Origin of the sequence: Kitasatospora sp. NPDC051853, assembly GCF_044452665.1 — a bacterium.
In the GTDB taxonomy this organism is placed as follows: domain Bacteria; phylum Actinomycetota; class Actinomycetes; order Streptomycetales; family Streptomycetaceae; genus Kitasatospora.
Window position 1 is genome coordinate 183,882 of sequence record NZ_JBITBY010000015.1, and the last position, 54,379, is coordinate 238,260.

The 54,379-nt window shown below is 73.7% G+C and carries 61 protein-coding genes (2 of these 61 only partly in view); 42 read left to right on the top strand and 19 right to left on the bottom strand.

All coding sequences use genetic code 11. The annotated features are described in order from the left end of the window. The 4 genes in view from ACIA8O_RS34800 to ACIA8O_RS34815 are tightly spaced (at most 43 nt apart) and all read right to left on the bottom strand, a layout consistent with a single transcriptional unit that may run on beyond the window. A protein-coding gene (locus ACIA8O_RS34800) for an L-aspartate oxidase (RefSeq protein WP_396298029.1) crosses the window boundary here: on the bottom strand, positions 1-831 show its start. 831 nt of this gene lie to the left of the window's left edge; the window shows 831 of its 1,662 coding nt (coding positions 1-831); it begins with the start codon at positions 829-831; its stop codon lies beyond the left edge, outside the window. 15 nt (positions 832-846) lie between these two features. Then, the gene (gene panD, locus ACIA8O_RS34805) at positions 847-1,296 is read right to left on the bottom strand and encodes an aspartate 1-decarboxylase (protein ID WP_396298030.1); all 450 of its coding nucleotides are present in this window, start codon (positions 1,294-1,296) and stop codon (positions 847-849) included. Positions 1,297-1,339: 43 nt separating this feature from the next. Further along, positions 1,340-2,236, bottom strand: coding sequence for a pantoate--beta-alanine ligase (gene panC, locus ACIA8O_RS34810; protein ID WP_396298031.1), 897 nt, complete (start codon positions 2,234-2,236; stop codon positions 1,340-1,342). Beyond that, positions 2,236-3,183, bottom strand: coding sequence for a Rossmann-like and DUF2520 domain-containing protein (locus ACIA8O_RS34815; protein ID WP_396298032.1), 948 nt, complete (start codon positions 3,181-3,183; stop codon positions 2,236-2,238). The genes panC and ACIA8O_RS34815 overlap by 1 nt, the downstream gene beginning before the upstream one ends. A 189-nt stretch (positions 3,184-3,372) precedes the next feature. Here ACIA8O_RS34815 and ACIA8O_RS34820 point away from each other — a divergent pair, with 189 nt between their 5' ends. Together ACIA8O_RS34820 and ACIA8O_RS34825 are read left to right on the top strand one after the other, a co-directional pair. After that, the gene (locus ACIA8O_RS34820) at positions 3,373-3,723 is read left to right on the top strand and encodes a hypothetical protein (protein ID WP_396298033.1); all 351 of its coding nucleotides are present in this window, start codon (positions 3,373-3,375) and stop codon (positions 3,721-3,723) included. Continuing rightward, a complete protein-coding gene (locus ACIA8O_RS34825) occupies positions 3,720-4,154 on the top strand; it encodes a type II toxin-antitoxin system VapC family toxin (RefSeq protein ID WP_396298034.1) in 435 nt (144 codons plus the stop codon). The genes ACIA8O_RS34820 and ACIA8O_RS34825 overlap by 4 nt, the downstream gene beginning before the upstream one ends. Positions 4,155-4,157: 3 nt before the next feature. Here the strand turns inward: ACIA8O_RS34825 and ACIA8O_RS34830 are convergent, their stop codons facing one another. Continuing rightward, positions 4,158-4,847 (bottom strand): response regulator, encoded by a 690-nt coding sequence (locus ACIA8O_RS34830; protein WP_396298035.1) that lies wholly within the window; start codon positions 4,845-4,847, stop codon positions 4,158-4,160. An 11-nt stretch (positions 4,848-4,858) separates the two neighbouring features. After that, complete coding sequence (locus ACIA8O_RS34835) at positions 4,859-6,043, bottom strand: sensor histidine kinase (protein WP_396298036.1); 1,185 nt, start codon at positions 6,041-6,043, stop codon at positions 4,859-4,861. A 286-nt stretch (positions 6,044-6,329) separates the two neighbouring features. Here ACIA8O_RS34835 and ACIA8O_RS34840 point away from each other — a divergent pair, with 286 nt between their 5' ends. Together ACIA8O_RS34840 and ACIA8O_RS34845 are read left to right on the top strand one after the other, a co-directional pair. Further along, positions 6,330-7,331 carry an SAM-dependent methyltransferase gene (locus ACIA8O_RS34840; RefSeq protein ID WP_396298037.1) on the top strand — a complete coding sequence of 334 codons (1,002 nt, stop codon included), beginning with the start codon at positions 6,330-6,332 and terminating at the stop codon, positions 7,329-7,331. Beyond that, positions 7,328-8,491 (top strand): NADH-quinone oxidoreductase subunit D, encoded by a 1,164-nt coding sequence (locus ACIA8O_RS34845; protein WP_396298038.1) that lies wholly within the window; start codon positions 7,328-7,330, stop codon positions 8,489-8,491. Before ACIA8O_RS34840 ends, ACIA8O_RS34845 begins: the two co-directional genes overlap by 4 nt. A 48-nt stretch (positions 8,492-8,539) precedes the next feature. Here ACIA8O_RS34845 and ACIA8O_RS34850 read toward each other — a convergent pair whose 3' ends face one another. Next, entirely contained in the window at positions 8,540-9,325 is a 786-nt protein-coding gene (locus tag ACIA8O_RS34850) for a hypothetical protein (protein ID WP_396298097.1), read from the bottom strand. A gap of 240 nt (positions 9,326-9,565) precedes the next feature. Here ACIA8O_RS34850 and ACIA8O_RS34855 point away from each other — a divergent pair, with 240 nt between their 5' ends. The 3 genes from ACIA8O_RS34855 (at position 9,566) to ACIA8O_RS34865 (ending at position 14,419) form a co-directional block, all read left to right on the top strand. Further along, positions 9,566-9,925: a hypothetical protein gene (locus ACIA8O_RS34855; protein WP_396298039.1), complete on the top strand. Its 360-nt coding sequence runs from the start codon at positions 9,566-9,568 to the stop codon at positions 9,923-9,925. A 137-nt stretch (positions 9,926-10,062) separates the two neighbouring features. Then, on the top strand, positions 10,063-13,107 hold the full coding sequence (locus tag ACIA8O_RS34860) for a toxin glutamine deamidase domain-containing protein (RefSeq protein WP_396298040.1): 3,045 nt from the start codon (positions 10,063-10,065) through the stop codon (positions 13,105-13,107). 43 nt (positions 13,108-13,150) lie between these two features. Continuing rightward, positions 13,151-14,419 carry an SUKH-4 family immunity protein gene (locus ACIA8O_RS34865; protein WP_396298041.1) on the top strand — a complete coding sequence of 423 codons (1,269 nt, stop codon included), beginning with the start codon at positions 13,151-13,153 and terminating at the stop codon, positions 14,417-14,419. Positions 14,420-14,593: 174 nt separating this feature from the next. Here the strand turns inward: ACIA8O_RS34865 and ACIA8O_RS34870 are convergent, their stop codons facing one another. Next, positions 14,594-15,346: an alpha/beta fold hydrolase gene (locus tag ACIA8O_RS34870; RefSeq protein WP_396298042.1), complete on the bottom strand. Its 753-nt coding sequence runs from the start codon at positions 15,344-15,346 to the stop codon at positions 14,594-14,596. A 117-nt stretch (positions 15,347-15,463) separates the two neighbouring features. Between ACIA8O_RS34870 and ACIA8O_RS34875 the strand changes: the two genes are divergently transcribed. From ACIA8O_RS34875 to ACIA8O_RS34895, 5 genes are all read left to right on the top strand, one after another. Further along, positions 15,464-16,420, top strand: a complete 957-nt coding sequence (locus ACIA8O_RS34875; RefSeq protein ID WP_396298043.1) for a Ppx/GppA family phosphatase — start codon at positions 15,464-15,466, stop codon at positions 16,418-16,420. A gap of 392 nt (positions 16,421-16,812) precedes the next feature. Further along, positions 16,813-17,610, top strand: a complete 798-nt coding sequence (locus ACIA8O_RS34880; protein WP_396298098.1) for a sugar phosphate isomerase/epimerase family protein — start codon at positions 16,813-16,815, stop codon at positions 17,608-17,610. Positions 17,611-17,630: 20 nt separating this feature from the next. Further along, positions 17,631-18,392, top strand: a complete 762-nt coding sequence (locus ACIA8O_RS34885; protein ID WP_396298044.1) for a class I SAM-dependent methyltransferase — start codon at positions 17,631-17,633, stop codon at positions 18,390-18,392. Between the two features lie 131 nt (positions 18,393-18,523). Further along, positions 18,524-20,368: a dihydroxy-acid dehydratase gene (gene ilvD, locus ACIA8O_RS34890; RefSeq protein ID WP_396298045.1), complete on the top strand. Its 1,845-nt coding sequence runs from the start codon at positions 18,524-18,526 to the stop codon at positions 20,366-20,368. 83 nt (positions 20,369-20,451) lie between these two features. Further along, positions 20,452-20,958: a hypothetical protein gene (locus ACIA8O_RS34895; protein ID WP_396298046.1), complete on the top strand. Its 507-nt coding sequence runs from the start codon at positions 20,452-20,454 to the stop codon at positions 20,956-20,958. 7 nt (positions 20,959-20,965) lie between these two features. On the opposite strand, the gene ACIA8O_RS34900 is transcribed toward ACIA8O_RS34895, so the two are convergent. The 6 genes from ACIA8O_RS34900 to ACIA8O_RS34925 form a co-directional block, all read right to left on the bottom strand. Beyond that, the gene (locus ACIA8O_RS34900; RefSeq protein ID WP_396298047.1) at positions 20,966-21,418 is read right to left on the bottom strand and encodes a hypothetical protein; all 453 of its coding nucleotides are present in this window, start codon (positions 21,416-21,418) and stop codon (positions 20,966-20,968) included. An 81-nt stretch (positions 21,419-21,499) separates the two neighbouring features. After that, positions 21,500-22,753 (bottom strand): hypothetical protein, encoded by a 1,254-nt coding sequence (locus ACIA8O_RS34905; RefSeq protein ID WP_396298048.1) that lies wholly within the window; start codon positions 22,751-22,753, stop codon positions 21,500-21,502. 103 nt (positions 22,754-22,856) lie between these two features. Beyond that, positions 22,857-23,306 carry a hypothetical protein gene (locus tag ACIA8O_RS34910; protein WP_396298049.1) on the bottom strand — a complete coding sequence of 150 codons (450 nt, stop codon included), beginning with the start codon at positions 23,304-23,306 and terminating at the stop codon, positions 22,857-22,859. Between the two features lie 125 nt (positions 23,307-23,431). Beyond that, positions 23,432-23,797: a hypothetical protein gene (locus ACIA8O_RS34915; protein WP_396298050.1), complete on the bottom strand. Its 366-nt coding sequence runs from the start codon at positions 23,795-23,797 to the stop codon at positions 23,432-23,434. Continuing rightward, positions 23,794-24,057 (bottom strand): hypothetical protein, encoded by a 264-nt coding sequence (locus ACIA8O_RS34920; protein ID WP_396298051.1) that lies wholly within the window; start codon positions 24,055-24,057, stop codon positions 23,794-23,796. Before ACIA8O_RS34920 ends, ACIA8O_RS34915 begins: the two co-directional genes overlap by 4 nt. 48 nt (positions 24,058-24,105) lie before the next feature. Further along, on the bottom strand, positions 24,106-25,665 hold the full coding sequence (locus ACIA8O_RS34925) for a PHB depolymerase family esterase (protein WP_396298052.1): 1,560 nt from the start codon (positions 25,663-25,665) through the stop codon (positions 24,106-24,108). 202 nt (positions 25,666-25,867) lie between these two features. Here ACIA8O_RS34925 and proC point away from each other — a divergent pair, with 202 nt between their 5' ends. From proC to ACIA8O_RS34950, 5 genes are all read left to right on the top strand, one after another. Next, positions 25,868-26,692: a pyrroline-5-carboxylate reductase gene (gene proC, locus ACIA8O_RS34930; RefSeq protein ID WP_396298053.1), complete on the top strand. Its 825-nt coding sequence runs from the start codon at positions 25,868-25,870 to the stop codon at positions 26,690-26,692. A gap of 10 nt (positions 26,693-26,702) precedes the next feature. Then, positions 26,703-27,356: an HAD family hydrolase gene (locus ACIA8O_RS34935; RefSeq protein ID WP_396298054.1), complete on the top strand. Its 654-nt coding sequence runs from the start codon at positions 26,703-26,705 to the stop codon at positions 27,354-27,356. A 103-nt stretch (positions 27,357-27,459) separates the two neighbouring features. After that, the gene (locus tag ACIA8O_RS34940; protein WP_396298055.1) at positions 27,460-27,963 is read left to right on the top strand and encodes a SigE family RNA polymerase sigma factor; all 504 of its coding nucleotides are present in this window, start codon (positions 27,460-27,462) and stop codon (positions 27,961-27,963) included. 41 nt (positions 27,964-28,004) lie between these two features. Further along, positions 28,005-28,826, top strand: a complete 822-nt coding sequence (locus tag ACIA8O_RS34945) for a hypothetical protein (protein WP_396298056.1) — start codon at positions 28,005-28,007, stop codon at positions 28,824-28,826. Positions 28,827-28,860: 34 nt separating this feature from the next. Further along, positions 28,861-30,513, top strand: a complete 1,653-nt coding sequence (locus ACIA8O_RS34950; RefSeq protein WP_396298057.1) for a penicillin-binding transpeptidase domain-containing protein — start codon at positions 28,861-28,863, stop codon at positions 30,511-30,513. A gap of 7 nt (positions 30,514-30,520) precedes the next feature. Here ACIA8O_RS34950 and ACIA8O_RS34955 read toward each other — a convergent pair whose 3' ends face one another. After that, positions 30,521-31,162 carry a hypothetical protein gene (locus ACIA8O_RS34955; RefSeq protein WP_396298058.1) on the bottom strand — a complete coding sequence of 214 codons (642 nt, stop codon included), beginning with the start codon at positions 31,160-31,162 and terminating at the stop codon, positions 30,521-30,523. Between the two features lie 30 nt (positions 31,163-31,192). Continuing rightward, positions 31,193-31,687, bottom strand: a complete 495-nt coding sequence (locus tag ACIA8O_RS34960) for a helix-turn-helix domain-containing protein (protein WP_396298059.1) — start codon at positions 31,685-31,687, stop codon at positions 31,193-31,195. A 272-nt stretch (positions 31,688-31,959) separates the two neighbouring features. On the opposite strand from ACIA8O_RS34960, the gene ACIA8O_RS34965 reads away from it, so the two are divergent. From ACIA8O_RS34965 to ACIA8O_RS35075, 23 genes are all read left to right on the top strand, one after another. After that, complete coding sequence (locus tag ACIA8O_RS34965) at positions 31,960-32,241, top strand: WhiB family transcriptional regulator (RefSeq protein ID WP_396298060.1); 282 nt, start codon at positions 31,960-31,962, stop codon at positions 32,239-32,241. A 60-nt stretch (positions 32,242-32,301) separates the two neighbouring features. Next, a complete protein-coding gene (locus tag ACIA8O_RS34970; protein ID WP_396298061.1) occupies positions 32,302-33,078 on the top strand; it encodes a hypothetical protein in 777 nt (258 codons plus the stop codon). Continuing rightward, positions 33,075-33,287 (top strand): hypothetical protein, encoded by a 213-nt coding sequence (locus ACIA8O_RS34975; protein ID WP_396298062.1) that lies wholly within the window; start codon positions 33,075-33,077, stop codon positions 33,285-33,287. The genes ACIA8O_RS34970 and ACIA8O_RS34975 overlap by 4 nt, the downstream gene beginning before the upstream one ends. Before the next feature lie 302 nt (positions 33,288-33,589). Then, positions 33,590-33,997 carry a hypothetical protein gene (locus tag ACIA8O_RS34980; protein WP_396298063.1) on the top strand — a complete coding sequence of 136 codons (408 nt, stop codon included), beginning with the start codon at positions 33,590-33,592 and terminating at the stop codon, positions 33,995-33,997. Positions 33,998-34,118: 121 nt separating this feature from the next. Further along, positions 34,119-34,694, top strand: coding sequence for a phage tail protein (locus ACIA8O_RS34985; protein ID WP_396298064.1), 576 nt, complete (start codon positions 34,119-34,121; stop codon positions 34,692-34,694). Positions 34,695-34,779: 85 nt separating this feature from the next. Next, positions 34,780-35,070: a hypothetical protein gene (locus ACIA8O_RS34990; RefSeq protein ID WP_396298065.1), complete on the top strand. Its 291-nt coding sequence runs from the start codon at positions 34,780-34,782 to the stop codon at positions 35,068-35,070. Positions 35,071-35,135: 65 nt separating this feature from the next. After that, positions 35,136-35,477, top strand: coding sequence for a hypothetical protein (locus ACIA8O_RS34995; protein ID WP_396298066.1), 342 nt, complete (start codon positions 35,136-35,138; stop codon positions 35,475-35,477). A gap of 10 nt (positions 35,478-35,487) precedes the next feature. Then, entirely contained in the window at positions 35,488-36,264 is a 777-nt protein-coding gene (locus tag ACIA8O_RS35000; protein WP_396298067.1) for a hypothetical protein, read from the top strand. Positions 36,265-36,281: 17 nt separating this feature from the next. After that, a complete protein-coding gene (locus ACIA8O_RS35005; protein WP_396298068.1) occupies positions 36,282-37,433 on the top strand; it encodes a phage tail protein in 1,152 nt (383 codons plus the stop codon). A gap of 50 nt (positions 37,434-37,483) precedes the next feature. After that, positions 37,484-38,308, top strand: a complete 825-nt coding sequence (locus ACIA8O_RS35010; RefSeq protein ID WP_396298069.1) for a hypothetical protein — start codon at positions 37,484-37,486, stop codon at positions 38,306-38,308. Continuing rightward, a complete protein-coding gene (locus ACIA8O_RS35015) occupies positions 38,295-40,676 on the top strand; it encodes a hypothetical protein (protein ID WP_396298070.1) in 2,382 nt (793 codons plus the stop codon). Before ACIA8O_RS35010 ends, ACIA8O_RS35015 begins: the two co-directional genes overlap by 14 nt. A gap of 32 nt (positions 40,677-40,708) precedes the next feature. Then, complete coding sequence (locus ACIA8O_RS35020; protein WP_396298071.1) at positions 40,709-40,939, top strand: hypothetical protein; 231 nt, start codon at positions 40,709-40,711, stop codon at positions 40,937-40,939. A 37-nt stretch (positions 40,940-40,976) separates the two neighbouring features. Then, positions 40,977-41,648, top strand: coding sequence for a hypothetical protein (locus ACIA8O_RS35025; protein ID WP_396298072.1), 672 nt, complete (start codon positions 40,977-40,979; stop codon positions 41,646-41,648). A 93-nt stretch (positions 41,649-41,741) separates the two neighbouring features. Then, positions 41,742-41,981 carry a hypothetical protein gene (locus ACIA8O_RS35030; RefSeq protein ID WP_396298073.1) on the top strand — a complete coding sequence of 80 codons (240 nt, stop codon included), beginning with the start codon at positions 41,742-41,744 and terminating at the stop codon, positions 41,979-41,981. Continuing rightward, positions 41,978-42,319 (top strand): hypothetical protein, encoded by a 342-nt coding sequence (locus ACIA8O_RS35035; RefSeq protein ID WP_396298074.1) that lies wholly within the window; start codon positions 41,978-41,980, stop codon positions 42,317-42,319. Before ACIA8O_RS35030 ends, ACIA8O_RS35035 begins: the two co-directional genes overlap by 4 nt. A 27-nt stretch (positions 42,320-42,346) precedes the next feature. Then, positions 42,347-43,171 (top strand): N-acetylmuramoyl-L-alanine amidase, encoded by an 825-nt coding sequence (locus ACIA8O_RS35040; protein ID WP_396298075.1) that lies wholly within the window; start codon positions 42,347-42,349, stop codon positions 43,169-43,171. Positions 43,172-43,292: 121 nt separating this feature from the next. Then, positions 43,293-44,495 carry an MFS transporter gene (locus ACIA8O_RS35045; RefSeq protein WP_396298076.1) on the top strand — a complete coding sequence of 401 codons (1,203 nt, stop codon included), beginning with the start codon at positions 43,293-43,295 and terminating at the stop codon, positions 44,493-44,495. Positions 44,496-44,505: 10 nt separating this feature from the next. Continuing rightward, positions 44,506-45,705 carry an acetoin utilization protein AcuC gene (locus ACIA8O_RS35050; protein ID WP_396298077.1) on the top strand — a complete coding sequence of 400 codons (1,200 nt, stop codon included), beginning with the start codon at positions 44,506-44,508 and terminating at the stop codon, positions 45,703-45,705. Further along, positions 45,702-46,535 carry a phosphatase gene (locus ACIA8O_RS35055; protein WP_396298078.1) on the top strand — a complete coding sequence of 278 codons (834 nt, stop codon included), beginning with the start codon at positions 45,702-45,704 and terminating at the stop codon, positions 46,533-46,535. The genes ACIA8O_RS35050 and ACIA8O_RS35055 overlap by 4 nt, the downstream gene beginning before the upstream one ends. A 118-nt stretch (positions 46,536-46,653) precedes the next feature. Further along, complete coding sequence (locus tag ACIA8O_RS35060; protein WP_057231645.1) at positions 46,654-46,863, top strand: helix-turn-helix domain-containing protein; 210 nt, start codon at positions 46,654-46,656, stop codon at positions 46,861-46,863. Positions 46,864-46,994: 131 nt separating this feature from the next. After that, entirely contained in the window at positions 46,995-47,093 is a 99-nt protein-coding gene (locus ACIA8O_RS35065; RefSeq protein WP_003948845.1) for a 30S ribosomal protein bS22, read from the top strand. 155 nt (positions 47,094-47,248) lie between these two features. After that, the gene (locus ACIA8O_RS35070; RefSeq protein WP_396298079.1) at positions 47,249-48,280 is read left to right on the top strand and encodes an NAD-dependent epimerase/dehydratase family protein; all 1,032 of its coding nucleotides are present in this window, start codon (positions 47,249-47,251) and stop codon (positions 48,278-48,280) included. A 3-nt stretch (positions 48,281-48,283) separates the two neighbouring features. Next, entirely contained in the window at positions 48,284-49,294 is a 1,011-nt protein-coding gene (locus ACIA8O_RS35075; RefSeq protein WP_396298080.1) for a lysophospholipid acyltransferase family protein, read from the top strand. 57 nt (positions 49,295-49,351) lie between these two features. Here ACIA8O_RS35075 and ACIA8O_RS35080 read toward each other — a convergent pair whose 3' ends face one another. From ACIA8O_RS35080 to ACIA8O_RS35090, 3 genes are all read right to left on the bottom strand, one after another. Beyond that, on the bottom strand, positions 49,352-50,629 hold the full coding sequence (locus tag ACIA8O_RS35080) for a DUF5667 domain-containing protein (protein WP_396298081.1): 1,278 nt from the start codon (positions 50,627-50,629) through the stop codon (positions 49,352-49,354). A 268-nt stretch (positions 50,630-50,897) separates the two neighbouring features. Beyond that, positions 50,898-51,713, bottom strand: a complete 816-nt coding sequence (locus tag ACIA8O_RS35085; protein WP_396298082.1) for an ECF subfamily RNA polymerase sigma factor, BldN family — start codon at positions 51,711-51,713, stop codon at positions 50,898-50,900. Between the two features lie 437 nt (positions 51,714-52,150). Then, on the bottom strand, positions 52,151-53,056 hold the full coding sequence (locus tag ACIA8O_RS35090; RefSeq protein ID WP_396298083.1) for an HAD family hydrolase: 906 nt from the start codon (positions 53,054-53,056) through the stop codon (positions 52,151-52,153). Between the two features lie 120 nt (positions 53,057-53,176). Here ACIA8O_RS35090 and ACIA8O_RS35095 point away from each other — a divergent pair, with 120 nt between their 5' ends. Continuing rightward, a complete protein-coding gene (locus ACIA8O_RS35095; RefSeq protein ID WP_396298099.1) occupies positions 53,177-53,464 on the top strand; it encodes a glutaredoxin family protein in 288 nt (95 codons plus the stop codon). Positions 53,465-53,625: 161 nt separating this feature from the next. Beyond that, positions 53,626-54,379: the 5' portion of an exonuclease domain-containing protein gene (locus ACIA8O_RS35100; protein ID WP_396298084.1), read on the top strand. Its footprint extends 14 nt past the window's final position; 754 of the gene's 768 nt are visible here — the first part of the coding sequence; it begins with the start codon at positions 53,626-53,628; its stop codon lies off the right edge, out of view.

Sequence of the window (54,379 nt, forward strand, 5' to 3'; positions counted from 1 at the left end):
CACCAGGTGGGCGCCCTCGCCGCGGACCGCCTCGGAGACCAGCGGCTGCTGGCCCTCGGCCTCCGGGCCGAGCCAGAGCACGGTGGGGTGGAACTGGACGAACTCCAGGTCGGTGACCTCGGCCCCGGCCCGCAGGGCCAGCGCCACGCCGTCGCCGGTGGAGACCGCCGGGTTGGTGGTGGCCGAGAAGACCTGGCCCATGCCGCCGGTGGCCAGCACCACCGCGCGGGCCCGGATGGCGCCGACGCCGTCCCGCTGGCCCTCGCCCATCACGTGCAGGGTGAGGCCGGCCGCGTGGCCGTCCGGGTCGGTCAGCAGGTCCAGCACCAGGGCGTGCTCGATGAGTTCGAGGCCCGGGTCGGAGCGGACGGCCTGCACCAGCGCGCGCGATATCTCGGCGCCGGTGGCGTCGCCGCCCGCGTGCACGATCCGGCGGCGGTGGTGGCCGCCCTCCCGGGTCAGCAGGATCTCGCCGTCGGCGTCCTTGTCGAAGGCGGCGCCGGTGGCGATCAGGTGCCGGACGGCGTCCGGGCCCTCGGTCACCAGGCGCCGGACGGCCTCCTCGACGCAGAGCCCGGCGCCGGCCACCAGGGTGTCGTCCAGGTGCTGCTCGGGGGTGTCCCCCTCGCCCAGGACGACAGCCACGCCGCCCTGGGCCCAGCGGGTCGAGCCGTCGTCCAGCAGCGCCTTGGTGACCACCGTGGCCCGCAGGCCGGCCTTGCGGACGTTGAGCGCGACGGTCAGTCCGGCCACGCCGGAGCCGACCACCACCACGTCGGTGGTGGCGGTCCAGCCCGGGGCGGGGGCGGTGAGGCGGTGCGTTGCGGACATGGTTCTGACTGCTCCTCAGCTCGCGGCGGCGGTGGCCGCGCCGTGCCCGTCACCGTACGCCCGGTCCCCGCGCAGCAGCCCGCTGCCCTCGGGGGCCTCGGCGGCGTCGGTGCCGTAGCCGGTGATCCGGTTGTCGCCGTCCACGAAGACCACCTTCGGGACGTACGCCTTGGCCTCGGCCGTCTCCATCTGCCCGTAGGCGATCAGGATGACCAGGTCACCGGGGTGGACCAGGCGGGCGGCGGCGCCGTTGATGCCTATGACGCCGGTGCCGCGCGGGCCCGCGATGGTGTACGTCTCCAGCCGGGCGCCGTTGTTGATGTCGACGATGTGGACCAGCTCGCCGGGGAGCAGGTCCGCGGCGTCGAGCAGGTCCTCGTCCACCGTGACCGAGCCGACGTAGTGCAGGTCGGCCTGGGTCACGGTGGCCCGGTGGATCTTGGACTTGAGCATGGTGCGGAGCATTGGGTCACGCCTCCTGTGAGTGCATGCCTGAGGGAAGTGCTTCTTACCGGATGAGCATGCTGACGTTGTCGATCAGGCGGGTCGAGCCCACCTTCGCGGCCACGGCCAGCACCGCCTCGCCCCGGAAGTCGTCGGACGCCTCGGTGAAGTCGTCCGGGTCGATCAGGGCGAGGTAGTCCAGGGTGACGCCCTCGGCGCCGTCCAGGGCGGTCGCGGCGGCCTCGCGGACCGCCTTCGCGCCGCGCACGGCCGCGTCGCGGCCGGCGAACAGCGCCTTGGACAGGGCGAGGGCCTGTTCCCGCTCGGTCTCCGAGAGGTAGCGGTTGCGCGAGGACAGCGCCAGGCCGTCCTCCTCGCGGACGGTCGGGACGCCGACCACCTCGACGTCGAAGTCCAGGTCGGCCACCATCCGGCGGATCACGGCCAGCTGCTGGGCGTCCTTCTCGCCGAAGAAGGCGAAGTCCGGGTCGGTGATGTTGAGCAGCTTGGCCACCACGGTCAGCACGCCGTCGAAGTGGCCCGGGCGGGAGGCGCCCTCGTACCGCTCGCCCATCGGGCCCGCGGAGATCCGCACCTGCGGGGTGCCGTTGGGGTAGACCTCCTCCGGCAGCGGGGCGAAGACCACGTCCGCGCCGGCCTCCTCGGCCAGCCGGACGTCGGCGGCCAGGGTGCGCGGGTAGCGGTCCAGGTCCTCGCCGGCGCCGAACTGCAGCGGGTTCACGAAGACGGTCACGGCGACCCGGCCGTCCCGGCCGACCTGCTTGCGGGCGGCCCGGATCAGGCTCGCGTGGCCCTCGTGCAGGGCGCCCATGGTCATCACCACGGCGTTGTCCACCGGCTGCTCGTCCGGCCAGAAGGCGGACTCGAAGTCGGTGACGGTGTGGGTGAGCTCGGCCTTGCGGACCTGGGGGGTCTTGGTCGGCTGCTTGCCACGGGCCATCAGATGTTCTCCTCGTTCAGTACGTCCAGCAGCGCGGCCGCCGACGCCTCGTCGATCGTTCCGTTCCTCAGCGCCCGCTGCGCGGTGGCGCGGGCCATGGCCCGGTACGACTGCCCGATGTCGGGGGCCACCGTACCGAGTTCGCCCAGGTGGCGGCGGACGGTGCCGACGTCGCCCCGGGCCACCGGGCCGGTGAGCGCGGCGTCGCCCGAGCGCAGGCTGTTGTCCAGGGCCGCGCCGAGCAGCGGGCCGAGCAGGCGGCCGGGCTCGGCCACCCCGGCGGTGCGCAGCAGTTCCAGCGCCTGGGACACCAGGGTCACCAGGTGGTTCGCCCCGTGCGCGAGGGCCGTGTGGTAGCGGGCCCGCTGCTCCTCCGGCACCCACTCGGGCTCGCCGCCCATCTCCACCACCAGCGCCTCGGCGACCGGGCGCAGCTCCTGAGGGGCCGTCACCCCGAACGGGCAGCCGGCCAGCCGGGCCAGGTCGACGCCCGTGCCGGTGAAGGTCATCGCCGGGTGCAGCGCCAGCGGCAGCGCACCGGCCCGGGTGGCGGGCTCCAGCACCGCGACGCCGTGCGCGCCCGAGGTGTGCACCACGATCTGCCCCGGCCGCACCGCCCCGGTCTTCGCCAGCCCGGCCACCAGCTCCGGCAGCACGTCGTCCGGCACGGTCAGCAGCACCAGGTCGGCGGCGGCCAGCACCTGCGGAGGGGTGACCAGCCGCACACCCGGCAGCAGTGCCTCGGCCCGCCGCTTCGAGGCCGCCGACACCCCGGACGCGGCCACCACCTTGTGCCCGGCCAACTGCAGCGCGGCCCCCATCGCGGGCCCCACCCGCCCGGTCCCGACCACCCCCACGGCCAACCTGGCCGGCCGGTTCCCCGGATCCCCCGGATCCCCGAACGGATCGGCCAACACCCCGAACCCGAAGTCCTCGGCGCTGCTCACGGCTCGCCCTCGTCCCTGATTCCCGTTCCAGTCCGCTGCCGGTACCAGACGTACCGCGTCATTCTACGGCTCCGGAGGTGGGGTGGGTGTGCCACGGCGAACGGGCGGGAACCGGACAAGTGCACACTCTGTCGCCCGTATGACTGACACTTCTCGTAGAACGTCGACAGGAGGTCTACCGTGACGGACATGAGTGCTCAGCCGATCGAAGGTGCGCCCGCCGTCCCGCCGAGGCCGCTGGCCCGGGAACGCCGTACGGCGCGGGTAGTGCCCCTGCGTGACCTGCGCAACCCCGGTGCCGTGGTGAAGGAGCTGGTCGAGAGCGGCGAGGCAGCCCGGGTGACAGACCGGGGCAGAGTGGTCGCCTGGCTGGTCCCGGCGGCCCCGGAGGACCAGCTCCGGCAGGAGCTGGTCGCCGGGGGTGTTCTCCGGCTCGGGCGGTCGAGCAGCCTCGCAGGTCGCACCGCGCAACCGGCGGCGGAGGCCGGCCGACCGCTCTCCGAGGTGCTGCACGAGCTCCGTGGTGAGGAGCGCGCGTGATCTACCTGGACTCCTGCGCACTGGTGAAGCTGGTCCGGGAGGAGGCCGAGTCGTCGGCGCTGCGACGGTTCTTGGACGAGCACGCCGACTTGGAATCGGTCACGTCCGAGCTCGCCAGGACCGAGGTGGTCCGGGTCGTCCGGCGGGCCAACCACGACCCTCACGGGCGCCTGACGGTCGCTCAGGAGGCGTTCGCCGCCCAGCTGGCCGAGGCCCGCGCGGTGCTGGCCGAGGTCGACCAGGTGACCATCGGGCCGGAGCTGCTCGACCGGGCGGGCGCGATCGAGGCCCCGTACCTGCGCACGCTGGACGCGGTGCACCTGGCGAGCGCACTGGCCCTCGGGCTCGGCCTGCGGTGGTTCGTGACCTACGACAAGGGCCTGCGCTCGGCGGCCGAGGCGATCGGCCTGGCGGTGGTCTCGCCCGCCTGACGGTCAGTCGGTGGCGCCCGCGCGGATCAGGCCGGCCTCGTAGGCCAGGACGACGGCCTGGACGCGGTCGCGGAGGTTGAGCTTGGCGAGGATGCGGCCGACGTGGGTCTTCACGGTGGCCTCGGAGAGGGTCAGCTTGGCGGCGATCTCGCCGTTGGAGAGGCCCTGGGCGACCAGCAGGAAGACCTCGCGCTCGCGCTCGGTCAGCGGGGCCAGGACGGGGGAGCCGGGGGCGGAGCCGGGCAGCGGGAGGACGTCCGCGAAGCGGTCGATCATGCGGCGGGTGGTGGTGGGGGCGACCACCGCGTCGCCGCCGTGCACGGCCCGGATGGCGGCGACCAGTTCGGTGGGCGGGACGTCCTTGAGCAGGAAGCCGCTGGCTCCGGCCTTGAGCGCGGCGAAGGCGTACTCGTCCAGGTCGAAGGTGGTGAGGATGAGGACGTGCGGGGCGCCGGGGACGGGCGAGCCGGCCTCGTCCAGGCAGATCCGGCGGGTGGCCTGGACGCCGTCCAGGCGGGGCATCCGGACGTCCATCAGGATCACGTCGACCTGGGTGCGGGCGAGGATGTCGACGGCCTGCTGGCCGTCGCCGGCCTCGGCGGCGATCTCGATGTCGCCCTGGGACTGCAGGATCATGCGGAAGCCGGTGCGGAGCAGTTCCTGGTCGTCGACCAGCATCACCCGGATGGTCACAGCTGCGGTCCTCACTTGGTGGTCTTGTAGGGGAGCACGGCGCGGATGCGGAAGCCCCCGCCGGGCCGCGGTCCGACGTCGAGGCTGCCGCTGACCATGCCGACCCGCTCGCGCATGCCGATCAGACCATGGCCCTGGCCGTCGGTACCACCGGCGGTCAGCTGCTCGGCGGTGGAGCCGCGGCCGTCGTCCTCGACCAGCACCTCCAGCTCGCGGTCCCGGAAGTCGACCGCTACCTTGGCCCGGGCGTCCGGGCCGCCGTGCTTGCGGACGTTGGTGAGCGCCTCCTGGACGATCCGGTACACCGTCAGTTCGACGCCCCGGGGCAGCTCCTGGACCTCGCCGGTGGCGGCGTACTCGACCGGGAGCCCGGCCACCCGGACCTGGTCGAGGAGTTCGGGCAGCTCGGCCACGCCGGGCTGCGGGACGTACTCGTCGGTGGTGTCGGTGGTGCGCAGCACGCCGAGCAGGCGGCGCATCTCGACCAGCGCCTGACGGCCCGTCGAGGCGATCGTGGAGAGCGCCTCCTTGGCCTGCTGCGGGGAGTTGTCGAGCACGTAGGCGGCGCCGTCGGCCTGGACGATCATCACCGAGACGTTGTGGGCCACCACGTCGTGCAGCTCGCGGGCGATCCGGGCCCGCTCGGCCGCGACCGCGACCTTGGCCTGGGCGTCCCGCTCGCGCTCCAGCCGGGCGGCCCGGTCCTCCAGCTCGACCAGGTACGCGCGGCGCACCCTGGTCAGCCGGCCCCAGGCCCAGCAGAGCACGAAGGGCGTGGACATCAGCACGGCGAGGAAGATCCGCTCGGCGTTGCTGACGTTGTCGGTGGCGGCGGGCCCGAAGCGGAGGGCGGTCAGCGGCCCGGCGGCCAGGCCGGCCACGAAGGACAGCCGGGAGATCCAGGGGGTGCCGAAGGCCGCGCCGGTGTAGGCGAAGAGCAGGTACCCCACGCTCTCCACCTGCGGGTCCACCTTGGCGGCCAGCTGGCTCAGGCCGAGCAGGGTCGCCGCGACGGTGGTCAGGTCCGGGTGCTTCCGCCGGAAGATCATCAGCCAGGCCATCACCCCGCCCAGCACCAGGCTCTCCCGGTTCCCGCCGCTGACGAATCCCAGCAGGCAGAACAGGAGGAGCAACAGTGCCCAGGCGGAGTCGACCACCATCGGGTGGCGGCGGAACCAGGCGTTGAGTCGATGCACGGGTCAAGCCTAGGCAGTCGGGGAAGCCCACCAGGTCAGCCGTGAGGGCGATCCGTCCTACTCCGCAGGGTGGAGAGGGGGGTACACGGACGGGCAGGGCAACCCCGGAGAAAGTGGTCACCCCGGGGGCGCGGGGAACTGCGCGAATCGGAAGAAGCGGACCCGTGTGCCGGGTACGGAGGACCACGTGCAAGTGAGGCTCCGTACCCGGCAGACAGGCCGGTGCCTCCCGCAGCGCGCAGTTCCCCGCGCCCCTGACCGCCCTCCGGGCGGGTAGCGTCCCCGCATGGAGTGGATGCGCTGGCGGACCGCCACGGAGCGGGCGTTGTACGGCCCGCAGGGGTTCTACCGGAGGCCGGAGGGGCCGGCCGGCCACTTCCGGACCTCGGTGCACGTCTCGTCGAAGTACGCCGCCGCGGTGGCCCGGCTGCTGGCGGAGACGGACGCCGCGCTGGGCCGCCCCGCGGAGCTGGCGCTGGTGGACGTGGGGGCCGGGCGGGGGGAGCTGCTGGCCGGGGTGCTGGCGGCGGTCGGACCGGGGCTGGCGGGGCGGCTGCGCCCGTACGCGGTGGAGCTGGCGGAGCGGCCGGCCGGGACGGACCCGCGGATCGTCTGGACGGACCGGGTGCCCGACGGGGTGTCAGGTCTGCTGTTCGCCAACGAGTGGCTGGACAACGTGCCGCTGGACCTGGCCGAGCGCGGTGAGGACGGGCGGTTGCGGTACCAGGAGGTGACGGCCGGTGGGGAGCGGCGGCCCGGCGCGGAGGTCGGGGCGGAGGACGCGGCCTGGGCCGCGCGGTGGTGGCCCGAGGGCGAGGTGGTGGAGCTCGGCGGGCCCCGGGACGCGGCCTGGGCCGGTGCGGTGGGGGCGCTGGAGCGCGGCCTGGCGGTCGCGGTGGACTACGCGCACACCCTGGCCACCCGCCCGTACGGGGAGACCCTGACCGGTTTCCGGGAGGGCCGGGAGGTGCGACCGGTGCCGGACGGCTCCTGCGACGTGACCGCGCACGTGGCGCTGGACGCGGTGGCGGTGCCCGGGCTGTCCACCCTGTGGACCACCCAGCGGGAGGCGCTGCGGGCGCTCGGGGTGCACGGGGCGCGCCCGCCGCTGGCGCTGGCCTCCACCGATCCGGTGGCGTACCTGCGGGCGCTGGGCGGGGCCGGGGAGGGGGCCGAACTGACCGACCCGTCCGGCCTCGGGGCCTTCGGCTGGCTGGCCCAGGCCGTCCGCATGCCGGTACCGGAGAGCCTGGCGGGGCTGCCGGGATGGCAGACTCTCACCCCATGAGGGAGACCACGGTCGGCGTCGGTGCGGGTGCCGAGAATCTTGTCGGCGAGCTGGGCACCAGCGACATGGTGCTCAACATCGGCCCGCAGCACCCGTCCACGCACGGTGTGCTGCGGCTGAAGCTGGTGCTGGACGGCGAGCGGATCGTGGCCGCCGAACCGGTGGTCGGCTACATGCACCGCGGCGCGGAGAAGCTCTTCGAGGCCCGGGACTACCGGCAGATCGTCATGCTGGCCAACCGTCACGACTGGCTCTCGGCCTTCTCCAACGAGCTGGGCGTGGTGATGGCGGTCGAGCGGATGCTCGGCATGGAGGTGCCCGAGCGGGCGGTCTGGCTGCGCACCCTGCTGGCCGAGCTGAACCGGGTGCTCAACCACCTGATGTTCCTCGGCTCGTACCCGCTGGAGCTCGGCGGGATCACCCCGGTCTTCCACGCCTTCACCGGCCGCGAGGAGCTCCAGCACGTGCTGGAGGAGGCCAGCGGCGGCCGGATGCACTACATGTTCAACCGGGTCGGCGGCCTCAAGGAGGACCTCCCGGCCGGCTGGCTGGGCCGGTGCCGGACGGCGGTCGGCAGCGTCCGCGCGCAGCTGCCGGTCTTCGAGGAGCTGGTGCTCGGCAACGAGATCTTCCGCGGCCGCACCGCCGGGGTCGGCGTGCTCTCCCGCGAGCACGCGCTCGCGTACGGGGTGAGCGGGCCGATCGCCCGGGCCAGCGGCCTGGACTTCGACCTGCGCCGGGACGAGCCCTACCTGGCGTACGGGGAGCTGGCGGACGTGCTGCACGTTGCGGTCCGCGAGGAGGGCGACTGCCTGGCCCGCTTCGAGTGCCTGCTCGAACAGACCGTCAACTCGCTGGAGCTGGCCGAGGCCTGCCTGGACCGGCTGGCCGAGCTGCCGCCCGGCCCGGTCAACCAGCGGCTGCCCAAGGTGCTCAAGGCCCCCGAGGGCGCCACCTACGCCTGGACCGAGAACCCGCTCGGCGTCAACGGCTACTACCTGGTCTCCCGGGGCGACAAGACCCCCTGGCGGCTCAAGCTGCGCTCCGCCTCCTTCAACAACATCCAGGCCCTGACCGAACTGCTGCCCGGCACCCTGGTCGCCGACATGGTGGCGATCCTGGGCTCGATGTTCTTCGTGGTCGGCGACATCGACAAGTAGCCCTCGGGTGCCCCACCGGCTCGGTGGGGCACCGGAGTTGAGCGGGCGTCAGGCCTGCGGGTCGGCCGGGTGCGGGGCCACCGCGATGCCGGTCCTGATCCGCTGCTCGCAGAGCTCCGCGAGCACCGCGTAGCCCTCGGGGCCCATCAGCTCGGTGAGTTCGGGCTTGTACGAGACGTAGACCGGGTCGGCCGCCTGGTGCGCGTCCGGGCTGCCGGTGCACCACCAGTGCAGGTCGTGGCCGCCCGGGCCCCAGCCGCGGCGGTCGTACTCGCCGATCGAGACCTGCAGGTAGCGGGTGTCGTCCGGGCGGTCGATCCAGTCGTAGGTGCGGCGCACCGGCAGCTGCCAGCAGACGTCCGGCTTGGTCTCCAGCGGCTCGCGGCCCTCCTGGAGGGCCAGGATGTGCAGCGAGCAGCCGCCGCCGCCGGGGAAGCCGGGGCTGTTGCGGAACAGGCAGGCGCCGTCGATCCGGCGGGTCTGCCGGTCGCCGTCCTCGTCGAACATGGTGATGCCGCCGTCGAGCACGATCCGGCCCTCGGCGTCGGTGCCGTGCGCGAAGTTCTCCCAGATCTCCGGGGTCAGCCGGGCGGCGTGCTCGGCCACCCGCTGCTCGTCGTCCTCGTCCGAGTAGTGCGCGCCGAGCGTGCAGCAGCCGTCCGACTCGCCCCGGCCCTCCCGGATGCCCTGGCAGCCCTGGCCGAAGATGCAGCTCCAGCGGGAGGTGAGCCAGGTCAGGTCGCAGCGGAAGACCTGCTCCTCGTCGGCCGGGTCGGCGAACTCCACCCAGGCCCGGGCGAAGTCGAGCGGGACCTCGGGGCGCATGCCCGGCATGCCGAGGTCGGTCTTCTTGGAGGGCTTGTCGGCCTTCGGCTTCTTCTTGCCGTGCTGCTTGCTCTGCTTGCTCTCTGCTGCCACCCGGTAAGGGTATGGCCTGGGCGGAAGGATGCCCGGTGACGGGCCCGGGGCTGGTGAAGCACGTGTGTGGAAGCGGCATGCGCCCTGGGGTGGCGGGTGGGCTGGCCCTAGGATGACTGCCTGGTATTCGCACGGGGGCGCTGGGGGAGTGGGCGGATGAGTACGGGTGGAACGGGTGACTTCCTGATCAAGCCGTGGGAAGTGCGCGGCGAGGGGCGGGAGTTCGGGAAGATCTCGCAGGACTTCGAGGGCGCGGCCAAGACCCTGGAGCAGGGCATGGCCGGCCTCGGCACGCCGTGGGGCGGCGACGCCCCCGGCAGCGGCTTCGGCACGCTCTACACCGAGGCGCAGGGCATGCTGCTGGCCGGGCTGAACGGCCTGGCCGGCCGGTTGGGCCAGATCGGCTCCAACCTCGGCACGATGGCCGACTCGGTCGAGCGCACCGACGGCGACGTCGGCGCCGACCTGGGCAGAGTGCACCCCGACGTGGCCCCGGTGGCCCCGCCGAAGCTCTGACGCACCGTCGGGAGCGGCCCGCCGCGGGGAACCGCGGCGGGCCCGCGCTCGTGTTCGTCTCCGTTCCCCGCCGCGCGCCGCGGCCGAACGGCCTGTCCTGCTGAACGTCCCGCTCGACCGGAAGAAGGAGGGACCCGGTGTCCCGCAACGTGCCCGAGGAACTCGTCCCGGTACTGGCCAGGTTGGGCCACCAGTGGCCGCAGGCCGACGAGGAGGGGCTGCGCCGCGCGGCCGGCGTCTGGCGCGAGTTCGGCGCCGAGGCCGACCGGCTCGGCCGCCGGGGCGGGGACTCCGTGCAGCGGGTCACCGGGGAGAACCGGGGCCGGGCGGTGGACGCCTTCGCCGAGCACTGGCGCGGCTTCGCCGGCGGCGGCCGGGGCAGCCTGGACGACGCCCACGGCGCGGCCGAGCTGCTGGCCGGGGCCTTCGAACGGGCGGCCCGGGCGGTGGACTCCTGCAAGGCGGAGATCATCGCGGTGCTGACCGAGCTGGCCGAGGAGATCAAGCTGGCCGAGAAGGTCGAGGCGGCCGCCCAGGCGGTGCTCGGCAAGATCGGCGGCGCGGTGGCCGACGCGGTGGTCGGGGTCGGCGAGAAGGTCGCCGTGGAGCTGGCCCGGCACAAGGTCGGCAACCTGCTGGAGGAGCTCGGCCGGGAGATGAAGGAGGGGCTCCAGCAGGCGCTGAAGGAGCCCGCCGTCACCACCCTGGAGCGGATCGCCCAGGCCGACGGCTACCAGCCGGTCCGGGCCGCCTCCGCGGCCGGCGGCGCCGCGGCGGCCGGGGCGCTGCTCGGCGGCCGCGCGGTGGCGAAGGTGCGCGGGCTGTCGGCGGTGGTCGGCCAGGACGGCCAGGTCGTGAAGGACCAGCAGGGCCGGCCGGTGCTGGTGGACGAGAGCGGCCGCCGGGTGGAGGGCGTCGCGAACGTCGCCGTCCAGGTCGGCGAGGACGGCAAGCCGCTGGTCGGCCCGGACGGCAAGGTGGCCGTCGTCGGCGAGGACGGCAAGCCGGTGGTGGGCGTGGCCTGCGGCAGCGACGGCAAGCCGCTGCGCGACTCCAACGGTGCCCTGGTCGTGGTCGGCGCGGGCGGCCTGATCGCGGTCGCCGGGGTGACCGTCGCGCTCGGCCGCGACGGCAAGCCGGTGACCGGCACCGACGGCGAGGTGGTGGTGCTGGACCGCGAGGGCCGCCCGGTGCGCGGCAGCGACGGCCACACCGCCAAGGTGGACGGTTCGGGCGAGCTGGTGACCGACCGCACCGGCCACGTGGTGATGGTCGACGACCAGGGCCGGACCGCCGGCCCGGACGCGCACGGCAACAAGAAGCCGGGCGCCGGGATCGGGCTGGACCTCGGCGGCCTCGGGGCCGACGTGCAGGTCGGGCCGGGCGGTCTGGACGTGGACGTGCGCGCCGGCGGCAACGGGCACGGCCAGGACGACGGCCACGGGAACGGCCAGGGCAGCGGCCGGGGCGGCGTCCAGGTGCAGGTCGGCCCGGTCTCGGCCGGGGCCGGCTCCTACGACTCCCGCTACGACGACCCGTACGACCGCACCACCCAGGGCCAGTCCCACCAGCAGGACCCGTACCGCCAGGGCGGCGGCAGCGGGAGCACCCAGCCGCGGACCGTGGTCTCGGTGGACGTGGGCCCGGGTGACCGCGCCGGCGGGTACGACCGGTACGAGGACGACCGGTACGAGGACCGCCCGCTGCACCGCGCCGCGGGGACGCTGCGCACCGACTCGGTGGCGGTGGCCCCGCCGCAGAGCGGGCTCTCCTCGGCCTTCGGTGACGGTCCGTCGGCCGGTACCGGCTGGGGGCGGCACGAGCCCTCGGTGCCGGGTGCGTCCGGCGGCCACGGCGGTTCCGGCGCGTCCGGCGGCTCCTTCGGCTCCGGCGGCGCCTCGGGCGGGCTCGGCCCGGTCGGCGGCCAGTCCGCGCTGGGCACTCCGCCGATGGGCATGGGCGCCCAGCCGGCGCCCGCGGCTCCCACCGCTCCGGTGACCGCGGCCCCGGCCGCCGGTGCCGCCGCCGGTGCGGCGGCCCCGCCGGCTGCCGGTGCTCCCGCGGCGGGTGGTGCGGCCGGTGCGGCCGCCGTGGCCCCGCCCGGTGCCGCTGCCGCCGGTGCGCCCGGGGCCGGCGGCCAGGCGGGTGCGGCCGGCGCGGTCGGTGCCGTGGCCGGTCCGCAGCAGCCCGGGGCGGCCGCGCCGCGTGCCGCGCAGCCCGTCGGCCTGGTGCCCAACCCGGTGCCCGCCCCGGCGGCGCCCGCGCCCCCGGCCGCCGGTGCGGTGGTGGTCGGCCCGGTCGCCGGGCGGACCTTCGACCTGCCGCCGGTGCTCCGCCGCGAGGACGAGTCGGCGGCCTCCCTGGCCCAGGCCGCGCCGCTGGCCGCGATGTTCCTGCTGCTCCACGACTACCGCCGGACCGCGCCCGAGCAGCCCGGCGAGCGCCCCCGCCCGCGCACCATCGCGGACGGCCGCCCGTACGGCGCGGCCGGCGGGCTCGGCCCGGTCGACCCGGCCCACCAGGCCGAGGTGGAGCGCCGGGTGCCGCGCACCGAGGAGGGGGAACCGGCGACGCCCGCCGACCCGAGGCTGGGCGACTGGCCGGAGGCGCTGAACGGCGGCGGCTTCCGCGAGCCGGGCCGCTCCAACAACGCGCTCGACCTCTCCCTCTCCGCGCTGGACAGCTACCTGGGCAACCCCACCTGCGGCGCCCCCCGGCTGCCCGACGGCCCGGCCGGGGAGTACGGCGGCCGGGACCGCGCCGAGCGCGAGCTCGGCACCCAGTTCAAGGACCTGGGCTACGGCGACCCCGCCCTCGGTCAACTGGCCGACCTGCTGCGGCAGTTGGGTACGGGGGCGCAGGCCGTGCTGCTCACCCTGGACGGCTACGGCCGCTCGCACCTGTGGAACGCCTTCGTGGCCGGTGCGACGATCAGCTACCTCGACCCGCAGACCGGCTACCGCTCCTCCGCCCCGCTGCACCCGGCCGACCACGGCCTGTGGGCCATCGCCCTGGAGGCGGGCGGCCGCCCGGCCGACCTCTCCGCCCTCCAACCGGCCATCCCGGCGGTCGAGTTGACCCCGGCCCCGGCCCCCGACCCGCTGGTCAAGCCGGTGCCGGTGCCGGAGACGCCGGCACCGCCGCGCTCGCGGCTCACCATCCACCGGGGCAGCACCCGTTGACCATCTGCGCACCGAACACCCGTACCGCTGCCAGGAGTTACCGATGACCACCCTCGCGCAGGCCCTCGAAGCCGCCCACCGCTGGGTGAACGCCGAGCTCTCCCCGGAGGCCGTCCGGCCGGTCAAGGCACACGAGTTCGACCTCGGCTGGGTGGTCTGGCCGGAGCCCGCCCCCGTCCGGGTCGACCCGCTCACCGGCGAGCGCCGCGCCCCCGAGGAGCTCGGCGCCGCCTGCGCGGTGGTCGACCGGACCACCGGCGAGCTCACCGTCTGGCCCTCCGTCCCCGTCCCGCAGGTGATCCAGCTCTACCGCGACCGGCTCGGCGCCGGCGACTACGACCCGGCCCTGCCGCCGGCCACCGGCCCCGGCTGCCGCGCCCAGTTCGTCCACCGCGACGCCCTCGGCGAGGAGCGCACCCTGGTGCTCCGCTCCGCCCCCGGCCGCCCCCACCCCGCCCTGCGGGCCTGGGCCCAGCTGAGCGAACAGGGCGTCCAGCCCGAGGACGTCCTCGCCGTCCACACCGACCTGCGCCCCTCGATGCTCCCCGGCGGCTACGTCGCCGCCTCCCTGCTGGCCGAACTCCCCGCCGCCCGGCACAGCCACGACCTGGCCTACGGCCCCCGCTACGACGGACGGGCCCGGGCTGTACGGACCCTCGGCTCCACACCCCGCCTCAACCGGGTGCCCTTCCCGCTCGACGTGCCGCCCGCCCAGCCCGAGGCCGAGCCGGCGCTGGCCGCCCGGCTGACCGCGCAGTTCGGCGAGGGCGGGGTACGGCGCTTCGACCCGGCGGCGGTGCTCGCGGCCGACCTGCCCGAGGCGATCGGCCGGCCGCTGGTCCGGGTCGGGCTGCCGGTCGGGGTGCGGGGCTTCTTCGAGCTCTACCACCCGGTCTCGGACGGGGTGTCCGGGGCGGCGCCAGTACTGCCGGACCTCTCTGAGGTGCTGGCGGAGGACGGGCGGGGCCTGCGGGCCACCGAGGCGGCCCGCCGCGAACTGCTCGGACAGCTGCTGATCGGCACCGACGGGTGGGCCCGCTTCACCGTCGACACCGCCCGGGGCCGGGTCCGGGCGGTCGACCCCGACACCGCCGAGGCCCGCTACGTCAACGCCGACCTCACCGCCTTCGCCCGCTCCCTCGCCCTCCTCGCCGACCGCTACCCCCGCCTGCGGGACCTCCACCCGCTCGCCGCGGGCCAGGCCGTCGCCGAACTCCAGTGGTCCCTCGCGGGCCTGGACCGCACGGCCTTCTCGGACCCCGAGAACTGGTGGTCCGTCATCGTCGAACAGCTCTGGCACGGCCTGCTGTAGATCCGGCGGCGGGCGGCAGGGCAGCGACCTCAGGGGCGCGAGGAACTGCGCGAACCGGAAGAAAGTGACCCGACTGCCGGGTACGGAGGGTCACTTGCAAGTGAGTGTCCGTACCCGGCACACGGTCTGCCTCTTCCGCCTCGCGCAGTTCCTCGCGCCCCTGGCCGTAGCCACTTACTCGCCGAGGAAGCGCTCCAGCGTCGTGGCGAAGGCGACCGGGGTCTCCTGCATGGGGTAGTGGCCCGAGGCGGGGAGGAGTTCGAGGTCGCCCTCGGGGTAGTGGGTGAGCCAGGTGGAGCGGTAGTAGTCCTCGTTGAGGGCCAGGTCGTGCTCGCCGACGAAGGCCCGGGCCGGCAGCCGCAGGCCGGAGACCTCGGCGCTCAGGTCGACGGTGGTCCACTGCTCCAGGTAGGAGGAGAAGGCCTCCGGCCGGGAGCTGGCCAGCGAGTTGGCGACCATCCGGTCGAGCCAGACGCCGGTGGCCCGGTTGCCGGTGACCAGGTCGATGATGGCGCGGCGGTTGCCGGGCTCGCCGGCGGCCCCGTGGAAGAGGTCGTACGCCTCGCCGAGCTCGTACGCGGAGGCGGCCACCGGCGCGACCCCGGCCAGCTTCCGCACCCGCTCCGGGGCCAGCGCCAGCACCTGCTGGGCCGCCTTGCCGCCCATCGAGTGCCCGACCAGGGAGAACCGCTCCCAGCCCAGCTGGTCGGCCAGCGCCAGGGCGTCCCCGGCGATCTCGGCCAGGCTGTACTCGCCCTCGACCGCGGCCCGCTCGCCGTAGCCCCGGTAGTCGAGGAAGGCGTAGCTGAAGGCGGAGCCGTCCAGGTACTCGGGGAACGGCCCCCAGCCGGCGCTGGTGCCGAACCAGTCGTGCAGCACCACGACACCGTGTTCGCCGGAGCCCACCAGGCGGTGAGTGATCGTCATCTCGGTCTCCTCCTCGTTGAGTTGATCAGGACGAAGCTAGCGGCCGCGGGCCCGGCCGCGGGCCGGTGCGGTGTTATCCGGCCACCTGTGCGGCCGGATCGCGTAGCGTGGGCGGTTATGCGACTCGGTGTGCTCGACGTAGGTTCCAACACCGTCCACTTCCTCGTGGTGGACGCCCACCCCGGTGCTGCCCCGCTGCCCGCGTACTCCCACAAGGCGGAGCTGAGGCTGGCGGAGCTGCTGGACGGGGAAGGCGCGATCACCGAGGCCGGGGTGGACAAGCTGGTGGCCATGGTGGCCTCCTCGATCCGGGTGGCCGAGGACAAGGGCGTGGTGGACCTGCTGCCGTTCGCCACCTCCGCGGTGCGGGAGGCGGCCAACGGCGAGGCGGTGCTGCGCCGGGTGGCCGAGGAGACCGGGGTGGAGCTGCGGGTGCTGTCCGGCCCGGACGAGGCCCGGCTGACCTTCCTGGCGGTGCGGCGCTGGTTCGGCTGGTCCTCCGGGCGGCTGCTGGACCTGGACATCGGCGGGGGCTCGCTGGAGCTGGCGGCCGGCCTGGACGAGCAGCCGGACGTGGTCTGTTCGCTGCCGCTGGGCGCGGGCCGGCTGACCGCCCGGCTGCCCGGGGACGTCGCGGACCCGGAGGACATCCGGGAGCTGCGCCGGTACATCCGGGCCGAGATCGCGCAGGTGGTGGGCGAGTTCACCCGGCGCGGGGCGCCGGACCACGCGGTCGGCACCTCGAAGACCTTCAAGCAGCTGGCCCGGATGACCGGCGCGGCGCCGGCCGAGGCGGGGCCGCTGGCGGTCCGGAAGCTGTCCCGGGCCGGGCTCTCCGCCTGGGTGCCGCGGCTGGCCGGGATGACGGTGGCTCAGCGGGCGCAGATCCCGGGTGTCTCCGAGGGCCGGGCGAGACAGCTGCTGGCGGGCGCCCTGGTGGCGGACGCCGCGATGGACCTGTTCGGGCTGGAGGAGCTGGACATCTGCCCGTGGGCGCTGCGCGAGGGCATCATCCTGCGCCGCCTGGACACCCTCGACAGCCCCTCGGACCGGCACCCCGCGCTGACGGGGTGACAGACCGGCGGAGGCCCGCGGCGTGACGGGGCGCACACCATAACCGGCGCGCGCCGCTTACGCTGTCTCCCGTGGCGGAAGCAGCGGACGAGGACGGGACGCAGCGGGGCCGCGCGGCCGGTGACAGCACCCGGCAGCCGCGCAGGGCCCGGAAGAAGCCTGCGCCGGACGCCGGGGGAGCGGACGACCCGAAGCCGGTGAGGAAGGCCGCCAAGAAGGCGAAGAAGGCCGAGGCCGCCGGGGCGACGAGGACCGCCAAGCCGCCCCGGCAGTCGCAGCTGGCCCTGGCCACCCAGGCGGTCAAGGCCGTCCGGGCCGCGAAGAAGCCGCCCCGCCGCGCCCCGCTGCTGCGCACCACCGACCGCCTGGTGCTGCCGCCGCACGCCGACGGCCTGCACGTGCCGGACACCAAGGTGGTGCTCTCCACCGCCTCGGTCTACCCGGAGAACACCGCCACCGCCTTCGAGCTGGCCGCCCGGCTCGGCTACGACGGCGTGGAGGTGATGGTCTGGAACGACCCGGTCAGCCAGGACATCGAGGCGCTGCGCCGGCTCTCCGACGAGTACCGGATGCCGATCCTGGCGGTGCACGCCCCCTGTCTGCTGATCACCCAGCGGGTCTGGAGCACCGACCCGTGGACCAAGCTGGTCCGGGCCCGGGCCGCCGCCGAGAAGCTGGGCGCGGACACCGTGGTGGTGCACCCGCCGTTCCGCTGGCAGCGCCAGTACGCCCGGGAGTTCGTCGAGGGCGTGCACCGGATGGCCGGGGAGACGGACGTCCGCTTCGCGGTGGAGAACATGTACCCGTGGCGCTACCGGGACCGGGAGATGCTGGCCTACGCGCCGGGCTGGGACGTCACCGAGGAGGCGTACCGGCACTACACCGTCGACCTCTCGCACGTGGCCACCTCCCGGGTGGACGCCTTCGAGATGGTGGACCGGATGGGCGACCGGCTGGCCCACGTGCACCTGGCCGACAGCCTGGGCTCCGCCAAGGACGAGCACCTGATCCCCGGCCGGGGCACCCAGCCCTGCGCCGAGCTGCTGGAGCGGCTGGCCCGCACCGGCTTCGAGGGCCACGTGGTGCTGGAGGTCAACACCCGCCGCTCCACGTCCCCCGCCGAACGCGAGGCCGATCTGGCCGAGGCGCTCGCCTTCACCCGGCTCCACCTGGCCACGGTGGCGAAGTAAGGACCTCCTAGGGTGGCGGCATGACGGAGTACCAGAAGCACGACCACGCGAACTCCTTCGGAGCGGTGGCGGCCGAGTACGACGCCGCCCGCCCCTCCTATCCGGCCGAACTCTTCGACCGGCTGGAGGAGTTGACCGGCCGCCCGCTCAAGGGCGCCGAGGTGCTGGACGTCGGCGCGGGTACCGGCATCGCCACCCGCCTGCTGGCTGCCCGTGGCGCCCGGGTGACCGCCGTCGAGCCCAGCCCCGGGATGGCCGCCCAGCTGCGCCTGGCCAGCCCCGAGCTGCCGCTGGTCAAGGCCGGCGGCGACGAACTCCCCTTCCACGACGGCACGGTGGACCTGGTCACCTACGCCCAGGCGTTCCACTGGACCGACCCCGACCGGTCGATCCCGGAGGCGCTGCGGGTGCTCCGCCCGGGCGGATCGCTGGCCACCTGGTGGAACGTCAAGGACACCTCGGTGGCCTGGGTCCGCGCGATGGGCGAGCGGCTGGCGGCGGCGCTGCCCAGCTACCAGCACCAGGGCGGCAGCAACGTGATCACCGAGGCCTTCGCCCCGTACGGGCTGCCGACCGCCTCCGCCCGGCTGCGCTGGCAGCGGGAGATCGACGTCGAGCTGCTGCTCGCCGACCTGGTCTCGCGCTCCTACTTCGCCGTGCTGACCCCGGAGCAGCGGGCCCCCGTGCTGGCCGCCGAACGGGCCGCACTGCTCGCCGAATTCCCCGGCGGCACGGTCACCGAGCCCTACGTCCTGGACCTCACCGTGGTCACCAAGGAGTGACCCGGCCTGCCCGGATGGCGGACAGCGTGTCCGTCGGCTGGAACGGGGGCGTAGGCTCGAAAGCCACGGCGGCCCTGCACCCTCCCACCTGAGCGGGGCCCGCCCCGGAGCCTCCGAAGGAGTGGAGCACAGTGCCCGAGCTGAAGTCCCGTACGGTCACCCACGGTCGCAACATGGCAGGCGCCCGGGCGCTTCTCCGGGCCGCGGGCGTAGCCCGGGAGGACTTCGGCAAGCCGATCATCGCGGTGGCCAACTCCTTCACCGAGTTCGTCCCGGGCCACACCCACCTCCAGCCGGTCGGCCGGATCGTCTCCGAGGCGATCAAGGAGGCGGGCGGCATCCCGCGCGAGTTCAACACCATCGCGGTGGACGACGGCATCGCCATGGGCCACCACGGCATGCTCTACTCGCTGCCCTCGCGCGACCTGATTGCCGACTCGGTGGAGTACATGGTCTCCGCGCACTGCGCGGACGCCCTGATCTGCATCTCCAACTGCGACAAGATCACCCCCGGCATGCTGATGGCCGCGCTGCGCCTCAACATCCCGACGGTCTTCGTCTCCGGCGGCCCGATGGAGGCCGGCCAGGCCGTCCTGGTGGACGGCACGGTGCGCAAGCTCGACCTGGTGAACGCGATCTCCGACGCGGTGAACGAGAACGTCTCCGACGAGGACATCGCGATCATCGAGGAGAACGCCTGTCCGACCTGCGGGTCCTGCTCGGGCATGTTCACCGCCAACTCGATGAACTGCCTGGCCGAGGCGATCGGCCTGGCCCTGCCGGGCAACGGCTCGGTGCTGGCCACCCACACCGCCCGCAAGGCGCTCTACGAGGACGCCGGCCGCACCGTCGTCGACATCACCAAGCGGTACTACCACCAGGACGACGCCTCGGTGCTGCCCCGCTCGGTCGCCTCCCGCGCCGCGTTCGAGAACGCGATGGCGCTGGACATCGCGATGGGCGGCTCGACCAACACCATCCTGCACCTGCTGGCCGCCGCCCAGGAGGCCGAACTCGACTTCGACATGCGGGACATCGACGCCATCTCGCGCAAGGTCCCGTGCCTGTCCAAGGTCGCGCCCAACGGCAAGTACTACATGGAGGACGTGCACCGGGCCGGCGGCATCCCCGCCATCCTGGGCGAGCTGTACCGCGGCGGCCTGCTCAACGAGGACGTGCACACCGTGCACTCCGCCACCATGGCCGAGTGGCTCAAGTCCTGGGACATCCGCGGCGGTTCGCCCTCCCCGACGGCGGTCGAGCTGTTCCACGCGGCCCCCGGCTGCGTCCGCTCCGCCACCGCCTTCTCGCAGTCCGAGCGCTGGGACACCCTGGACACCGACGCGCAGAACGGCTGCATCCGCTCGGTCGAGCACGCCTACTCGGTGGAGGGCGGCCTGGCCGTGCTCTACGGCAACCTCGCCGAGGACGGCTGCATCGTGAAGACCGCCGGTGTCGACGAGTCGATCTGGACCTTCTCCGGCCCGGCCGTCGTCCTGGAGTCGCAGGAGGACGCGGTGGACGCGATCCTCACCAAGCGGGTCAAGGAGGGCGACGTCGTCGTCATCCGCTACGAGGGCCCCAAGGGCGGCCCCGGCATGCAGGAGATGCTCTACCCGACCTCCTTCCTCAAGGGCCGCGGCCTGGGCAAGGCCTGCGCGCTGATCACCGACGGCCGGTTCTCCGGCGGCACCTCGGGCCTGTCCATCGGCCACGCCTCGCCCGAGGCGGCCTCCGGCGGCACCATCGCCCTGGTCGAGGACGGCGACGTGATCGCGATCGACATCCCGAACCGCACGGTCGAGCTCAAGGTCTCCTTCGAGGAGCTGCACGAGCGGCGCCTCAAGCTGGAGGCCGGCACCGGCTACCGGCCCAAGGACCGGGTCCGCCCGGTCAGCGCGGCGCTCAAGGCGTACGCGGCGATGGCCACCTCGGCCGACAAGGGCGCGGTGCGCGACGTGAGCAAGCTGGGCTGACCCGTCGTCAGGCGGCCGTTCCCGGGTGAGCCGGGAGCGGCCGCTTCGTCGTTCCGGGGGTGCCCCGTGTCATCATCGGAGCCGTGAGCGAGCAGACTGAGCACCCCGAGGGCACCGCCGAGCCGATCCGCTGGTTCGGCACCAGCTGGGTGGAGCGCGGCTCCGGCTACTGGGCCCGCCGCGTCGCGGTGCCGCTCGGCGCGCTGGTGGCCGCGGCAGCCGGCGCCCTGCTGCTGCGCTTCGCGGTGGAGGGCGTCCGGGACTCCGAGGCCGGCGGCCTGGTCTACGGGCTGCTGGTCGGCGCGATCGCGCTCTGCTCCCTGCTGTCCGGGCTGCGCACCTGGAAGGTGCTGAGCGAGGGCAAGGAGAGCCTCACCGGCTGGATGACCGAGGAGAAGTCGCTCGGCGCGGTCTGGCTGATCGGCTTCGTCGGCGCACTGGTCGCCTACTTCCTGCGCAGCCTGCTGGAGGCCCCGGGCGAGAAGGTGAAGCGGGCCCGGTACGAGGCCTCCCTGGCCGCCGCCGACCGCCGCCGGACCGCCCGGGCCGCGCGCAGCGGCAACCCGGGGCGGACGAAGAAGCGCCGCTGAGACCCCGTCAGACCGGCTTGGGCACGTCCTGCGCGGGCGCCGTGGGGTCGGCGGGTGCGGTCGGGGTCGGCCTCGGCTGCGGCGTCACCGGGGCGGACGGCTCCCGCATGGTGTCGGCCGCCACCTTCAGGCTGAACAGCACGATCGCGCAGACCGCGACCACGATCAGCCAGGTCTGCCACGAGGCCCCGGCACCTCCGGTGCCCCGGCGGATCCCCTTGCGGGCCCCGGACCCGGACTTCCGGCGGGCCGCCTTCGGCCCGTCGTTGACCGAGCGGCGGCCGCCCGGGTCGTGCGGCGGGGTGTGCTTCCACCGGGCGGCCAGCATCCGGGTCCGCCCGCTGGCCTCCTTCACGGTGGCAGCCCGGACGAAGGCCTCGTCCAGGACGAGACCCTCGAACGGGTCCTTCTCCGACGGGTCGTCGGCTGAGCGCGGCTCTGGCTCATCGGCTATCGGCACGCCGTCAGTATGCCCCCGCACCCCGTCAGGGACGCGTGATTTCGATCAGCCGGGGCCGCCCGGGGCCTCCTGCGGGCGGGCTCAGCTGCGGGTGACCGTCCCGCACTCGCCGTGCTCCTCGATGTCCTTGCTCCGGTCGTACGGGTCGCTGCTCGGGCCGCTGGGCTGCGGCTGGGGGTCGAAGCCCAGGTTGAACTGGTCGAACTGCGGGTGGAAGAACCCGTCGTAGACGTCGCAGGCGCTGTTGCCGACGTCGCTGTTGGTGTCCGCGAAGCGGATCTTCCCCGGGTTCACGTCGTACCGGGCCGGGTCGTAGAACCGGACGGCGATCACCCGCCGGACGATGGTCCGGGCGGTCCAGGTGGTCGGGGAGACCTCCTCGGTGGTGAAGCCGGCCGGCTTCACCGTGCCGCCGGAGGGCGTCGGCCGCTTCTTGCCGGCCTCCGGGCCGGGGCGCAGGGCGTAGACGAAGGTGTAGTCGGTGCGGACCAGCAGGCCCTTCTCCCCGTCGCCCTCGAAGCTCATCCGGCCCTGCACCTTGACGGTGTCGTTCACCGGGATCGCGTCGCGCGGGTCGAAGCGGCTGAACAGCGTGGTCGCGTCGCCCTTGTCGGAGGGCTGCCGCAGCCACCCGTCGGCCTGCCGGCGGGGCTCGGTGTCCAGCATGGCCAGCGCGGTGGCGGGCTGCCCGCCCGCGACCACCGCGTGGTCCAGGTTCGAGGCCACCAGGAAGTCCTTGACCAGCTTGAGCCTGGCCGCCACCTCGGCGGCGTCGAAGGTGCCGACGGCCTGGGCCTGCGGGAGCACGATCGCGTCCGGCCCGGCCGGCCAGCCCTCGGCCGGGGAGCCGGCCCAGGGGCGGGCCACGGTGGGCTGCTGCTCGTCCACCTGCGGGGCGGCCGCGGTCGGCTTCGCGGTCTCCGGGCCGACGGTCGGCACCGGGCGGGCCGCCGGGCCCTCCGAGAGCCCCGGCTCGCCGCGCCAGTCGGCGTACCAGCCGCGCAGCGACTCGACGTTGAGCGCGGCCAGCACCACCGCCACGGCGAGCGCCACGTAGACCGGGGCCTGCCAGTTCGGCTTCCGCCGCCGGACGTTGCCCCAAGGGTCGACCGGCTTCGGCTTGCGGCCGAAGCGGCGCTTGGGCCGCGGGCCGTCGTTGACGGAGCGGCGGCCGCCCGGGTCGTGCGGCGGCTGCTCCTTCCAGCGGGCGGCGAGCATCCGGGTACGTCCGGCCTGCTCCTTGACCTCGGCGGAGCGGACGAAGTCGTCGTCGAGGACCAGGTTGTCGAACGGGTCCTCGGCGGGACGCGGTTCGGGCTCTTCGGCTATGGGCACGCGCACAGTATGCAGACGGCCCCGGCCGCCCCTCCGGGCGGGCGGGCCGTCCTCCGGTCCCGGCGGGCCGGTGCGTACGGATTGCTGACGGTTCGTCCGGCCGTCAGCCGGTGCGGCGCGAGCGCTTCACCGAGCCGGCCACCCCGGCGACCACCAGCAGCAGGCCGGCCGGGGCGAGCGAGGTGAAGACCGACTCGAAGAGCTCGGTCCCGCCGAGGAAGGTCAGGTTCACCGTGTTGAGCAGCCAGAACGCCACCGAGGCGGGGAACGCCGAGCGCCACGGGTGCTCGGCCGCCCAGCGGTGGATCCGGCGGTCGGCGGCGTCCCGGCGCAGCTTCCCGCCCAAGGTCCCCACCAGGAACAGCACGAACAGCCCGAGCCCGGCCGGCCCCGCCAGCATGTCCGCACTCCAGTGCCCGGTCACCACGTTCACCCCGAGCGCCGCCGCGCCCACCAACGCCCCGGCCCCCGCAGCCGTCCGCCAGGGCCCCAGCGTCGCCGAAGCCACCGCCAACTGGTTCTTCTCACCGCGCGACAGATCTCCGTGTCCCATGCCCTCCACGGTCCTCCCACCCACCCCCGTAATCCATAGGGGCCACCCCTGACCTTCCCCCTACGGGGAACGCCGGCCAGGAGTGGCCCGGAAGCAGGAGGCCGCCGGGAGCAGCGGATGGTCCGTCAGACGGTGACCACGCGCACGCCCCGCCCCTTGTACAGCCCGGCGGAGGTGGTCAGCACCGCCCGTCCGGCCGGCCAGGACAGGGACGGCCGGGCCGCGTACACGGCGTGGGCGGTGCCCAGCCCGAGGCCGTCCCGCATGAGCTCGGCCAACGGACGGGCGGCGGTGAGGCCGACCTCCTCGAAGGTGATGCCGGACAGCGCCCCGACGTGATCCGCGATGCCGTCGCGCTGCCGGTCGGCATCGATCAGGCACCCGACCGGGACGGTCAGCCGCCCGCCGGTCACGGCCAGGCCGGACATCAGCCGGTGCCCGGAGCCGAGTGCCAGCAGGGCGGTGTCGTCGGCGATGAGCGGTGGGGTCACAAGACCTCACCGGCTTCACCGGCGGCGACGGCCTGCCAGAGTGCCTCGGCCTCCGCCACGTCCTCGTCGGTCAGTTCGGGCTGTAGGTGCTCCCGGATGTACGCCATGTTGTGGGCGTACATCTCCTGCCGCTCGGCATGCGTGGGCGTGGCGGTGGCGAGCTCGGCCACCATCGAACCGATGGTGGTCCCCCGGTCCGCGGCGAGTATGGCCAGGCGGTCTCGCACCTCGGCCCGAACCTTGATCACGGCGCTGTCCATACGGCGAGTATACCGGCGGTATACCGAGAAGGGGCTGTCCGGCAGGAGTCAGAGGCGGTACTCCAGGGTCAGGGTCGCCGCGGTGCCGCGCTGGAGGAAGAGGTAGGCGGTGGTGGAGAGCGGGCGGTCGAAGGCGAGGCGGAGTTGGAGGGGGGTGCCCGGGGTGACGGTGGGGTGGAAGTCGGTGGAGGTGCGGGTGCCGGAGGTGAAGGCGGCGAGGGTGGCGGTGTCGGGGGAGTCGGCCGGGGCGGCGTAGTCCTCGGGGGTGGTGGTGCAGGTGGGGCCGAAGCAGCCGGTGCGGGTGGAGGCGGTCAACCGGGCTTCGGCGAACGGGTTTCCGCTGCCGCTCGCGTGGGTGACGGTGAGCCGGGCGGCGGTGACGGTGGCGCCGGTGGGGAGGGCGGAGGTGTCGAAGGAGAGCAGGGCGCGGTTCTGCCTGCCGTCGGTGCCGCGGCCCACGGCGAGGCCGAGCGTGCCGGTGAGGGTGCCGACGGTGGGGGAGGTGCCGTCCGCGTCGGCCTTCACGTAGCCGTCGCGGGTGGTGTCGTCGGTGAGGGTGAGCGTGCCCGTGCCGGGGGACGGACTGGGCGAGGGCGAGGGCGAGGGTGAGGGGGAGGGCGAAGTGCCTTCCAGGGAGAGGAACTTGGCGATCCGGAGGGAGGCGCAGAGGTTGACGTCCAGGACGTAGGCGCCGGCCGTGCCGCACTGCTCCGCCCCGCTCCCCGGGTCGACCGGCTGCCCGTGCCCCATGCCGGTGATCGACCAGGTCTCCACCCGGGGCTGCCCGTTGGCGTCCGCGTAGACCTTGTGCGGGTGCCCGGCCACGGTCTCGGAGACGGCGGGTGTCTGCGGCACGCCGTTGGCGTCCGTCCACTGCTCCATCAGTTCGGTGAGGTTCGAGGGCTTCACCAGCGCGTCCGAACTCCCGTGCCAGATCGACACCTTGGGCCACGGCCCGGTCCAGGAGGGGTGGCCGGAGCGGGCCAGGTCGCCCCACTGGGCGGGGGTGAGGTCGCGGCCGGTGCTCATGCAGTCCACGCTGGCCTGCACCTGGGTGGAGGCGCAGCGGTACGGCAGCCCGGCCACCACCCCGCCGCCGGCGAACACGTCGGGGTAGTCGGCCAGCAGCGCGGCGGTCATCGCCCCGCCGGCCGAGAGTCCGGTGACGTAGACCCGGGCCGGGTCGGTGGCCAGGTCGGCGGTGGCGCGGGCGACCATCTGACGGACCGACAGCGCCTCGCCCTGGTCCCGGGAGTGGTCGCCGGGCAGGAACCAGTTGAAGCAGCCGGAGGAGTTGTTGGCGGACTGCTGCTGTGGCAGCACCAGCGCGAAGCCGTACCGCTCGGCCCACGTGGTCCAGCCGGTCTCGTCGTCGTAGGCGGCGGCCGACTGGGTGCAGCCGTGCAGCGCGACCACCAGCGGCCGGCCGGCGGGCAGGCCGTCCGGGACGTAGCGGTACATCAGCAGGTTGCCGGGGTTGGAGCCGAAGCCGGTGACCTGGGTCAGGGTGGCGGCGGCCCGGGCGGGGGAGGGGGCGAGCGGGAGCAGGGCGGCGGCGAGCAGCGTCAGGACGGCTGCCCACCAGGCCCGTTGGGTTCGGACGTGCACGGTGGAGGCTCCTGGGTGGGGGTGAAGCCGGGTGGGGGATGCGGTGACGGTAGTGCCGGGGCCGTGACCCCGGTCACGGTGCGGGCGGACACCGGCGGGCGGCCCGGATGGGGGCGGCGCACATTGCCCACAGCGTGGACGGCCGCGCCGGGCGGGCGCCGCCTGGTGCGAGGATGGCCGTACACGTGAGCAAGGAGCGGCCATGACCAGCAGCGCGTCCGGACAGAAGATCGCCTTCCTCGGCACCGGCAAGATCGGGGAGGCCCTGCTCTCCGGTCTGCTGCGGGCCGGCACCGATCCGGCGGACGTGATGGTCACCGCCCGCCGCCCGGAGCGGGCCGCCGAGCTGACCGAGCGCTACGGCGTCACCGTGGTCTCCAACGCCGAGGCCGCCAAGCTGGCCGACACCCTGATCCTGGCGGTCAAGCCGCAGGACATGGGCACCCTGCTGGAGGAGCTCTCCCCGCACGTCGAGCCCGACCGGCTGGTCATCTCGGCGGCGGCCGGCGTCCCGACCCGCTGGTTCGAGGCCCGGCTGGCCCCCGGCACCCCGGTGGTCCGGGTGATGCCCAACACCCCCGTGCTGGTGGACGAGGGGATGAGCGTGATCTCCGGCGGCTCGCACGCCGAGGAGCACCACCTGGAGCGGGCCGAGGAGATCTTCCGTTCGGTCGGCAAGGCGCTGCGCCTGCCGGAGAGCCAGCAGGACGCGGCCACCGCGCTCTCCGGCTCCGGCCCGGCCTACTTCTACTTCCTGGTCGAGGCGATGACCGACGCGGGCATCCTGCTCGGCCTGCCCCGGCAGGTGGCGCACGACCTGATCGTGCAGTCCGCGATCGGCGCCTCGGTGATGCTGCGCGACTCGGGCGAGCACCCGGTCAAGCTCCGCGAGGCGGTCACCTCCCCGGCCGGCACCACCATCGCGGCCATCCGCGAGCTGGAGAACCACGGCGTCCGGGCCGCCCTGCTCGGCGCCCTGGAAGCCGCCCGCGACCGCTCCAGGGAGCTGGCCTCCGGCGGCAAGTAGGCTCACCGGCGTGAGCTACGACTTGGTGGTCTTCGACAACGACGGTGTGCTGGCGGACAGCGAGCCCATCTCCAACCGGGTGCTCGCCGAGTACCTGACCGAGCTCGGGTACCCGACCACGATCGAGGACTCCTACCGGGACTTCATGGGCTGCGCGGCGCACACCGTGCACGACGTGATCGGTGAGCGGTACGGGGCGCGGCTGCCCGAGGGCTTCGACGGGCTGTTCCACGCCCGGGTGTTCGCCGCCTTCGAGCGCGAGCTCACCCCGGTGCGGGGCGCCGAGGAACTGCTGAAGACCCTTCAGCAGCACGGCGTCCCGTACTGCCTGGCCTCCTCCGCGCACCACGCCTGGATCCGCACCGCGCTCGACCTCACCGGGCTGCGTGGTCACCACGCCGAGGAGCGGATCTTCAGCGCCCAGGACGTCGGCGTCGGCAAGCCCGCCCCGGACCTCTTCCTGCACGCCGCCCGCACCCTGGGCGTGGGCCCGTCCCGCTGCCTGGTGATCGAGGACAGCCGCAACGGCGTGCTGGCCGCCCGGGCCGCCGGCATGGACGTGTACGGTTACGCGGCCCTGACCGACCCGGCCAAGCTCACCGGTGCGGGCGCCACCGGCCTGATCACCGACCTCGCCGAGGTGCCCGCGCTGCTCGGCCTCTGACGGGCGGTCGGACGCCCGGAAAAAATCTTTCCCCGGCCTGTAACGCGGCCGGTGCCCCGCGGCGTGGGTACCGCGACGAACGGGAACGGGGAAGGATCAACTGGTGGGGGAAGCTCCTGCGGACTTCATGGAGTTCGCGCACGCCCACAGCGGCAGGCTGTTCCGCACGGCCTGCCTGCTGACCGGCGACTGGCACCTCGCCGAGGACCTCGTCCAGGAGACCCTGGCGAAGATGTACCGCTCGTGGCGGCGGATCGACCGCTCCGAGCCCCCGCTGGCGTACGCCCACACGGTGCTCTCCCGGACCTTCGTCTCCCAGCGCCGCCTGCGCCGTTCCGGCGAGCGCCCCTCCGAGGCGCTGCCCGAGCCCGACGGCCGGTTCGACGGGGACCCGGCGCTGCGGGTGGCCCTGCTGGAGGCCCTGGCCGAGCTGTCGCCGAAGGACCGCACGGTGCTGGTGCTGCGCTACTGGGAGGACCGCTCCGTCGAGGAGACCGCCCGGCTGATGGGCATCCGGGTCGGCTCGGTGCGGGTGCGCAGCCTCCGCGCCCGGGAGCGCCTGCGGCAGGTCCTCGGCCCGGAGTTCGCCGAACTGAGCTGCGCGTGACGCCCCCGCGCCGCCCCCGCCCCGACCCCACGGAGAGCCACGTGCAGCACGACCGACCGCCGCAGTCCGACGCCGAGCTGCACGAGGTCCTCGGCCGGGCCGTGGACGGGTTCGCCCCGCACAGCCACGACCTGGTCCACCGGGCGGCGGCCCGCGGGCGGCGGCTGCACCGGGCCAGGCAGTGCCAACTGGCGCTCGCAGCAGTGGTGTTGATCGGTTCGGCCGGGATCGGTCTGAACACCCTCGGCCCGAGCGCAACTTCCGGTCCGGCCCTGCCGGCCACCTCGGCCACGCCCACACCGGCGCCCACACCGGCGCCCACACCGGCGCCCACGGCGACGCCCGCCGACACCGTCCCCCTGCTCCCTGCGCCCAGCTACCGGCCGGGCCCGGCGTCCCGGACGGGGCCGCTCGGTGCGCAGCTCGCGGCGATGCTGCCCGCACGCGGTACGAGCAGTGACCTCGAGCAGATCGGGACCTTCACCGACTGGCGCCTGATGCCACGGTCCGACGGACCCGCGAGCGAGCGGCGGGAAGTGGTGGCCAGCCTGCGTTTCCGAGACGGGCGGAGCGTCACGGCCCTGCGCCTGACCCTCGTGGGCCTCAGCGCCGAGGAGGCCGGAGCCTGGCCGTGCACGACCGACAGCTACGGAGCCTGCGCGAGGCTGGCCGACGGCTCCCGGGTGAGCACCGTCCGGGAGGAGGCGGCGAACCGGCCGTTCCGATGGGCGGTCAGTGTGCTCCGTCCCAACGGCCGATTGATCCGGTTGGAGCAGTTCAACCCGGCCCCGGAGCAGCGGGAGATGGCGGTGGGCCTCGACGAGATGACCGCCGTGGCGGTGGACGCCCACTGGTACAAGTGACCGGCACGACAAGGGACATGAGGGGGAGTCAGCAGTGGGACGAGTGGCGGCGGGAGTCGGCTTCGCGGTGGCGGGGGCCGTGGTGTGCGGAGCCGGAGGGTACGCGGCGTACGCCCTGGTGGGCGGCCCCACCCCGGGAGGGCCCAAGGCCACTGCGGTGGTGACCGGTCCGCCGACGGCCGGGGAGGCCGCCAAGGGGGCCGAGGCGTTCCTGAAGGCGTGGGCCGACGGCGACTACGAGGAGGCCGGGCGCCTCACCGACCGGCCCGAGTCCGCGGTCGTCGCACTGACCCGGTTCCGGACGGAGCTCAAGCCGACGGCGGTCTCGCTCGCCCTGGGCGGTACGGCGCCGGCCTCGTCCTCGGCCTCGCCCGCGCCGTCGGCCTCGCCCTCGGCCGCCACCGAGGTGCCGCTGGCCTTCCGGGCCGAGGTGCGGCTGCCGGACGCGGCCCAACCCTGGCGCTACGACGGCGCGTTCACCATGGTGCGCGGACGCGACGGCCGGGTGGTGGTGCGCTGGAGCCCCGACGTGGTGCACCCCAGGCTGACCGGCGCCAGGGACCTGATGGTGCGTCCGATCACCGCCTCGCCCTCCCAGGTGGTGGACCGCAAGGGGCGGCCGGTCGGTGAATTCCCGTCCGTCAAGGCGGTGTTGGGGCAGATCAGGTTCGAGGGGACGGAGGACCCGGGGAGTGCGGGCCGCGGCGTGGTGGCCGTCCAGCAGGGCAGCCCGTCGGCCGCCGAGCAGCTGTTCACCATCACCGAGCCCAAGGACGCGGCCAAGCGGCGGCTGACCCTGGACGCCGACCTCCAGCGGGCCGCCGAAGCGGCGGTGGCGGCCCGGACCACTCCGGCCTCGATCGTGGCCGTCGAACCCAGCACCGGCCATGTGCTCGCCTTCGCCAACAACCCGGCGCGGGGCCAGAACCGGGCCTTCGGCGCCACGCTCGCCCCCGGGTCCACCATGAAGGTGGTCACCGCGGCCGCCCTGCTGGAGGGCGGCCTGACCCCGGACAGCCCGCTGCCCTGCCCGGCGACCACCACGGTGTCCGGCCGGACGGTGCCGAACGACTTCCCCGACGCCCGGCCGGGCTACACCCTCAAGGACGACTTCGCGCAGTCCTGCAACACGGCCTTCCTCGACGCGGGCGGCACCCGGCTCAAGGGCGCGGCCATGCCCGGCCTGGCCCGGGAGGTGTTCGGCCTCGGCCTGGTCTGGCAGACCGGCATCGACACCTTCGACACCTCCGTGCCGGTCGAGAGCAATCCCGCCGAGGCCGCCATGGCCCTGATCGGGCAGGGCCGGATCCAGACCAACGCGCTCGCCATGGCCTCGGTCTCGGCGACCGTCCAGAGCGGCACCTTCCGCCAGCCGGTCCTGATCCCCGGCCTGCCCCAGCAGAAGGCCGCGCGCACCCTCGGGGCACGGCCCCTGAACGACCTGCGGGCGATGATGCGCCGCACCGCCGAGAGCGGCACCGCCTCCGGGGCCCTGCGCGGCATCGCCGGCGCGGCCGGCAAGACCGGCACCGCCGAGGTCAACGGGCAGCCCAAGCCCAACAGTTGGTTCACCGGCTACCGCGGCGACCTCGCGGTGGCCGCCGAGGTCCAGGCGGGCGGTCACGGTTCGGACGCCGCCGCGCCGGCCGCCGCCTCGCTGCTGCGGATCGGCAACGGCGGGCGGTAGGGCTCCGTCAGGCGCCGGGCTCATCGGGGCGGTCGGGGCTCCTCGGAGCCTTCGGCGGCTTCGGCGACTCCCGGCGACGGCGGGAGGGGCGGCGCGGGCGGTGCGGCATCAGCTCGCGCCGCCCGTCGCTGTCGGCGGCCCTGACCAGGGGGATCCGGGGCGGGAAGGCCAGGACGGTCGCCTCCGTACCGGAGGGCTGGTCACCGGTGCCGGCCTCGGCGGGCGTCCGGTCCTGGGGCTGCTGTGCCCGGGGTTCCTGTGCCCGGGACTCCGGCCGGGGCCGCGCCGATGCCTGCTGTGCCTGCTGTGCCTGTGCGTGCTGCGCCTGGGGCGGGACCGACGGGGCGGGGCCGGTCACCGCCGGCTGGCGGTGGAGGTGCTGGACGGCGTCCTGCCACCCCTGGGCGTAGGCGGACTCCCGGGCCCGTTCGTACTCCTCCGGGGTGGTGATCAGCACGCCCTCGGGCAGGGTCAGTTCGACCAGTGCGGAGAGCGCCCGGCCGACGGCGGCCGAGGAGAGCCGGTGCCCCGGCTCCCGGGCGGCGCGTTCGGTGAGCTGCGCGATGAGGGTGAGGAGGTCGAACTCCTCACCGTCGTCGGTGAGTTCGCCCGGGCCGGGACCGTCCGTGCAGTTGTTCTGCCCAGCCACGCGCCGAACGCCTCTCACCGATCCACGGGCTCAGCCCGTAGCGAGCCGTCTGGTCCCCTTGCGTCCCGTAGCCTCCCTGCCGGTCTCCCGGTGGTCGTCCTCGGCCTGGTCGGGCGTGAACTGCTGGGCGACCTTGATGAACATCTCGCGCCGGTCGTCGGGGATGCCGAGCGCCGACGCGACCTGCTCCAGGGTCATCCGCTGCCCGACGGCCGTGGCGGGTGCGGTGTCCACAGGGTAACCGACCGCCTCCGGGAGATCATTCGCCGTCAGCTTGCCGGAGCGGATGAGGACTTCCCGGATCGGGACGCCGAGGGCGTGGGCCAGGCCCCGCATGGTGTCGAGGTCCGGCATGCTCTGCCGCTGCAGGAGCCGGGTCACGGCTGCCCGGTGCACGCCCGCGTCCTCCGCGAGCTTCGACTTGCCGCCGCCCCGCGGGCTGTCGATGTCGTACCCGCGGTCGCGCATCAGGTCCTCGATCCAGGACGCGAACCGTTCGATGTCGGTGCTGCTGCTCGGCACCATGGTGTGGACTCCCTCCGCCTGCCCCCGCACTGCCCAAGGGTACCGCGCGCTCGCGCGCGTAATCAGTGCCGGGACGCACCTCGTCATGTCGATTGGGCCACGGTTGTGCGCGGATTCGGCCGCTCTGTGGGGGAGTCGTCGCGATCCGTGGAAGGTCCGTTCGGAAACAGCTTGCGTGCGCAGGCGCAACAACGCAGGATGAGTGCGAACCCGCAACAAGATCGGACGGGCCGCCCCGGGCACCCGCCCCCGAGCCCTGGAGCAGCCCCGCCATGTCCGTTGTCGCTGCTGACGCCGTCCTCCCGGTGGCCGAGGGCCACGCCTACGCCCGCGAGCGCGCCGAGGACTGGCGGGAGCGGGCCGCCTGCCTCGGGCTGCCCGCCCGCGAGATCTTCGTGACCAGGGCCGCCCAGGCCGCACCGGCCCTGCGCCGCTGCGGGGCCTGCCCGGTGCGCCGCCGCTGCCTGGAGGCGGTGCAGCCCGAGCTCTCCTGGTTCGACGGGGTCTGCGGCGGCCGCCTCTGGCGCAACGGCCGCGTGGTGCAGCCGCGCTGACGCCCTCTTCTCCGTCCTCTCCTCTCGCCTCTTTCCGCCGTCTCTGCCGGGGAGTCACCCATGCACGCCCAGTCCGCCTTCCCCTCCACCGTCGCCGGGCGTCAACTCGCCCGCGCGGCACTCTGGATCGACATCCTGCGCCGCCAGTTCCCGGAGCTGATCGAGGAGTTGGCTCCCGGCAGGCCCGGAGCCGCCAACCGGTCGAACACCCCGCCGCACGCCGCCGCGGCGGCCCGCCGGGCGGCCGCCGACCGGGCGGACCGCGAGGCCGTCCTCTGGAACGAGCAGCACGGGCTGCGCGGCGCCTCCGGCGGCCGGGCCCCGCTCCGCCTGCACATCTCCGACGTGCTGCGCGACATCACCGACGGGGTGGTCGAGTTGGAGGAGGCCGTCCGGGAGAAGCTCCGGCTCGGCCGGGCGCCGCGGGCCGACGTGCCGGCCCGGCTGGACCGGATCGAGGCGCTGCTTGCCGAGGTGGCCGGGCACCCGGTGCTCGCCGAGCACGTGTTGGAGGAGGCCCGCCGGATGTCCCGCCGCTGCTCGGCGGCGCTCGGCGAGGCCGAGACCCTGGTCCGGGTGCGCGGACGCTGCCCCTGGTGCGACTCGGTCTCGCTGCGGGCCTTCCCGGCCTGGCGGGCGGTGCTCTGCGTCAACCCGGGCTGCCGCTGCACCGAACCCGACTGCGAGTGCCGCACCGCCCCCGGCCACCGGCACAGCTGGGCGGAGACCTCCTGGTCCCAACTGGCCCAGGAGGCAGGGGTGGACGAGGTCGCGCTGGCCGTCCTGGTGGAGGAGGCGGAACCCACCGCCGCCGCTTTGGGGGAGGCGGTCCGATGAGCACGCTCGGACTCCCGGCCGGGGCCGCCCTGGTCAACGCGCTGATCGCCGCCGCCGAGGTGGACGTCGCGCCCGCCACCATCCGCAAGTGGGTCCAGCTCGGCCACCTGGCCGCGGCCGGGCGGCAGGGCAGGGCCCTGCTCTACCGGCTGGAGGACGTCTTCGCCGCCGAACGCGCCACCCGGCGCGGCCGCCCCCGGTCCGCCTGACCGCCACTCAAGAGAGCCCCGCTCCGGCCCCGTTGCCGGAGCGGGGCTCTTCGCGTTCCCCCGAACGTGCTCGCCCGCACAAGTTGCGACCGCGCGCGCAATGCGTCACAGTTGGAGCAGCGGCGGAGCTGTGCCCCCAGCGCGGAAGCGAGGGGAGCGCGGCCCGCCGTTTCGCACGGGGCGACCGCCGGCCCCGACGGCAACGGACCCCTCCTCCCTCCCGCACCGAGGTCCCGCTGCCGTGTCCGCCGACGGCCGCCCCGCGCACCCGACCCGAGCCCCCGTCAGAAGGGAGCAGAACCATGGCCAATCCGCTGCTGGCCCTGCCCGACGTCGAACGCCTGATCGTCGACAGCCTGCGCAACCGCACCGAACTCGCCACCGCCACCGTCGACAACAAGCCGCCCGCCGGCTTCGACGGCACCCAGGCGGTCGTCCTGGTCTCCCGCACCGGCGGGGCCTGGATCGACGACCAGCACCTGGACCTCCCGCTCGTGGACCTGGAGGTCTACGGGCCGACCAAGACCGCCGCGCACGCCCTGATGCAGCTGGCCCGGGCAGCCGTCTTCCAGCTGCGCGGCACCGTCTACGGCGGCGCGGTGGTCACCGACTTCCAGGAGACGGACGGCCCCCGCTGGCTGCCCGACTACAACCGCACGAGCGCCAACAGGTACCGCAACACGGTGCAGTTGACGCTCCGCCTCACCTGAGCCGCCGGCCCTCCGGCAGGCTCCCCCGATCAGGCCCCTCGCACCACCGCGGGGGGCCTTTCCCGTACCCGCGACCGCGGGCACGGACCACCCGGCACCACCTTCTCCCGAGGAGATCACCATGGCAGGCACCAACGCTTCCGAGATCCGCGTCGCCGGCACCGGCCGCATCCTGGTCGCCCCGGTCGGCACCGCCGCCCCGGCCGACACCACCGCGGCCTGGGCGGCCGCGTGGAAGGACCTCGGCTACACCACCACCGACGGCATCAAGTTCGCCAAGAAGGACAAGATCGACCCGGTCAAGACCTGGCAGTCCTCCAGCACCGCCCGGCTGATCTACGGCGACCGTGACCTCACCCTGAAGTTCCAGCTGCTGCAGCTGAACGAGGACACCCTGCCCTTCTTCCTCGGCGGCGACGCCACCGCCGAGACCGCGGCCGGCTCGGGCATCTACAAGTACGACCTGTCCCCGGCCCCGAAGGCGAACGAGAAGGCCCTCGGCATCGAGTTCACCGACGGCTCGGCGATCACCTACCGCTTCGTCATCCCGCGCGGCCAGGTGACCGACACCGAGGAGCTCGGCCTGACCCGCACCGCCGCCATCAAGCTCGGCGTCACCTTCACCGCCCTGTCGGTGGACGACACCAAGCCGCTGGCGACCATCCTGATGAAGGACCCGGCCTACTCGGCGGTCTGATCCCTCGTCAACACCCAGCGGGGCCCGGTGGATTCGTCCACCGGGCCCCGCCCTGTTCCCCCAACTCATCAGTCAGGAGCCCGACATGGCCAGCTTCTCCGTCAACGCCGCCCGCGCCCAGCGCCTCGAAGCGCTCGGCCGCACCTGGACCTTCGACCTCGACGGCGAGGTCTTCGAACTCCCCACCGAACTCGCGCGCGGCATCGCCCGCAAGCTCGCCAAGCTGGACGACAACGACGTCGACGGCCTGCTCCGACTCCTGCTCGGCGACACCCAGTTCGAGCGCTTCGACCGCCACGACGTCACCATGCAGGACGTCGGCGCGATCCTGGAGGCCTACGGCAAGGAGACCGGGCTCGGCCTGGGGGAATCCTGAGCCTCGGCGCGTTCGTCGACGAACACGCCGAGGCCCTCGAAGCCGACCTGCTCCGGCACTACGGCGTGGACCTCCTCGACTGGCACCGCGACCGGCTCTCCGCACGCCGGCTCTCGGTGCTGATCAAGCACCTCCCACGCGACAGTGCCCTCACCCGCGAACTCCACGGCGAAGCCGCCGACTGGTCCACCACCGACTACCTCCTGGCCAACGTGGTCGACCACCTCGCCGTCGCCAACTGGATGTTCGCCACCATCAACCGCGACGAGGAAGCCGACCCCCTCGACCCCCCGGAGCCGGTCGTCCGCCCGGGCCAGGAGGAGGACGTTGAGTCGGCCGGCGAACCGGAGATCCGGGAGCAGCCGGCCGATCTCTCCGCAGGTGATCTGGCCGCATTCTTCAGCTGAGGAGGAAGGCATGGGCGCTCCGGCCAACACGGGCCCGGACTCGGACGAGCGGGCCAAGATCTTCGGGGAGATCTCGACGATCTACTTCACCCGCAAGGAGGCTGCCAACTACAAGCAGACCATCACGGGGATCGGTCACACGGTCAACGGTCTCAAGCTCGACCTCACGGCGTTCAAGGCCGACGCTACCCTGCTCGCGCTCGGCCTTACAGCGATAAAGGCCGACTACACCTTCCTGAAGGTGGATGAGAAGGGGGTCTACTGGCGCGGCCGCCCGCTGAAGCAGTGGGGGGCCGACAAAGACAAGCAGAGCGCGAAGAACACCGAGAGGGCGCAGGCGGCCCTCAAGCAGAAGAACGGCGAGATCGTTCGCCGCCTGCGGCTCATTGAGAACAAGCTCTCCGCGCACGGCTCGACCAAGGAGCAGTTGGAGGCCGCGCGGGTCAAGAAGAATGCCTCGGGCAGGGCGTACCGAACCAGTCGCAGCGATGACGATCTCAAGGCCGCTCAGCGCGACCTGAAGGAGTTCCAGCGACTGCAGTCCAAGGCGCAGCGCGAGTCCGACGAACTCAAGAAGTTGGTCAAGCGGGCGGAGAAGGACAAGAGCCAACTCGGAAAGCTCGCAAAGGAGGCCGAGAAGGTCGCCAAGATCACGGACAAGCTGAGTCATGCGGAGAAGCGGGCGAAGGAGCAGAAGGCCGCGGCGGAGAAGTACTTCAAGGAGATCGAAACCAAGGCAGGCAACCTGGAGCGGAAGCTCAGGAGCCTGGCCGCAGCGGTCGGCTGACCACGAATGGAGAAGTGATGAGTCTCAAGTCCTCCCTCATCGGAGCCACGGGAAGCCTGTCGAAGTTCGCCTCCTCGCTCGGAACGACTGCTTCCAAGGTCGACCGGCTCCGGAGCTCGGCGCGGGACGCGGACGGCGCCGTCGGCAAGTTGAAGAATTCCGCAGCCCAGGCCGAGAAGGCGGTGGGTGGCACCGGAAAGGCCGCCGGGACCACTGGCGGGATGTTCGGGAAGATGAAGACCGGCCTCGGCGCGGCGACAACCGGGTTCAAGGGCCTCAACACGGCGATGAAGGGGAACATCATCGGCCTGCTGCTGATGCTGCTCGCCCCGCTGATCGCCAAGATCGTCGACATGGCGATGCAGTCCAAGACCATGCAGAAGATCATGGACACCGCCTTCAAGGTGATCGGCAACGTCATCGACACGGTGATGAAGGCGATCGGCCCGGTGATGAAGCAGGCTGGCGACATCATCGCCAAGGTCTGGGGCGGCATCCAGACCGCCATCGCCACCGTCGTGGACTGGATCTGGACCGCGATCAAGTGGTACTTCAACGCCTACAAGACCGTGATCACCACCGTGCTGGACGTGGTCCTCGGCGTGGTGACGGGAGCCTGGAACGGCATCCGCGGCGCGATCTCCGGCGTGCTGGACTGGATCAAGAGTGCCACCACCGGGGCGTTCAACACCGTCAAGGACGCGCTGAGCAATGCCTGGGGCGCGCTGTCGGGGATCGCGGAGAGTGCGTTCAACGCGGTGCTCGGGGCGGTGCGGACACCGCTGAACGCGGTGATCGGGCTGGTCAACCGGGCGATCAACTCGATCAACGGGATCCGGATCGACATCCCGGACTGGGTGCCGGGGATCGGTGGCAAGGGGTTCGGGGTCCACATCCCGACCATCCCGATGCTGGCCAACGGCGGCATCATCGCGCCCTCGGCCGGCGGCACCCTCGCCCTGATCGGTGAGGGCGGCCAGCACGAGGCGGTCATCCCGCTGGACCGGCTGGACAAGATGCTCAGCTCCGGCGGGGCTTCGGCGCCCGCGCTGCACCGCCTGGCCGCCGCGGTCGAGGCGATGGCGCTGCGGCCGGTGCTGGTGCAGGTCGACTCGCAGACCATCGCCCGCGCCGCGATGGACGGCCAACGCCAGCTCGTGCGCCGGTAGTCGACCGGCGGCAGCCAGAACCCGACACCTGAAGAGAGGAGTTGTGCCGCATGCCGCACAACCTGTGGATCGGCCGGCCCGGAGCGCTCCGGGAGATCGACCAGGCCGCGAAGAGTTGGGACCGCAGCGCCGACCTCGGGGTGACCGAGTTCCGGGCGCTCGGCGGGCGGGCGACGGTGGTGTACACCCCGAAGGCCGTCCGCCGCCTGAAGTTGAGCTGGGAGGGGCTGGACCGGGAGACCGCCACCTACCTGGACCGGCTGGCCCGGCGGGCCGACGGGCCGGGGCCGCTCGCGGTGATGGACCCGGCCTCGGTGAACCTGCTGGAGCCGGCCCAGGCGGCCGGCCGGGACCGGGCGGGCAGCACCGGCCGGGCCTGGTTCGTCTCGGGCCAGCCCGGCGCGGTGGTCGAATCGAGCACGGTGAAGGGGCAGTTCGGCTTCCAGGCGCAGGCCGCGGAGAGCGCGCTGGCCTGGCGCGGCGCGTACTGGGCGGGCGGCATCCCGGCGGTGCCGGGGTGGACGGTGTCGTTCCGCGTCCCGACCGCCTTCCCGGACACCTGTACGGCGCAGGTGGACTTCAAGTCGATCACCGGGGACTACCTGAGCTCGGCCTCGGTGAGGGACCGTCAGATCACCGCGCTGGTCCCGCCGGGCGCCGCCTTCGTCACCCCGGTGGCCAAGCCGGGTGCGATCGGCAGCTACTCGCTGGCCAACGCCTGCTTCACCATCGGCGGCGACTGGCCGGACGAGAACCTGCCCGGTGACGGCTGCCCGCCGATGGCGATCACCGCGTACTCCGACGTCCCGACGGCCCAACTCCGTTACCGCAACGTCTCGATCGACCTGCTGGAGGTGGCCGGTGCAAACGGATGACCCCACGGTGGTCGACGCGCTCGCCACCGGCGAGCGGACCTACCGCAACTCCACCCGGCTCGGCGCCCTCGAGCTCAACGAGCAGGTCCAGGGCTGGAAGGTGGAACGCGCCTACAACACCGACCTGCCCTCGGCCATGCGGGCCTTCGCGGGCAGCTCCTCGGCGCAGCTGGACCTCCAGCTGACCGGGGGGCCGGCGGGCAACGGCCCCGCGCTGTACTCGCCCTGGGCCCCCCGGGGCACCGCGGACCGGGTCCGCCCGGGCCAGTCGGTGGTGCAGAGCATCGGCCTGGAGGAGACCGGCCAGCTCCCGGTCTTCCGGGGTACGGTGCGCAGCCGCTCGGCCGCCTCCGGCGGCGACGTCGTGCAGATCACCGCGTTGGACGGGGCCGAGCGGCTGCGCGGCCCGGCCCACCTGCCCAAGCCGTACGCCGGGTTCCTCGGCAAGCAGCCGATCGCCAGTGCCACCTGGTGCGTCGACGAGCTGCTCCGGCAGGGCGGGGTGTACACCTGCCCGCCGCCCCGGTTCACGGACACCACCAACGACCAGAGCACCGTGCTGTACGTCTCGCTGCACGGCGGTTTCACCCCGGCCAACGGCATCCCGTACCTGGTGCCCAGTGCCGCGGACTACGGCTGGTCCCGGACGGCAGCGCCGTACGAGATGGCTCTGGTGCCCAAGAAGAGCGGCCTGAAGGCCAGTTGGATGCCGAGCCGGCGGGTCAGGGTGCCGAACCGGACCATCCTGACCGAGGTCACGGTCAACAATCTGGTCGGGGCCGGCGAGCGGGCCAAGGCGCAGATCGACCTCGCCACCGACGACGCCGGGTACGGCTTCGGCCTGCTCAGGTTCACGGTGGACTTCAACGCCGCCACCGTGACGGCCTGGTCGGGCCGGGAGGGAGGGGCCGGCGAGGGGTACAGCTGGTCCTTCCCCGCGCTCTCCCAGCAGAAGGGCAACTGGCAGCTGGGCATGCTCTGGGACGGGATCTCCTCGCTCACGTACCAGAACGACCCGGCCCAGGGCCGGACCGCCAAGTCGTTCCAGGTGGTGCCGCACCTGATCGCTCCGGACGGAACCCAACTGGCCGGGCAGATGTACGAGTTGATGTCCCCGGCGGGCCTGCAGTGGGAGTCCGAGCTGTTCCGGGTCGATCTGGTGACCGACGTGGCGGCCGAGTGCCTCCAGGTCACCGGCGGGATCGGGACGATCTTCACCTTCCCGCCCGCCAGCTTCAAGCAGAGCTGGAAGAAGGGCGCCACCCTCGACGACGTCACCCTGCCGCTCTACAGCATCCCGACGGTCTCCGGCAGCCAGTGGGACGTCATCTCGCAGATCGCCAAGGCGGCGCTGTCCACCGCCGAGTTCGACGAGACGGGCGTGTTCCGCTGGCGCAACCACACCAGGTTCCTGACCGCGCCGACCAGGGCCCAGCGCACCCTGACCACCCTGCGGGACATCTCCGCCCTGTCGGTCTCCGAGGAGATCGACGCCTGCCGGAACTACTGCGTCCAGCCGTACCAGGACTGGTCCAAGGTGGAGACGCAGAAGAGCGAGGTGTTCCGCGACTCCGGCGTCCGCACCGTGCCGGCGTACGGCTCGGTGGAGATCGCCTATACGAAGGCGGTGGACGAGCCGGACATCTGGCCGCCCCTGGTGGACTGCGACCTCATCGCCTCCGAGGACTCCGCGGTCCGCTTCGCGCTGGCGAACGCCGCCAACCAGGGCGCCCAGAAGGGCCGGGTGGAGACCTCCGTCCGCCGCGACGGCGGCACGCTCTACCTGCTGCTGCGCAACATGACCGGCGCGCCGGTGTACACCGTGAACAAGGACGGTTCGGGCTCGGTCCGGCTGATCATGCCGATACCGAAGACCGAGCCGGTGAACCGCACGGCGATCGTGCAGAACAAGCCGAGTCAGACCCTGTACGGCCTCCAGCAGTACACCGCCGAGGCGACCGACTGGGTGCAGGACTACGACACCGCCGTCTCGCTCGCCGCGGCGCTGGAGGCGTCCGGCCGGTTCCCGATCCCGGTGTTCGGAGGGGTCGAGGTGCTCTACGATCCCCGGCTCCAACTCGGCGACGTGGTGCAGCTGGTGGACACCGCCGGTGCCTACCTCGACACCTTGGCCTGGGTGATCGGGATCTCGGTCGAGGCCGGCCCCGACGGGGCGATCCGGCAGACCCTCACCCTGCGCGGCACCTCCTGGCCGAGCGGCCAGATGGACGTCGGCATCACCCCCGACCCGCCGGTCGACCCGGCGGTCTGGAACCGGCAGCCGTACAAGCAGGTGGCCGAGCGCTACCCGTCCTACGCCCACATCACCCAGGCCGGACGCAGCTGCAAGGACCTCTGGACCCGCTGAGGGTCCGCCAACACCCTTTGGAGGAGCCAGAGATGACCGACCCCACCCCGCAGGCCGCCGACACCGTCCGGCTCGACGCCGACCAGCTGCGACTGCTGGCCGCCGAGGTCGCCCGCCAGCTGGCCGACTGGCTGGCCACCCGCACCCCCGGCCAGATCCCGATCGACGACCCGCTGGCCGGCGCCGGGCAGCAGGTCAGCCCGCCGACCGGCGCCGCCGTCACCATCGAGTTCCCGCAGCCGCCGGCCGAGCCCGCCGCGTAGCCCGCCAACTCCCGTACCGAGCAGCTGAGGTGACCACGTGACCAAGCAGACCCCGATGAACCAGCTCCCCTACCCGGAGCCCAGCGACATCGCCGACATCCCGCTGCACCTCCAGGCGCTGGCCGTGGCGGCCGACTCCCGGATGGTGATGCGCTTCGACAACGCCACCGCCCGCGACGCCGCCGTGGTCCAGCCGGTGGCCGGCATGATCGCCTGGCTCAAGTCGCCCGGCATCCACACGATCTACAGCGGCACCGGCTGGGCGCAGGACCACTCCCTGAACCCGCCCCGCCTGATCACCAAGCAGAGCGCGGACCAGTCGCTGCCCAACGGCGGCGTCCTCTACCTGAACTGGGCCGCCAGCCCGACCACCGACAGCCACGGCGGCTTCGACCCCGCCCAGCCGACCCGCTACACCCCCAAGGTGGCCGGCCACTACCTGGTCACCGCCCAGGTGTCGTTCGGTCTCAACAGCAACGGCGGCCGGGTGATCAACCTGATCAAGAACGGCGACGGCGCGCAGAACTTCGGCCAGGTCGCGGCCGCGGCGATCGCGGGCACCGCGTACTACACCACACTCTGCGCCACCGGCATGACCTACTTCAACGGCACCACCGACTACTACGAGGTGCAGGTGGCGCAGAACTCCGGCGCCACCCTCACCACCGTGGGCGGCAGCACCATCACCCGTGCCCTGCGGGTCTTCTGACCCACTGTCACCACCTGCACCACCACCGAGCCCTGCCCCGGCCGCACCACGGCCGGGGCAGGGCTCTCTCCGTTTCCCACCAGGAGGCACCCCATGACCGACTCCACCCGCCGCGCCCTGCGCACCACCCTGCAGACCGTCCTCGGCCTGCTCGCCGCCCTCCCCCTGCTGGTCGACAGCGGCACCCTCCCCGCCACCCTCCCCGGCCTCGCGGTCGCGGTCGGCGTCTCCACCACCCTCACCCGGCTGATGGCCCTGCCCGGCGTCGAGCGGCTGCTGCCCTCCTGGCTGCACCGCGCGCCCGGCCAGGAGCCCGACGAGACGGGCGAGTGAACCCCGGCTCCACGGGGATGACCTCGCTGGACACCCTCGCCGTCTGGTGCGGCTCGCTGGTCGCGATCGCCGCCGCCACCGGCATGCTCTGGCGGCTCGGCCGGGTCGTGCGCCAAATCGCGCATAGAGTCGAGGAGTTCAGTGAAGACTGGCAGGGTACCGAGCCCCGCCCCGGCGTCCCCGGCCGAGAGGGAGTGATGGCCCGGCTCGACGGCATCGAGCAGCGGCTCACCGCCGTGGAGCACGAGCTCCGCCCCAACAGCGGCTCGTCGATGCGCGACGCCATCGACCGCGTCGACCGCCGCACCCTGCGCATCGCACCTGATGCGGACAGTTGAACCCAGTAGCAGGCAAGGGGGACTGACATGCAGTTCGTGCCGCGCGCCCAGTGGGGCGCAGCCCAGCCCCGTACGGACCTCCGCACCGTCGGAGGCACCCAGGGCGTCAAGATCCACTACGAGGGGACCGCCGTCCCCGCCGACCTCGCCGGCGCCGACCAGCACTCCCGCTGCGCCGCCCGGGTCCGCGCCATCCAGGCCGGCCACCTCGCCAACCACGCCGAGGGCTACGTCGACATCGCCTATACCGCCGTGGTCTGCCCGCACGGCTCCGTCTTCGAGGGCCGGGGCGCCCACCGCCAGACGGCCGCCAACGGCAACGGTGCGCTCAACCGCGGCCACTACGCGGTCTGCGCGATGCTCGGCGACTCCGGGCTGACCGAGCCGACGGAGGCGATGCTGACCGGCCTGCGCGACGCCGTCGACTGGCTCCGGCGTGACGGCGGCGCCGGCCCCGAGATCCGCGGTCACCGCGACGGCTACGCCACCAGCTGCCCCGGCGAACCGCTCTACGCCTGGGTCCGCCAGGGCGCGCCCCGCCCGGCGGGCCGGCCCGAGCAGCAGCAGCCCGCGCGGGACCAGGAGCAGCAGCAGGAGCAGCGGCCTCAGCAGCAGGGTCCGGCCTGGCCGGGGGAGTACCTGAGCCTGCGCTCCCCGATGCTGCACAGCGAGGCGGTCCGGGTCTGGCAGCAGCGGATGCGTGAGCGCGGCTGGCAGATCGACGTGGACGGCTGGTACGGCCCGGCCTCCGCCGCCGTGGCCCGCAAGTTCCAGTCCGAGAAGGGCCTTCAGGCCGACGGAGTGGTCGGCCCGGCCACCTGGTCGGCAGCCTGGAACGCGCCGGTCAGCTGACGCGCCGTCGGGAGGGGTCGGAACGTTACGTCCCGACCCCTCCCGCAAACACGTTCCACCGCCTACGCTCACGCCTCAACATCCACGTACCGGCCGGTAGCCGGGGGCAGCGAGGTCGGCGATGGCGGAGCAGCGGGTGTTCGGTCTGCGACAAGCCCGGGCGGCGGTGGCGGGGAGCTTCCTGTTGCAGGGGACGACCTTCGCGCTGCTGGTCACCTGCATACCGGAGATCCAGAGCCGGTACGGGCTGAGCGACGGGCTGCTGCCGGTCTTCCTGGCGGCGGTGCCGGTGCTGGCCGGGGTGGGGTCGGTGGCCTCGGAGGCGGTGGTCGGGCGGAGCAGTGCCAGGGCGGTGCTGCGGGTGGTGCAGCCGGCCGTCTGCCTGAGTCTGGCGGCCGTCGGGCTGGGCCGTGAGCTGTGGCAACTCGCCCTCGCGCTGGGCCTGTTCGGCCTGCTGGTCGGGGCGCTGGACGCCAGTATGAACATGCTCGGGGTCGGGCTGCAGCGCCGCTACGGCCGGAGCATCATGATCGGCTTCCACGCCGCCTTCAGCCTCGGCGGCATCCTCGGCGCGGTGATCGCCGGCCTCGGCGCGCACTACGACGCCTCGCTCGCCGTCCTGTTCGGCGGCGCCGCCGCCGTGCTCGTCCCGCTCGCCCTGCTGACCGGCACCCGCTTCCCCGGCCGGGCCGAACTCGGTGACGCCGTACGGGAGGCGGCCGCGGCCGCCGCGTCCCGGATCCCCTGGCGCCCGCTGCTGCCGCTCTGCGCGGTGATGGCCTTCGCCTACATCGCCGACGCCTCCGTCTCCAACTACAGCGTCAAGTACCTGACCGACGTGCTCGGCAGCCCGGACGACCTGGCCAAGCTCAGCTACCTCGGCTACATGGTGGCGATGCTGCTCGGCCGTGCCCTGGGGGACCGCGCGGTGGAGCGCTGGGGCGCGGTGGCGGTGGTCCGGGCGGGGGCGGTGCTCTCCGCCCTCGGCTTCGCGCTGGCCGCCGCCGCACCGGGGCGGTGGGCCGGGATCGCCGCCTTCACCGTGCTCGGCCTCGGCATCTGCGCGATCATCCCGCAGGTCTTCGCGGCCGGCGGCAAGAGGTTCCCCGAGCACGCGGACGCCGCCGTGGCCCGGCTCAACCTGTTCAACTACGTGGGATTCCTCGTCGGTTCGCCCCTGGTCGGCGCGCTCGCCGGAGCGGGCTCGTTCCGTCTGGCGCTGCTCGCGCCGCTGGTCCTGGTGCTGGCGGTGGCCCCGATGGGCCGGTTCTTCGCCGCCCCCGTCAGCACGCCGGTGGCCCCGGAGGCCGCGCCCGCCCGATAACGTAAGGCCCATGAACGCACGGCCCGGGCCCGAGGACAGCTGCGGCCTCCACCTGTACTGGGACGAGGGCGTCACCGCCTACGACTTCGGCCCCGGCCACCCGATGGACCCGGCCCGGCTGGCGCTCACCATGCGGCTGGTCGAGGCGCTCGGGCTGGACACCGCCCCCGGGGTGACGGTCCGTTCGGCGCCGCCGGCCGGGGAGTCCACACTGCGGCTGGTGCACACCGCCGAGTACCTGGACGCCGTCCGCCGGATCGCCGCCGAGCCGGACCGCAGCGACCCGGCGCACGGCCTCGGCACCGACGACAACTGGGCCTTCGCCGCCCAGCACACCGCCTCCGCCCTGATCGCCGGTCAGTCGGTGGCCGGGGCGGAGAGCGTCTGGCGCGGCCCGGCCCGGCACGCCGTCAACTTCGCGGGCGGCCTGCACCACGCGATGCCCGACCGGGCGGCCGGCTTCTGCGTCTACAACGACCCCGCGCTCGCGGTGGCCCGGCTGCTGGAGCTCGGCGCCGAGCGGGTCGCCTACGTGGACGTGGACGTGCACCACGGCGACGGCGTCCAGCAGGCCTTCTGGGACGACCCCCGGGTGCTCACCGTCTCGCTGCACGAGAGCCCGGCCACCCTCTTCCCGCAGACCGGCTGGTCCACCGAGACCGGCGGGCCGAACGCCCCCGGCACCGCCGCCAACCTGCCGCTCCCGGCCGGGACGGGCGACGCCGGCTGGCTGCGGGCCTTCCACGCCTTCGTGCCCGAGCTGCTGGCGGCCTTCCGCCCGCAGGTGATCGTCAGTCAGCACGGCGCCGACACCCACCTGGAGGACCCGCTGGCCCACCTCGCGGTCAGCCTGGACGCCCAGCGGCTGGTCGCCGGGGCGCTCCACGACCTGGCCCACCGGCACGCGGACGGCCGCTGGCTGGCCCTCGGCGGCGGCGGGTACGCGGTGGTCGACGTGGTCCCCGCCGCCTGGACCCACCTGGTCGCCACCGCCACCGGCCACCCGCTCGACCCGGCCACCGAGGTCCCGGCCGCCTGGCGCGACCAGGCCCTGAAGCTCACCGGCCGACCCGGCCCGGCCCGGATGACCGACGGGGCCCGCCTCGACTGGCGCGACTTCGACGACGGCTACGACCCCGGTGACCGCCTCGACCAGGCCGTCCTGGCCGCCCGCCGCGCGGTCTTCCCGCACCACGGGCTGCTCCCGTGACGGACCGGAACGCGCCGATCGGCCGCCACGAGCTCACCGCCCACCTGCTCAAGCACCGGCTGGCCGGCCCCGAGATCCCGACGAGCCGTCAGAACAACCTGCGCCACTACCGGTTGTTCGCCCAGGCCGACCCCAAGGCGCTGATGGGGCTGGACCCGGAGTGCCGCCGGGACGAGGAGGCCGTGCTCGCCCTGATGGTGGAGAAGGTCGGCGTGCGGCCGGAGGCGTCGTACACCGAGGGCCCGGACGTGATCGACCCGGCCAGGACGGTGGCGGCCCTGGACCGGCTGGCCGCGCTGCTGGCGGCCACCGCCCGCCGCCGCGGCACGGTGCTGGCGGGCACCGGGCACCCGGCCAAGCTGACCGCCTTCCACGCCGCCCTGGCCCGCGCGCTGGAGCGGGCCGGCTGCACCCTGCGCACGCCCGCGCTGGGTACGCGCTTCCGCGAGCCCACCCCCTCCGGCACCCGGAACTGCCGGCTGGACGCCGTCGGCCCGGTGCTGGTGGTCCGCTCGGCGGAGAGCTCCGCCGAGCTGCTGCACACCCACTCCCCGCTGCCCGTCCGGCTGGCCCTGACCGCGCTCGCCGAGGCCGGCGAACCCCTTCCCGACCTGGTGCTGGGCGACCACGGCTGGCTCTGCGGGGCCGGCCGGCTCGGCATCCCGGCGGGCGGGATCGCCGACTGCAACGACGTGGCGCCGTTCGCCGCGGAGGCCGAGGGCACCGTCTCCGTCGCCGTTCCGGTGGACGACGGGGCGCAGCCCGACTGCTACAGAGCGCTGAGCGACTACGTACTGCAACGGGCGGACCTCGCACCGTACTCGGAGTGAGTTCCTCCCTCTTCCCACTGGTACCACCCTTAACTACTCTGGGGATACACGTGTGTCGGTGGAGTCACCGGAGGGGAAGCCGGTGCCTTGCACACGGGACAAGGGTCGGGTGAAGTCCATGAGTTCCGGAGAACGCCCTTTGCAGGAGGTCGTCTTCCTGACGGTGGCCGAGGTCGCCTCGGTCATGCGGGTCTCGAAGATGACGGTGTACCGTCTCGTGCACAGCGGAGAGCTGCCCGCGATCCGGGTCGGCCGCTCCTTCCGGGTCCCCGAACAGGCCGTGCACGAGTACCTGAGGGAGTCCTACGTGCGGCTGGAAAGCGCCTGATCGCCGCCTGGTCACCGCCTCGGCGGGGCAGGATTACGGCTTATCCGGCGTGGACGGTAGGCTAGGCCCTCCGTCAGTCGTATGGACTCCGTCTCTCACGGACGAGAGTCTCAGTGAGCGAGGGTAGTTCCGTGGGCTCTGTCATCAAGAAGCGTCGCAAGCGTATGGCCAAGAAGAAGCACCGCAAGCTTCTGAAGCGCACTCGCGTGCAGCGTCGCAACAAGAAGTAACACCCCACGGTCGCGCCCTGGCGCGCCTGGGTGTGAGACCGCCCGTCCCGGCTCCGGCCGGGGCGGGCGTTCGTCGTTCCCGGCCCCGGGTTTCCGGCCGCGCGCCCGGTTTCCGGTACGGTGCCGGGAGGGCGTTCGAGAGGGGTGCGGCAGACGTGGGGAAGACCGTGCTGGTCACCGGCGTGGCCCGGCACCTGGGCGCGCGGTTCGCGGCCCGGCTGGCCGCCCGGCCCGGGATCGACCGGGTGGTCGGGCTGGACAGCGGGGAGCCCTGGGGCGGGATGGCCGCCGACGGGGTCGAGTACGTCCGGGCCGAGCTGCGCCGCCCGGCGGTGGCCCGGGTGCTGGCCGAGTACGCCGTGGACACCGTGGTGCACCTGGACGTCAGCGCCGGCACCGGCAGCCGGGCGGCGGCCAAGGAGAACAACGTCATCGGCACCATGCAGCTGCTGGGTGCCTGTCAGAAGGCCCCCGGCCTGCGCCGGCTGGTCGTCAAGTCCACCACCGCCGTCTACGGCTCCGCCCCGCGCGACCCCGCGGTCTTCGGCGAGCGGATGCAGCCCAGGGCGCTGCCCCGGGACGGCTTCGGCAAGGACGCCACCGAGGTCGAGGGGTACGTCCGCGGCTTCGCCCGGCGCCGCGCCGACGTGGCCGTCACCGTGCTGCGCTTCGCCAACATCGTCGGCCCGGCGGGGGACACCCCGCTGAGCGACTACTTCGCGCTGCCGGTGCTGCCCACCGTGCTGGGCCGGGACCCGAGGCTCCAGTTCGTGCACGAGGACGACGCGGTGGACATCCTGCACCGGGCCGCCACCGAGCAGGCCCGCCCGGGCACCTACAACGTGGCGGGGGAGGGCGTGCTGCTGCTCTCCCAGTGCGCCCGCCGGCTCGGCCGGCCGACCGTGCCGCTGCTCGGGCCCGCGCTCGGGCTGGTGGCCGGGGCGGCCCGCTGGACCGGCCTGGCCGACATCTCGCCGGAGCAGGTCCAGCTGCTCAGCCACGGCCGGGTGGTGAGCACCGGTCAGCTCCGGGAGACCTTCGGCTGGGAGCCCGCCCGCTCCACCCCGGACGCCTTCGCCGACTTCGCCGCCGCGCAGGCGGGCGGGCTGCTGCCGCCCGCCCGGCTGGCCGCCGCCACCGACCGCCTGGCGGAGCTGCTGACCCGTCAGACCCCGACCAGGAGCTGAGCGATGACCGCCGCGAACCAGCCCGTGCCCGACGGCGCCAAGGTGATCCCGATCGAGTCCGCGCCCAGCTGGCAGCCGGAGGCGCCGGCCCCCGCGCTGGCCGACCGGATCGCGGACGCCGTCGGCGGCGCGCTGGCCGGGCCGCTCGGCGCGGCCGCCACCCGGGCGCTGGGCAAGGGCTGGGAGCAGCGGGCCGCCGACGGGCTGGCCTTCCTGCGCCGCCGGGTCACCGGGGACTACGAGGTGGACGAGTTCGGCTTCGACCGGGAGCTCACCGAGGAGGTGCTGCTCTCGATGCTCCGCCCGCTGGCGGAGAAGTACTTCCGGATCGAGGTCCGGGGGATCGAGAACATCCCGGCCGAGGGCGGGGCGCTGATCGTCGCCAACCACTCCGGGACGATCCCGCTGGACGCGCTGATGACCCAGATCGTCATCCACGACCACCACCCGCAGCGGCGGCACCTGCGGATGCTGGCGGCCGACCTGGTCTTCGTGCTGCCGGTGGTCGGCGAGCTGGCCCGCAAGGCCGGGCACACCCTGGCCTGCGCGGAGGACGCCCAGGCGCTGCTGGAGCGCGGCGAGGTGGTCGGGGTCTGGCCGGAGGGCTTCAAGGGGATCGGCAAGCCGTTCAGCGAGCGGTACAAGCTGCAGCGCTTCGGCCGGGGCGGCTTCGTGGCCTCGGCGCTGCGGGCGGGGGTGCCGATCGTGCCCTGCTCGATCGTCGGGGCCGAGGAGACGTACCCGATGATCGGCAACGCCCGGACGCTGGCCCGCGCGCTCGGCCTGCCGTACCTGCCGATCACCCCGACCTTCCCCTGGCTGGGGCCGCTGGGGGCCGTCCCGCTGCCGACCAAGTGGACCATCCAGTTCGGCGAGCCGATCGCCACCGACGGGCACCCGCCGGAGGCGGCGGAGGACCCGATGCTGGTCTTCGACCTCACCGACCAGGTGCGGGAGACCATCCAGCACACCCTGTACAAGCTGCTGGTGCAGCGCCGCTCGGTCTTCTTCTAGGGAGCCGAGGAGGGGCGTGGGGCACGAAGCCCCACGCCCCTCCTGCCTGACGGCGGATCAGCCGAGCGAGATCTCCGGGAGCAGACCGGGGATCAGGGACGGGATGCGCAGCTCCTGCTGGGGCTGCTCGGCGGGTGCCGCGCCGTCCACCGGGGCGGCGGCCTCGGGCTGCCGGTCGGCCGGGCCCGCGGACGGGCTGCCGGCACTGCTGCCGGTGACCCCGCCGAGCGGGCCGGTGCCGGTCCCGGTGAGCGGGGCGGGCAGCAGCTTGTCCAGCAGGTTGGGCGAGGGCTTGGCGTTCGGCGAGGAACCGCCCTGCCCGGTGGCCGGGTTGGCCGGGCTCTGGACCTTGGGCTGCCCGCCGGTGGAGCTGCCGGTGCCGCTCTTCGGCTGCTGCTCGGCCGGGGCCGCGGACTGGCCGCCGGAGGTGCCGGTGGAGCTGCCGCTGCTGTCGCCGGGGGCCTGGGCCCCCTTGCCCTTGGCCTTCTCCTGACCGGTGGCCGGGGCCAGCCGGAGCGGTGCCACGTCCTCGGTCATCTCGTCGAAGAGGTGGTTCACCTTGCTGGCCTGGGTGGTCAGCTGGCTCGGCAGCTGACCCTGGACGGAGGCCCAGCGGCCGTCCTCGACCGAGGCGAAGTCGGCCAGCCGGCGCATCGGGTCGAGCGAGCCGTTGCTCCGGTAGACCGAGCGGAGCAGCTCCCGGCCGCGCAGCGCCTCGGCGTGCATGTCGTCCAGTGCGCGGCGGACCTGCTCGACCGTGTGCGGGCTGAGCGAGGTGCCGGTGTCGGACCGGTCGAGCAGGCCCTGGGCCTCCTCCAGCCGGGTGGACGCCTGGTCCAGCAGCAGGGCGCCGACCTCGGAGTCGGAGCCCGCCCAGCTCAGCCGGAGGTCTTCCAGGCCGCGCTTCATGCCGTAGAGGGTGTCGCCCGGAAGGGCGTTGGAGCTGGCTGCCGCCGCTCCGGCGAAACTGCCCACCGCGACGGCGCCGACCAGGCCGCCGATCGCCAGCCGCCGGCCCCAGCGCCGCCGGGCCCCTGCGCGGATCGCCCGGTGGCGCCGCTGCTGGGGCACCCGCACCGCGGGCGGGGCCACCCACTCCCGCTCGAACGCGGCCATCAGCTGGGCGCGTTGGAGCGCCCTGGCCTCACCGCCCAGCTCCGGACCGGGCAGCGCGCCGAGTGCGTCCGCCATTCCCAGCAGCTCCGCCATCGCGGTGGAGCCGGTGGGCCTGCCGCCGTCCGATCTCAAGTCCCCCTGGTGGGGCTCCGCGTGGTGGGCCTCCAGCGCCTCGGCGAAGGCCCTCGCCCGCCGGTGCTCCAGCATGTTTGCCGTCACGGGCCACACCTCCCTTCGTCGTTGTCGACTCCCCGGCCTGCCGGACGGTTGCCACGGCGGGCCAAAACCACTCCATCGGGTGAGCGTGGCCGATCCTGCTTGACCAACGGCCCGGCGGGGGCTTGCACGCTGGCCAACGAGCGGTGAGTGGAGTCGGTTACGCACGACCCCCCGTCGGCGTTAAGCAGAGCATGTGACCGCTCCTTCACCCGACCGGGCGGACGGGGCAGGCGGTCTGACGAGCCGTCAGGCGGCCCGCCGGTCCCCGTCACCGGGCGTCGGGCGGCAGCAGCCGGGCCAGGGTGCGTACCGCGCGGTACTGGAGCGTCTTGATGGCGCCCTCGTTCTTGCCCATGATGCGGGCCGTCTCCGCGACCGAGAGCCCCTGCAGGAAGCGGAGGGTGACGCACTCCTGCTGCTGCGGGTTGAGCCGCCGGACGGCCTCCAGCAGGGCCGCGTTGGAGAGCGACTCCAGCACCGACTCCTCGGGGCTGCGCTCGCACTCGTTGGAGTCCAGCATCTCGCCGGTGGTGACCTCCAGCCGGAACCGGCTGGACTTGAAGTGGTCCGCCACCAGGTTCCGCGCGATGGTCACCAGCCAGGCGCCGAAGTCCCGTCCCTGCCAGGTGAAGGTGCCGATCCGGCGCAGCGCGCGCAGGAAGGTCTCGCTGGTCAGGTCCTCGGCCGTGGCCCGCCCGCCGACCCGGTAGTAGATGTACCGGTAGACGGTGTCGGCGTAGTGGTCGTACAGGCGGCCGAACGCCTCGCTCTCCCCGTTCTGGGCCCGCTCCACCAACTCCATGATCGGGTTGTGCTCGGACTCCAGGCCGGGGGCGGGCGCGGTTCTGGCCCGGCCGCGGCTGCCGACCACGCCCCGGCTGCGGGTCGGGGTCGAGCCGGTGGTGGTGGAGCGCAGCGCGACGCCCGGGCCGGCCGCCAACGGGACGCCCGCCAGGGCGGGTTGCGGCAGGTACAGCTCGAACTCGCGGATCGCGGAGCGCAGTCGTGCCAGGTGGGTACCGCGCAGGGTGAGGGGCGACGGGCGGGAGGAGGCAGGCGCGTCGTTCCGGACGGGTGGGTACACGGGACTCCCAGAGGCAGAACTGTGGACGGGTCACCTCCGCCTGTGCGGAGAGCACGCGCCCTGATCCCCCGTCACGGGTGACGTGTGGGTGGCGTGCATCCAGGAGAGAATAACGCTTTGTGCAATGACAGCTACACCCTGTGGCCGAAGTGGTCGTTTGAGATCCGCTTGGCGTGCATATGCGGCTGGAACTGACCGAAGCTGTCACGGGGCGTCTGGCTCAAAGTGACCGGGCGTGCGCGTCCGGTGACAGATTCCGGAGTGGGGCGGCTGGTTTCCCGGGTTCCGGGCCCGGCAACCCCAGACTTTCCCGAGTCGCCGAACGATCGCTTCCGGTCACGGCCGAGCGGGTTCGGAACACCCCCGGCGGGGGCCGGAGTTCGCCCGGACGTGTGAGGACGACCGGTGGGTTCCCGGCGCGTCACCCTGACGGGTGGTCAGGCGGCGTGCTGGCGACGCCGGATGGCGACCGTGGCGGCCGCCGCCCCGGCCAGCACGCCGAGCCCGGCGGCGGCCGGCAGGCCGACCCGGGCCGCCTTGCGGCCGGTCCGGAAGTCCCGCACCCGCCAGCCGTTGGCCCGGGCGTGGCGGCGCAGCACGGCGTCCGGGTTCACCACGTACGGGTGGCCGACCAGGCCGAGCATCGGGATGTCGTTGGCTGAGTCGCTGAAGGCGGCGCAGCGGTCCAGGTCGAGCCGCTCGCGGCGGGCCAGCGCGCGGACCGCGGCCGCCTTGGCCTCCCCGTGCAGCAGGCCGCCGACCAGCCGCCCGGTGTAGACGCCGTCCACCGCCTCGGCCACGGTGCCGAGCGCGCCGGTCATGCCGAGCTGCCGGGCGATGATCCGGGCCACCTCCTGCGGGGCGGCGGTGACCAGCCAGACCCGCTGGCCGGCGTCCAGGTGCAGCTGGACCAGGGCTCGGGTGCCGGGCCAGATCTTCCGCGAGATGACGTCCTCGAAGACCTCCTCGCAGATCTCCTCCAGCTCGGTGGTCCGCTTCCCGGCCACCAGGCCGAGCGCCTTGTCCTTGGCGTCCGCCATGTGCGCCGGGTCCTCGGCGCCGTGCAGCCGGAACCAGGCCTGCTGCCAGGCGAAGCGGGCCATGTCCCGCCGGGTGAAGAACCGCCGCCGGTACAGGCCGATGCCGAGGTAGAAGATGGCCGCGCCGCGCAGGATGGTGTTGTCGCAGTCGAAGAAGGCGGCGGCCCGCGGGTCGTCCTGGGCCGGCTGGTGGTCCCCCTCGGGGGCCTGGGTCCGCGCCGCGTCGGCGGCGGCCTCGCCGGCCAGCACCGACTGCTCGTCCGGTGCCTGCCGTACCCGCGTGAGCCTTCTCAGGGCGACCATGCCACCGAGCATAGCCAGCCGCCGGGACTCTCCTCGTGACCAGCGCCTTCAGGGAGGGTGAACGGAGGCCCACCGGTGGACGCGGTGGCGGGCCCGGCGGCCGGTGCGGCAGCGGGCAGAATGGGGCGGGTGAGCCCACTGCTGCGACGCGACACCTCGAAGAAGCCGGCCGAGCGGACCGTGACCCTGATCGGGAAGCCCGGCTGCCACCTCTGCGACGACGCCCGGGAGGTGATCGTCCGGGTCACCGGGGAGCTGGGCAGCTCCTTCGAGGAGCGGGACATCACCCAGGACGAGGAGCTGTACCGCACGTACTGGGAGCAGATCCCGGTGACCCTGATCGACGGGAAGCAGCACGACTTCTGGCGGGTCGACGAGCGCAGGCTGCGGGCGGCCCTGGGCGGCTGAGGCCGACCGGCGAGCGGCGCCGGCACCCCCTCCGATCGGCGGGGGTGCTTCTCCGAATCGTTGCCTCGGAGATGAGGATCGGCTTAGGAAACACCCGTTGGTCGGCTTACGATCTAACACGTTTCTGTCCGCCGGGGGCTGGATGACGGAGGAGGGCTCCCATGCTCCCCGGTCGACAACTGCCGCCCCGGCGGGGCGGGTTCGCCGTGGTCGACGTCGAGGCCACCGGCCGCAGCCCTTGGCGGCACCGGATGGTCGAGGTCGGCGTGGTGCTGCTGGACGGTCAACTCCGCCCGGAGGGCGAGTTCTCCACCCTGATAGACCCGGTCGGGCCGGTCGGCCCGACCCATGTGCACCACATCACCCAGGACGACGTGGTCGGCGCCCCGCGCTTCCGCGAACTGGCCCCGCTGCTGCTCGACCTGCTCGGCGGCCGGGTGCTGGTCGGACACCACGTCAGCTGCGACCGGGCCTTCCTGGAGCGGGAGTTCGCCCGCATCGGGGTGCCGCTGCCCGCCGTCCCCGCGCTCTGCACCCTGCGCCTGGCCCGGGCCCACCTGCCCGGGGCGGGCGGCTACGGACTGGCCGCCTGCGTGGAGACGGCCGGCCTCGGCTGGTACCCCGCGCACACCGCGCTCGGTGACGCCCGGGCCACCGCCGACCTGCTCCGCCACCTGGCCGCCCGGGCGGAGTGGCAGGCCCCGCTGCACGAGGCCGCCGGACTTCCCTGGCCCCGGCTGGGCACCGCACCCTCCCGCCGCCGCACCGGTGAACTGCCGGTGGTCCGCCGCGAGGCCGTGCTCGGCCCCTGGCCGCAGGGGGTGGAGGTGCCGACGGTGCTGACCGCCCGGTCCACCGCCCCGCTGCCCACCGCTCCGCCGTCCGCCGCGCCCCCGGCCGGGCCCTCCGTGTCCG

Excerpts from the sequence above, each read along its gene's own strand:
- ACIA8O_RS34970 (WP_396298061.1), top strand. The coding sequence starts at position 32,302 with ATGCACGCCCAGTCCGCCTTCCCCTCCACCGTCGCCGGGCGTCAACTC.
- ACIA8O_RS34845 (WP_396298038.1), top strand. The coding sequence starts at position 7,328 with ATGAGGGAGACCACGGTCGGCGTCGGTGCGGGTGCCGAGAATCTTGTC.
- ACIA8O_RS35005 (WP_396298068.1), top strand. The coding sequence starts at position 36,282 with ATGAGTCTCAAGTCCTCCCTCATCGGAGCCACGGGAAGCCTGTCGAAG.
- ACIA8O_RS34850 (WP_396298097.1), bottom strand. The coding sequence starts at position 9,325 with ATGCCGGGCATGCGCCCCGAGGTCCCGCTCGACTTCGCCCGGGCCTGG.
- ACIA8O_RS34960 (WP_396298059.1), bottom strand. The coding sequence starts at position 31,687 with ATGGTGCCGAGCAGCAGCACCGACATCGAACGGTTCGCGTCCTGGATC.
- ACIA8O_RS35040 (WP_396298075.1), top strand. The coding sequence starts at position 42,347 with ATGCAGTTCGTGCCGCGCGCCCAGTGGGGCGCAGCCCAGCCCCGTACG.
- ACIA8O_RS35030 (WP_396298073.1), top strand. The coding sequence starts at position 41,742 with ATGACCGACTCCACCCGCCGCGCCCTGCGCACCACCCTGCAGACCGTC.
- proC (WP_396298053.1), top strand. The coding sequence starts at position 25,868 with ATGACCAGCAGCGCGTCCGGACAGAAGATCGCCTTCCTCGGCACCGGC.
- ACIA8O_RS35050 (WP_396298077.1), top strand. The coding sequence starts at position 44,506 with ATGAACGCACGGCCCGGGCCCGAGGACAGCTGCGGCCTCCACCTGTAC.
- ACIA8O_RS34910 (WP_396298049.1), bottom strand. The coding sequence starts at position 23,306 with ATGGGACACGGAGATCTGTCGCGCGGTGAGAAGAACCAGTTGGCGGTG.
- ACIA8O_RS34990 (WP_396298065.1), top strand. The coding sequence starts at position 34,780 with ATGGCCAGCTTCTCCGTCAACGCCGCCCGCGCCCAGCGCCTCGAAGCG.
- ACIA8O_RS34885 (WP_396298044.1), top strand. The coding sequence starts at position 17,631 with ATGACGGAGTACCAGAAGCACGACCACGCGAACTCCTTCGGAGCGGTG.
- ACIA8O_RS34855 (WP_396298039.1), top strand. The coding sequence starts at position 9,566 with ATGAGTACGGGTGGAACGGGTGACTTCCTGATCAAGCCGTGGGAAGTG.
- ACIA8O_RS35090 (WP_396298083.1), bottom strand. The coding sequence starts at position 53,056 with ATGGTCGCCCTGAGAAGGCTCACGCGGGTACGGCAGGCACCGGACGAG.
- ACIA8O_RS34975 (WP_396298062.1), top strand. The coding sequence starts at position 33,075 with ATGAGCACGCTCGGACTCCCGGCCGGGGCCGCCCTGGTCAACGCGCTG.
- panC (WP_396298031.1), bottom strand. The coding sequence starts at position 2,236 with ATGGCCCGTGGCAAGCAGCCGACCAAGACCCCCCAGGTCCGCAAGGCC.
- ACIA8O_RS34840 (WP_396298037.1), top strand. The coding sequence starts at position 6,330 with ATGGAGTGGATGCGCTGGCGGACCGCCACGGAGCGGGCGTTGTACGGC.
- ACIA8O_RS35010 (WP_396298069.1), top strand. The coding sequence starts at position 37,484 with ATGCCGCACAACCTGTGGATCGGCCGGCCCGGAGCGCTCCGGGAGATC.
- ACIA8O_RS35020 (WP_396298071.1), top strand. The coding sequence starts at position 40,709 with ATGACCGACCCCACCCCGCAGGCCGCCGACACCGTCCGGCTCGACGCC.
- ACIA8O_RS35060 (WP_057231645.1), top strand. The coding sequence starts at position 46,654 with ATGAGTTCCGGAGAACGCCCTTTGCAGGAGGTCGTCTTCCTGACGGTG.
- ACIA8O_RS35075 (WP_396298080.1), top strand. The coding sequence starts at position 48,284 with ATGACCGCCGCGAACCAGCCCGTGCCCGACGGCGCCAAGGTGATCCCG.
- ACIA8O_RS34870 (WP_396298042.1), bottom strand. The coding sequence starts at position 15,346 with ATGACGATCACTCACCGCCTGGTGGGCTCCGGCGAACACGGTGTCGTG.
- panD (WP_396298030.1), bottom strand. The coding sequence starts at position 1,296 with ATGCTCCGCACCATGCTCAAGTCCAAGATCCACCGGGCCACCGTGACC.
- ACIA8O_RS34820 (WP_396298033.1), top strand. The coding sequence starts at position 3,373 with ATGAGTGCTCAGCCGATCGAAGGTGCGCCCGCCGTCCCGCCGAGGCCG.
- ACIA8O_RS35095 (WP_396298099.1), top strand. The coding sequence starts at position 53,177 with ATGGGGCGGGTGAGCCCACTGCTGCGACGCGACACCTCGAAGAAGCCG.
- ACIA8O_RS34875 (WP_396298043.1), top strand. The coding sequence starts at position 15,464 with ATGCGACTCGGTGTGCTCGACGTAGGTTCCAACACCGTCCACTTCCTC.
- ACIA8O_RS34865 (WP_396298041.1), top strand. The coding sequence starts at position 13,151 with ATGACCACCCTCGCGCAGGCCCTCGAAGCCGCCCACCGCTGGGTGAAC.
- ACIA8O_RS34980 (WP_396298063.1), top strand. The coding sequence starts at position 33,590 with ATGGCCAATCCGCTGCTGGCCCTGCCCGACGTCGAACGCCTGATCGTC.
- ACIA8O_RS35000 (WP_396298067.1), top strand. The coding sequence starts at position 35,488 with ATGGGCGCTCCGGCCAACACGGGCCCGGACTCGGACGAGCGGGCCAAG.
- ACIA8O_RS34985 (WP_396298064.1), top strand. The coding sequence starts at position 34,119 with ATGGCAGGCACCAACGCTTCCGAGATCCGCGTCGCCGGCACCGGCCGC.
- ACIA8O_RS35045 (WP_396298076.1), top strand. The coding sequence starts at position 43,293 with ATGGCGGAGCAGCGGGTGTTCGGTCTGCGACAAGCCCGGGCGGCGGTG.
- ACIA8O_RS34920 (WP_396298051.1), bottom strand. The coding sequence starts at position 24,057 with ATGGACAGCGCCGTGATCAAGGTTCGGGCCGAGGTGCGAGACCGCCTG.
- ACIA8O_RS34965 (WP_396298060.1), top strand. The coding sequence starts at position 31,960 with ATGTCCGTTGTCGCTGCTGACGCCGTCCTCCCGGTGGCCGAGGGCCAC.